Annotated in this window: 44 protein-coding genes and 1 pseudogene (1 of these 45 cut by a window edge); 27 read left to right on the top strand and 18 right to left on the bottom strand. The window is 69.9% G+C overall.

Going from position 1 to position 57,406, the window contains the following annotated elements:
* Both IE185_RS08680 and IE185_RS08685 read left to right on the top strand, forming a co-directional pair.
* Positions 1–1,525, top strand: partial view of a S1 family serine peptidase gene (locus tag IE185_RS08680; RefSeq protein ID WP_189714923.1) — the 3' portion only. Its footprint begins 2,207 nt before the window's first position; only the last 1,525 of its 3,732 coding nucleotides appear in the window; its start codon lies beyond the left edge, outside the window; the stop codon is at positions 1,523–1,525.
* Positions 1,526–1,559: 34 nt separating this feature from the next.
* On the top strand, positions 1,560–2,540 hold the full coding sequence (locus tag IE185_RS08685) for a bifunctional riboflavin kinase/FAD synthetase (RefSeq protein ID WP_138899247.1): 981 nt from the start codon (positions 1,560–1,562) through the stop codon (positions 2,538–2,540).
* Positions 2,541–2,614: 74 nt separating this feature from the next.
* Here the strand turns inward: IE185_RS08685 and IE185_RS08690 are convergent, their stop codons facing one another.
* The 5 genes from IE185_RS08690 to IE185_RS08710 all read right to left on the bottom strand — a co-directional run bounded on the left by IE185_RS08690 (position 2,615) and on the right by IE185_RS08710 (position 8,895).
* Positions 2,615–3,634: an ABC transporter ATP-binding protein gene (locus IE185_RS08690; protein WP_138908837.1), complete on the bottom strand. Its 1,020-nt coding sequence runs from the start codon at positions 3,632–3,634 to the stop codon at positions 2,615–2,617.
* Between the two features lie 433 nt (positions 3,635–4,067).
* On the bottom strand, positions 4,068–5,063 hold the full coding sequence (locus tag IE185_RS08695) for an ABC transporter ATP-binding protein (RefSeq protein WP_189714925.1): 996 nt from the start codon (positions 5,061–5,063) through the stop codon (positions 4,068–4,070).
* Positions 5,060–5,977, bottom strand: coding sequence for an ABC transporter permease (locus tag IE185_RS08700; protein ID WP_138898425.1), 918 nt, complete (start codon positions 5,975–5,977; stop codon positions 5,060–5,062). The genes IE185_RS08695 and IE185_RS08700 overlap by 4 nt, the downstream gene beginning before the upstream one ends.
* Entirely contained in the window at positions 5,974–7,044 is a 1,071-nt protein-coding gene (locus tag IE185_RS08705) for an ABC transporter permease (RefSeq protein WP_138898426.1), read from the bottom strand. Before IE185_RS08705 ends, IE185_RS08700 begins: the two co-directional genes overlap by 4 nt.
* A gap of 3 nt (positions 7,045–7,047) precedes the next feature.
* Positions 7,048–8,895 (bottom strand): ABC transporter substrate-binding protein, encoded by a 1,848-nt coding sequence (locus tag IE185_RS08710; RefSeq protein ID WP_189714927.1) that lies wholly within the window; start codon positions 8,893–8,895, stop codon positions 7,048–7,050.
* A gap of 310 nt (positions 8,896–9,205) precedes the next feature.
* Between IE185_RS08710 and IE185_RS08715 the strand changes: the two genes are divergently transcribed.
* Entirely contained in the window at positions 9,206–9,820 is a 615-nt protein-coding gene (locus IE185_RS08715) for a hypothetical protein (protein ID WP_138899086.1), read from the top strand.
* Positions 9,821–9,920: 100 nt separating this feature from the next.
* On the opposite strand, the gene IE185_RS08720 is transcribed toward IE185_RS08715, so the two are convergent.
* The 4 genes from IE185_RS08720 to eccE all read right to left on the bottom strand — a co-directional run bounded on the left by IE185_RS08720 (position 9,921) and on the right by eccE (position 15,488).
* Positions 9,921–10,154, bottom strand: coding sequence for a DUF397 domain-containing protein (locus IE185_RS08720; protein WP_138899087.1), 234 nt, complete (start codon positions 10,152–10,154; stop codon positions 9,921–9,923).
* A gap of 119 nt (positions 10,155–10,273) precedes the next feature.
* Positions 10,274–13,114 (bottom strand): SCO5717 family growth-regulating ATPase, encoded by a 2,841-nt coding sequence (locus IE185_RS08725; RefSeq protein WP_189714929.1) that lies wholly within the window; start codon positions 13,112–13,114, stop codon positions 10,274–10,276.
* Between the two features lie 215 nt (positions 13,115–13,329).
* Positions 13,330–14,169, bottom strand: a complete 840-nt coding sequence (locus IE185_RS08730) for a hypothetical protein (RefSeq protein ID WP_138898202.1) — start codon at positions 14,167–14,169, stop codon at positions 13,330–13,332.
* Entirely contained in the window at positions 14,169–15,488 is a 1,320-nt protein-coding gene (gene eccE, locus IE185_RS08735) for a type VII secretion protein EccE (protein WP_138898203.1), read from the bottom strand. The genes IE185_RS08730 and eccE overlap by 1 nt, the downstream gene beginning before the upstream one ends.
* 295 nt (positions 15,489–15,783) lie before the next feature.
* Between eccE and eccB the strand changes: the two genes are divergently transcribed.
* The 15 genes and pseudogenes from eccB to IE185_RS08800 all read left to right on the top strand — a co-directional run bounded on the left by eccB (position 15,784) and on the right by IE185_RS08800 (position 29,265).
* Entirely contained in the window at positions 15,784–17,370 is a 1,587-nt protein-coding gene (eccB, locus tag IE185_RS08740; RefSeq protein ID WP_138898204.1) for a type VII secretion protein EccB, read from the top strand.
* Between the two features lie 205 nt (positions 17,371–17,575).
* Positions 17,576–17,887 (top strand): WXG100 family type VII secretion target, encoded by a 312-nt coding sequence (locus tag IE185_RS08745; protein WP_138898205.1) that lies wholly within the window; start codon positions 17,576–17,578, stop codon positions 17,885–17,887.
* 47 nt (positions 17,888–17,934) lie between these two features.
* Positions 17,935–18,219 carry a WXG100 family type VII secretion target gene (locus IE185_RS08750; RefSeq protein WP_138898206.1) on the top strand — a complete coding sequence of 95 codons (285 nt, stop codon included), beginning with the start codon at positions 17,935–17,937 and terminating at the stop codon, positions 18,217–18,219.
* 218 nt (positions 18,220–18,437) lie between these two features.
* Positions 18,438–19,649, top strand: a complete 1,212-nt coding sequence (gene mycP, locus IE185_RS08755) for a type VII secretion-associated serine protease mycosin (RefSeq protein ID WP_229843397.1) — start codon at positions 18,438–18,440, stop codon at positions 19,647–19,649.
* Positions 19,650–19,698: 49 nt separating this feature from the next.
* On the top strand, positions 19,699–20,046 hold the full coding sequence (locus IE185_RS08760) for a hypothetical protein (protein WP_138899222.1): 348 nt from the start codon (positions 19,699–19,701) through the stop codon (positions 20,044–20,046).
* Between the two features lie 42 nt (positions 20,047–20,088).
* Positions 20,089–21,681, top strand: a complete 1,593-nt coding sequence (locus tag IE185_RS08765) for a hypothetical protein (RefSeq protein WP_189714931.1) — start codon at positions 20,089–20,091, stop codon at positions 21,679–21,681.
* 68 nt (positions 21,682–21,749) lie between these two features.
* Positions 21,750–23,102, top strand: a complete 1,353-nt coding sequence (gene mycP, locus IE185_RS08770) for a type VII secretion-associated serine protease mycosin (protein ID WP_229843398.1) — start codon at positions 21,750–21,752, stop codon at positions 23,100–23,102.
* A 411-nt stretch (positions 23,103–23,513) separates the two neighbouring features.
* A complete protein-coding gene (locus IE185_RS08775; protein WP_138899599.1) occupies positions 23,514–23,852 on the top strand; it encodes a hypothetical protein in 339 nt (112 codons plus the stop codon).
* Positions 23,849–24,988 (top strand): WXG100 family type VII secretion target, encoded by a 1,140-nt coding sequence (locus IE185_RS08780; RefSeq protein WP_189714933.1) that lies wholly within the window; start codon positions 23,849–23,851, stop codon positions 24,986–24,988. The genes IE185_RS08775 and IE185_RS08780 overlap by 4 nt, the downstream gene beginning before the upstream one ends.
* Before the next feature lie 661 nt (positions 24,989–25,649).
* Positions 25,650–25,937, top strand: a pseudogene (locus tag IE185_RS34150) (DUF6317 family protein); the annotation flags it as partial.
* A gap of 37 nt (positions 25,938–25,974) precedes the next feature.
* Positions 25,975–26,859 carry a putative T7SS-secreted protein gene (locus IE185_RS08785; protein WP_229843399.1) on the top strand — a complete coding sequence of 295 codons (885 nt, stop codon included), beginning with the start codon at positions 25,975–25,977 and terminating at the stop codon, positions 26,857–26,859.
* 224 nt (positions 26,860–27,083) lie between these two features.
* Positions 27,084–27,248: a hypothetical protein gene (locus IE185_RS33020; protein WP_229843400.1), complete on the top strand. Its 165-nt coding sequence runs from the start codon at positions 27,084–27,086 to the stop codon at positions 27,246–27,248.
* A 37-nt stretch (positions 27,249–27,285) separates the two neighbouring features.
* Positions 27,286–27,993, top strand: a complete 708-nt coding sequence (locus IE185_RS08790) for a hypothetical protein (RefSeq protein ID WP_138898883.1) — start codon at positions 27,286–27,288, stop codon at positions 27,991–27,993.
* A 50-nt stretch (positions 27,994–28,043) separates the two neighbouring features.
* Positions 28,044–28,703 (top strand): hypothetical protein, encoded by a 660-nt coding sequence (locus IE185_RS08795; RefSeq protein ID WP_189714934.1) that lies wholly within the window; start codon positions 28,044–28,046, stop codon positions 28,701–28,703.
* 145 nt (positions 28,704–28,848) lie between these two features.
* Positions 28,849–29,265 (top strand): hypothetical protein, encoded by a 417-nt coding sequence (locus IE185_RS08800; protein ID WP_138899588.1) that lies wholly within the window; start codon positions 28,849–28,851, stop codon positions 29,263–29,265.
* Between the two features lie 122 nt (positions 29,266–29,387).
* Here IE185_RS08800 and IE185_RS08805 read toward each other — a convergent pair whose 3' ends face one another.
* The 7 genes from IE185_RS08805 to eccCa all read right to left on the bottom strand — a co-directional run bounded on the left by IE185_RS08805 (position 29,388) and on the right by eccCa (position 45,025).
* Entirely contained in the window at positions 29,388–30,701 is a 1,314-nt protein-coding gene (locus IE185_RS08805) for an SUKH-4 family immunity protein (protein WP_189714936.1), read from the bottom strand.
* A gap of 35 nt (positions 30,702–30,736) precedes the next feature.
* A complete protein-coding gene (locus IE185_RS08810; RefSeq protein WP_229843401.1) occupies positions 30,737–32,560 on the bottom strand; it encodes an ATP-binding protein in 1,824 nt (607 codons plus the stop codon).
* A 189-nt stretch (positions 32,561–32,749) separates the two neighbouring features.
* Positions 32,750–33,595 (bottom strand): hypothetical protein, encoded by an 846-nt coding sequence (locus IE185_RS08815; protein ID WP_229843402.1) that lies wholly within the window; start codon positions 33,593–33,595, stop codon positions 32,750–32,752.
* Between the two features lie 10 nt (positions 33,596–33,605).
* On the bottom strand, positions 33,606–39,761 hold the full coding sequence (locus IE185_RS08820) for a toxin glutamine deamidase domain-containing protein (RefSeq protein WP_189714938.1): 6,156 nt from the start codon (positions 39,759–39,761) through the stop codon (positions 33,606–33,608).
* A 205-nt stretch (positions 39,762–39,966) separates the two neighbouring features.
* Positions 39,967–40,293, bottom strand: a complete 327-nt coding sequence (locus IE185_RS08825) for an SUKH-4 family immunity protein (RefSeq protein WP_138909826.1) — start codon at positions 40,291–40,293, stop codon at positions 39,967–39,969.
* A 239-nt stretch (positions 40,294–40,532) separates the two neighbouring features.
* Positions 40,533–40,904 (bottom strand): hypothetical protein, encoded by a 372-nt coding sequence (locus IE185_RS08830; RefSeq protein WP_138909827.1) that lies wholly within the window; start codon positions 40,902–40,904, stop codon positions 40,533–40,535.
* A gap of 176 nt (positions 40,905–41,080) precedes the next feature.
* Entirely contained in the window at positions 41,081–45,025 is a 3,945-nt protein-coding gene (eccCa, locus tag IE185_RS08835) for a type VII secretion protein EccCa (RefSeq protein ID WP_138908049.1), read from the bottom strand.
* A gap of 259 nt (positions 45,026–45,284) precedes the next feature.
* Between eccCa and eccD the strand changes: the two genes are divergently transcribed.
* The 6 genes from eccD (at position 45,285) to IE185_RS08865 (ending at position 52,357) form a co-directional block, all read left to right on the top strand.
* Entirely contained in the window at positions 45,285–46,742 is a 1,458-nt protein-coding gene (gene eccD / locus IE185_RS08840; protein WP_138895377.1) for a type VII secretion integral membrane protein EccD, read from the top strand.
* Between the two features lie 215 nt (positions 46,743–46,957).
* Positions 46,958–47,248 carry a 30S ribosomal protein S15 gene (gene rpsO / locus IE185_RS08845; RefSeq protein ID WP_018551846.1) on the top strand — a complete coding sequence of 97 codons (291 nt, stop codon included), beginning with the start codon at positions 46,958–46,960 and terminating at the stop codon, positions 47,246–47,248.
* 283 nt (positions 47,249–47,531) lie between these two features.
* On the top strand, positions 47,532–49,751 hold the full coding sequence (locus tag IE185_RS08850; RefSeq protein ID WP_138895376.1) for a polyribonucleotide nucleotidyltransferase: 2,220 nt from the start codon (positions 47,532–47,534) through the stop codon (positions 49,749–49,751).
* Positions 49,748–51,127 (top strand): M16 family metallopeptidase, encoded by a 1,380-nt coding sequence (locus IE185_RS08855; protein WP_138895375.1) that lies wholly within the window; start codon positions 49,748–49,750, stop codon positions 51,125–51,127. The genes IE185_RS08850 and IE185_RS08855 overlap by 4 nt, the downstream gene beginning before the upstream one ends.
* A gap of 22 nt (positions 51,128–51,149) precedes the next feature.
* Positions 51,150–51,902 (top strand): 4-hydroxy-tetrahydrodipicolinate reductase, encoded by a 753-nt coding sequence (gene dapB, locus IE185_RS08860; RefSeq protein WP_138895374.1) that lies wholly within the window; start codon positions 51,150–51,152, stop codon positions 51,900–51,902.
* Positions 51,903–51,916: 14 nt separating this feature from the next.
* Positions 51,917–52,357 (top strand): tetratricopeptide repeat protein, encoded by a 441-nt coding sequence (locus tag IE185_RS08865; RefSeq protein WP_138895373.1) that lies wholly within the window; start codon positions 51,917–51,919, stop codon positions 52,355–52,357.
* Positions 52,358–52,404: 47 nt separating this feature from the next.
* Here the strand turns inward: IE185_RS08865 and IE185_RS08870 are convergent, their stop codons facing one another.
* The gene (locus tag IE185_RS08870) at positions 52,405–52,968 is read right to left on the bottom strand and encodes an SCO5741 family PH domain-containing membrane protein (RefSeq protein ID WP_138895372.1); all 564 of its coding nucleotides are present in this window, start codon (positions 52,966–52,968) and stop codon (positions 52,405–52,407) included.
* Positions 52,969–53,063: 95 nt separating this feature from the next.
* Positions 53,064–53,303: a hypothetical protein gene (locus IE185_RS08875; protein ID WP_138895371.1), complete on the bottom strand. Its 240-nt coding sequence runs from the start codon at positions 53,301–53,303 to the stop codon at positions 53,064–53,066.
* Between the two features lie 202 nt (positions 53,304–53,505).
* Here IE185_RS08875 and thyX point away from each other — a divergent pair, with 202 nt between their 5' ends.
* The 3 genes from thyX (at position 53,506) to IE185_RS08890 (ending at position 57,162) form a co-directional block, all read left to right on the top strand.
* On the top strand, positions 53,506–54,258 hold the full coding sequence (gene thyX / locus IE185_RS08880) for an FAD-dependent thymidylate synthase (RefSeq protein WP_138895370.1): 753 nt from the start codon (positions 53,506–53,508) through the stop codon (positions 54,256–54,258).
* Positions 54,259–54,465: 207 nt separating this feature from the next.
* Positions 54,466–55,365 carry a 4-hydroxy-tetrahydrodipicolinate synthase gene (dapA, locus tag IE185_RS08885; protein ID WP_138895369.1) on the top strand — a complete coding sequence of 300 codons (900 nt, stop codon included), beginning with the start codon at positions 54,466–54,468 and terminating at the stop codon, positions 55,363–55,365.
* A 111-nt stretch (positions 55,366–55,476) separates the two neighbouring features.
* On the top strand, positions 55,477–57,162 hold the full coding sequence (locus tag IE185_RS08890) for a ribonuclease J (RefSeq protein WP_138895368.1): 1,686 nt from the start codon (positions 55,477–55,479) through the stop codon (positions 57,160–57,162).
* The last annotated feature ends 244 nt before the right edge of the window (positions 57,163–57,406 follow it).

A 57,406-nucleotide genomic window follows, 5' to 3' on the forward strand; every position in this document is an offset into this window, starting at 1 on the left:
CGTGCTGCGCGTCCTGGCCGACGGCATCACCCGGTGGTCGGTCCGGGGCGACGCACCGCACTGGCTCGACCGGGCCGGGGAGCCGGGAACGCCGGGGGAGTTCGGGCCCGCGTTCTGGGAGCGGCTGCGCGTCCCGGAGGAGCAGCGCCTGGATCTGCTGCGGCGGCTGGTGCCCGCCGACGGGCCGCCGCGCCGGGCGAGCGGGACCGTACTGCCGCAGGGCCGGTACCTCGACGCCGTGGCACGTCGCCTGGAGGCCGCGCCACGGACCGTGCAGCCCCTTCTCTGCCAGTGGTTCGACGACGAACGGCGGCTGCCCGTCGACGCCGACGCCGACGTGCGCCCCACCGTCGCCGACACCGCCCAGGCGCTCCTCTACGCCCGCCGCGCGCTCGCCGTCGACGACCTGACCGAGGCCCTGGCCGACAGCGCGCACCCCCGCGCCGGCGAACTGCTCGCCGCGCTCGCCGAGGAGGAGCCGTCCGCGCTCTGCCGGGCCGTCGACCGCTGGTCGCACGACGACACGCGGCCGGGCCGCCCGGCCACCGCCGCCGCGTACGGGCTCGCCACCGCGCCGCACCTCACCACCCGCGCCGACCGCGAGCTGCTGCGCCACGCCGCGCTCGCGCTGCTCACCCGGCCCGGGGACACCTCCCTCCACGGACCCGCCCTGGGCCTGCTCGTACGCGACCCGGAGACGAGGTCGCGCTACCTGCCCCGGGCTCTGGCGGCGTTCGCGCGCGACGGCTCACAGCTGCCCGCCACCGCCCTCGCCGCCGCGCTCACCACCGACCCCGCACCCGTCCTCGCCGCCTTCCTGGCGCGCCTCGCGGACGGAGGCGAAGACGCGGCCGAGGTGCTGCGCGCACTCGCCGACGTCCGTGCGCCCGCGCTCGCCCCCCGCGCCGCCGAGCTCGTCCGCGCGTACGTCGTCCGGCACCCCGAGGGGGCCGCGCACGCCGCCGCGTACGTCGACCGGTGCCTGGAGCACGGCCCCGAGGCCCGCGCGGCCCTGCGGCCGCTGGTCACCGGTCTGCTGCGGGACCAGCCCCGCCAGGTACGGCGCGCCCTCGCCCCCGTGCTCGCCGCCCCCGGCACCCGCGCCTCGCGGGCGCTGCGGGGCGAACTGCTCGACGTACTCCTGGACTGCGAGCAGCGGTACGGGCGGGAGGTGCGGGACGGCGAGTGCGGGGCGCGGGACGTCGGCGTCCTGGAGGCGGTGCTGCTGGCCGCCGGAACCGGCGCGCGGCGCAGGGACGAGGCCCGCACCAGGGACCTCGTCCACCGCACCGGGATGCTCCTCGCCCGGACGCCGCAGGGGGCCGCCTGCTTCGACCGGCTGCTCGTCGGGCTCGCCCGCGAGGTCCCCGGTTTCGGCGCGCTCGTCGCCGGCTGGCTGGCCGCCGCACCGCACGAATGGGCGGCCGTGGTGGGGCCGGGCGCCCGCCGCGCGGTCGGGAGCCTGGCCTCCGCGATGCCGATGCGAGCCGCACCCCGTGGGCATGGCAGTCTTAGACCTGCGTAATCAGGTTCGAGTGCGGACGAGGAGAGCGGTCACAGTGCAGCGCTGGCGTGGCTTGGAGGACATCCCCCAGGACTGGGGACGCAGCGTCGTCACCATCGGCTCCTACGACGGCGTGCACCGCGGGCACCAGCTGATCATCGGGCGGGCGGTCGAGCGCGCCCGTGAGCTGGGCGTGCCGTCGGTCGTCGTCACGTTCGATCCGCACCCCAGCGAGGTCGTGCGCCCCGGCAGCCACCCCCCGCTGCTCGCCCCGCACCACCGCCGGGCCGAACTGATGGCGGAGCTGGGCGTGGACGCGCTGTTGATCCTGCCGTTCACCCAGGAGTTCTCGAAGCTCTCGCCGGCCGACTTCATCGTCAAGGTGCTGGTTGACAAGCTGCACGCACGGGCGGTCATCGAGGGCCCCAACTTCCGTTTCGGGCACCGGGCGGCCGGCAACGTGGCGTTCCTGTCCGAACTGGGGCAGACGTACGACTACGAGGTCGAGGTCGTCGACCTGTACGTGCGGGGCGAGGCGGGCGGCGGCGAGCCGTTCTCCTCCACGCTGACCCGGCGGCTCGTCGCCGAGGGCGACGTCGAGGGCGCGGCGGAGATCCTCGGCCGGCCGCACCGTGTCGAGGGCGTCGTGGTGCGCGGGGCGCAGCGCGGCCGTGAGCTCGGCTACCCGACGGCGAACGTCGAGACGCTGCCGCACACCGCGATCCCCGCCGACGGCGTGTACGCGGGCTGGCTGACCGTGGCGGACGAGCGGATGCCCGCCGCGATCTCGGTCGGCACGAACCCGCAGTTCGACGGCACGGAGCGGACGGTGGAGGCGTACGCCATCGACCGGGTCGGCCTCGACCTGTACGGGCTGCACGTCGCTGTCGACTTCCTCGCGTACGTGCGCGGGCAGGAGAAGTTCGACTCGATCGAGGCGCTGCTGGAAGCGATCGGGGCGGACGTGAAGCGGTCGAGCGAGCTGATCGAGGCGTACGAGGTCCGGGCGAGTGCCGAGGGGCCGGCGGCGCGGTAACCCCGAGCGCCGCGCTGACCCCGAGCCCCGCTGTACCGGCGAGCGCCGCGGGGATTGCCGTCCCCGCGCCCGTCCTACGGTTCGAGCGCGCCGGCGGTCTCCGTTCCGGCGACGCGGGCCGCCGCCCAGTGGCAGGCGACCTGCGCCTCGTCGCCGCCGGTCAGGACCGGCAGGAGCGTCGTACGGCAGTCGATGGCGACGCCCGCACGCTCGGCCTCACCGGACGCGAGCACCTGGCAGCGGGCGTGGAAGCGGCAGCCGTCCGGTACGCGGGACGGGTCCGGGGGCTCGCCCGTGAGGACGACCGGCGCCTCACCGGACTCCGGGAGCACGGACAACAGGGCGCGCGTGTAGGGGTGCTGAGGGTCCGTCAGTACCTGCTCCGCCGGGCCCGTCTCGACGATCCGGCCCAGGTACATCACCGCGACGCGGTCCGCGATGTTCCAGGCGAGACCGAGGTCATGGGTCACCACCAGGGCGGAGAGCCCGAGTTCGTCGCGCAGCGACAGGAGCAGGGCCAGGATCTCGCCCCGTACGGACGCGTCCAGTGAGGCCACCGGCTCGTCGGCGACGATCAGTTCGGGCTCCAGGACCAGCGCGCCGGCGATGACGACGCGCTGGCGCTGGCCGCCGGAGAGCTCGTGGGGGTAGCGCAGGAAGAACCGCTCGGGGGGACGGAGCCCGGCGCGGGACAGCGCCCCCGCGACCGCGTCGCGTTCGTCACCGGCGTAGCCGTGGATCCGCAGCCCCTCCGCCACCGCGTCGTACACGGTGTGGCGCGGATTGAGCGAGCCGCTCGGGTCCTGGAGCACGAGCTGGACGCGTTTGCGGTAAGCCTTGAGGGAGCGCGAGCCGTAGTCGAGGGGCGCGCCGGCGAAGGTGACGTGGCCCGAGGTGGGCGCCACCAGGCCGAGCAGGGAGCGGGCGAGCGTCGTCTTGCCGCAGCCGGACTCGCCGACGAGGGCGACGATCTCGCCGGGGCGGATGTCGAGGTCGACACCGTCGACGGCCCGCGCGGTCGCCGCGCCGCGCCGCCCGGGAAAGGCGACGTGCAGTCCGGCGGCGGAGAGGAGAGGGCTGACAGTGGTACGCATGTCTGGCTCCGGGGCGGTGGGTGGGGCGAGTACGAGCTGCGGTCTTGGGACATCAGGCTGCGGTCCGGGCGGGGCCGCTGCGCGGAGCCCTTCCCCTACCCGCCCGTTCCCGAACCGGGACGCTGCCCCGGGCCCGGCCTTTCGAGCGCCGGAGGGGAAGCGCCCGGCGGGCGGGCAGTGCGCTCCGGCCGGTGGCGCGCCGTGGGTGGGAGGCGGGCCTGGCCGGATGGGGGTCGCGCCCGGCTGGAGGGCTGCGGCGCGCCGAGCACGGCTGACGCACCCGTGCGGGCGGCCTGCCCCGCTGAGCGGGCATGCCCAGCCCGTCCGGCGTTCGAGGACACGCCAGGGCGTCCGGGGCCCGGGGCGTGCCCCGGTCCGGGAAGGGGCGGGGGAAAGCCCCGCGCAGCGCCACGGCCCCCGCCACGCCGGGTGTTCACGCCGGTGGGACCGGGGACGGGGACGGGACCGCCGCTCCCACCCGTACGCACGCCGCCCGGCGCCCCACCCCCGCCTCCCGCAACGCCTGGTCCTGCGTACCGCACTCCTCCAGGGCGACCGGGCAGCGCGGATGGAACGTGCAGCCGGGCGGAAGCGCCGACGGGTCCGGGGGGTCGCCCGGCAGGCCGCGCGGGGCCCGCCGCGACGCCGCGTCGCCGATGCGGGGGAACGCCGCCGACAGGGCCAGGCCGTACGGATGCCGCGCGTCTGTGAAGACCTCGTCCGCCGGGCCCTCCTCGACGACCCTCCCGGCGTACATCACCGCGAGCCGGTCGCACGTGTCGGCCAGCACCGACAGATCGTGGCTGATCATCAGCAGGCTGATGTCCTGGTCGGCGACCAACTGCTCGATCAGCCGCAGGATCTGCGCCTGGATCATCACGTCCAGCGCCGTCGTCGGCTCGTCCGCGACGATCAGCCGCGGATCGCACGCCAGCGCCATCGCGATCATCACGCGCTGCCGCTGTCCGCCCGACAGCTCGTGCGGATACGCGTCGGCCCGCCCCGCCGGCAACCCCACCTGCTCCAGCAGATCACCGGCCCGCCGCCGCGCGGCCGCCGCCGTCGCCCCGCTGTGCAGCAGCACCGGTTCCGCGATCTGCTCCCCGACGCGGTGCACGGCGTTCAGCGAGTGCATGGCGCCCTGGAAGACGATCGAGGCCCCAGCCCACCGTACGGCGCGCAGCCGCCCCCACTTCATGGTGAGCACGTCCTCGCCGTCGAGGAGGATCTCCCCGCTCAGCCTCGCCGACGCCGGCAGCAGCCGCAGCAGCGCCAGCGCCAGTGTCGACTTGCCGCAGCCGGACTCGCCCGCGATGCCCAGCTTCTGGCCGGCGGACAACGTCAGGTCCACCCCGCGCACGGCGCGCGTCCCGGCGCCGTACGTCACGTGCAGATCCCTGATCTCCAGCAACGGGCCCTGTGTGCTCATCGGGTCGACACCCCCAGCTTGGGATTCAGGACGGACTCCACCGCGCGCCCGCACAGCGTGAACGCCAGCGCGACGGCCGCGATGGCGATGCCGGGCGGCGCGAGGTACCACCAGTGCCCCGACGAGACCGCGCCCGCCTCCCGCGCGTCCTGGAGCATGCCGCCCCAGGAGACGACGTCCGGGTCGCCCAGACCGAGGAAGGCCAGCGTCGCCTCGGTCAGGATGGCGTTGGAGATGCCGAGCGTCGTCTGGGCGAGGACCAGCGGCATGACGTTCGGCAGGACGTGGCGGCTCATGATGTGCCCGTGGCCGCCGCCGAGCGCCGTCGCCCGTTCGATGTACGGACGGGACTCGACGGCCAGCGTCTGCGCCCGCACGAGACGGGCCGTCGTCGGCCAGCTCGTGACGCCGATCGCCAGGATCACCGTCCACACGCTGCGCGACATCACCGTGGCCAGCACGATCGCGAGCACCAGCGTCGGCATCACCAGGAACCAGTCCGTGATCCGCATCGTCACGGTCGAGAACCAGCCGCCGAAGTGTCCCGCGAGGATGCCCACGAGCGTACCGATGGCGACCGACAGCGCCGCCGCCATCAGCCCGACCGTCAGGGAGATCCGCGCGCCCCAGATCAGCAGGCCGAGCAGCGAGCGGCCGAACTGGTCGGTGCCGAGGGGGAACGCGCCGCTCGGCGACTCCAGCGCCGCCCCGGGCGCGTTCGTCACACTCTGTACGTCGCTGCCGACGAGCAGCGGCGCGGCCAGCGCCACCAGGGCGATCACGGCCAGGGCGCCGAGTCCGAAGAGGCCCGCCCGGTGTGTGCGGTACGCGCGCCAGAACCGGGCCACGGAACCGCGGCGGCGGGCCCAGGCCAGGGAGGAGGCGGTCTGAGCGGCAGTCGAAGGCACAGTCATCGGCCCACCCGGGGATCGAGCAGCGGATAGAGCAGGTCGGCGAGGAGGTTCATCAGGATCATCGCTCCGGCGAAGACCACGAACAGCCCCTGTACGAGCGGCAGGTCCGGCACGCTCAGCGCCTGGTAGAAGAGGCCGCCGAGCCCCGGCCAGGAGAAGACCGTCTCGACGAGGATCGAGCCGGCCGCCACATGGCCGAGGTTGATGAACACCATGGTGACGGTCGGCAGCAGGGCGTTAGGCACGGCGTGGTGACGGCGCACCAGGTCGTCGCGCAGCCCCTTCGCGCGCGCCGTCGTCAGGTAGTCGCTGCCCATCTCGTCCAGCAGTGAGGCCCGCATGACCAGCAGCGTCTGCGCGTACCCGACCGCGACCAGGGTGACGACCGGCAGCACCATGTGGTGCGCCACGTCGGCGACGTACCCGAAGCCGGTCTCGCCGCCCGTCTCCATGCCGCCGGTGGGGAACATGCCGGGGATCGGGCCGATGCCCACCGAGAAGGTGATGATCAGCAGCAGCCCCAGCCAGAACGACGGCACGGACCACAGGGTGAGGGCCACGCCGGTGTTGACCTTGTCGCCCAGCCGGCCGTGGCGCCACGCGGAGCGCGTGCCGAGCCACAGGCCGAGCACGGAGTAGATGACGACGGCGACGCCGGTCAGCAGCAGCGTCGCGGGCAGCTTCTCCGCGATCAGCTCGCCGACCGGCGCGTGGAACTGGTACGAGGTGCCGAGATCCCCGCTCAGCGCCTTGGCGCAGTACTCCGTGAACTGCTGCCACACCGGCAGGTCGAGGCCGAACTGGCGCCGCAGCGAGGCCAGTTGCTCGGCGGACACCTGGCGGCCGTGCGTCATGGTGCGCACCGGGTCGCCAGGAATGATCCGGAAGAGGAAGAAGCTGGTGACGAGTACGGCGAAGAGCGAGACGGCCGCGCCGCCGAGCTTCCCGGCGACGTACGTCAGATAGGCACGGGCGGAGCGGGCGCGGGGGCCGGACGGCCCGGTCTTCACCGGGACCGGGCCGTCGGCCGCGCCCTCCACGAGGGGGGTGGAGCTTGTAGTGCTCATGTACTACTCACGGTCTTCCGCGGTGGAGCGGCGGCGCGTGGCGACGAAGACCACGAGCCCGGCGGCGAGGACGACGGTCGTGACGATGCCGATCACGAGGCCGGTGGAGGAGCCGCTTCCGCCGGAGGTGTCGTCGACCTCGGCGGGCACGGCGGACCACCAGCTCCAGTAGCCGTCCTGACCCCAGAGGTTGCCGCCGGACTCGGGCATTGTCGTGATCGCCCTGATCTGGTCGGTACGGTACGCCTCGACCGCGTTCGGATACGCCATGACATTCATGTATCCGGTGTCGTAAAGCCGCGACTGCATCTGCTTGACCAGATCGGCCCGCTTGGCCTGGTCGTACTCCGCCGTCTGCTGCGCGTAGAGCTCGTCGAACTTCTTGTCGCAGATGAAGTTGTCCGTCGCGCCGGTGTCCTTGGGCGTGGACGGCAGCGCCGCGCACGTGTGAATGGAGAGGACGAAGTCGGGATCGGGGTTGACGGACCAGCCGTCGAAGGCCAGGTCGTACTCGCCGGCCAGCCAGGGGTCGGAGACGTTGTCCAGGCAGTCGACCTTCAGCCCGATGCCGAGCTCTCCCCACCACTCCTGCATGTACTTGCCGATGGCCTTGTCGTTCGGGTCCGTGGCGTGGCACAGGATGCGGAAGTCGAGCGGCCTGCCGTCCTTGCCGACGCGCTTGCCCGCCTTGTTCTTCTTGTAGCCCGCCTCGTCGAGGAGCGCGGCCGCCCTGGCCGGGTCGTACGCGATCCGCTGATCGGCGTCCGGCTTCCAGTGGTACGCCGAGAAGCGCGGCGGGATGTAGCCCTGCCCTTCGACCGCGTGGCCCTGGAACACCTTGTCGATGATCGTCTTGCGGTCGGTGGCGGCGAAGAGGGCCTGGCGCACCTTGGGGTTCAGCAGCGCGGGATGCCCGTCGCCGAACTTCTTGCCGTCCTTGGACCTGGCGCCCGGGTTGGTGGCGAGCGCGTAGAAGCGGCGGCCGGGGGCGTCGTTCACCTTGATGTTCTTGGCCTTGGCGAGGGACGCGGCCTGGGCGGGGGTGAGGTTGGACGCGAAGGACACCTCGCCCTTCTGCAGGGCGGCGACGGCCGCGTCACCGTCCTTGTAGTACTTGAGGACCAGTTCGTCGAACTTCGGGGCGCCGCGCCAGAACTTCTGGTTCGGCTTGAACTTCACGTACTGGTCGACCTTGTAGTCGGTGAGGATGAAGGGCCCGTTGCCGACGATCGGGAACTTCTTGTCGTTGTTGAACCTCGCGTAGTCGCCGACCTTCTCCCACTCGTGCCTGGGCAGTATCGGCACATCGAGGGCGGCCATGGTCGCCTGCGGCTTCTTCAGCTCGATGACCAGCTTCGTCGGGCTGGGGGCGGTGACCTTCTTGAAGTTGGCGACGAAGCTGCCGTTGGCGGTGGCCGCGCCCTCGTCGGTCATCATCGTGTTGAACGTCCAGGCGGCGTCCTCGGCGGTGGCCTGTTTGCCGTCGGACCACGTGGAGTTCTCGCGGATGGTGTACGTCCACGTCAGCTTGTCCGGGGACGGCTCCCACTTGGTGGCGAGGCCCGGGATCGCGTGGTTGTCCTTGGCGTCGTAGTTCGTCAGGTTCTCGTAGATCAGCCGGTGGACGGTGGTGGAGACCAGCCGCTGGGCCAGGAACGGGCTGAGGGAGTCGACACTCTGCGAGACCGCGACGGTCAGCGTCCGCTGCCCGTCCGCCCGCGCCTGCCGCGGTGCGGGATTCAGCGGGGTCGCGGCCGCGGCGGTCAGGGCCAGGGCGGTGGCGCCGACGGCGAGCAGGGTGAGGGCTCGGGGGGAGGGACGGGCAGTGCGCGGAACTGTGGTGGTGTCCATAGGACTTTGACCTCGCGTCATCACTCGCACGGAGAAGGCGTGTTGATCACTGATGTCCAGCTCGTGAGCGAAGGTCTACCAGCGCTGGTCCGGCCGAGTCAACGATGTCAAAAACCCCGTGTGTACTGCGGGAATACCCGGCCCGACGGCAACGAGAGCGTGTCGCGGGGGTCCTTGCCGCCCTCATTGGTCTACACCCCTGACGCCTGCCTGGTGAGGGTCTGGCGGAGACTCGGATCGTCCCGCGGCCCGGGCGGTGCGGTTTGGTAATTTGGGCAGCTTCTGCTTCTGCTTCTCGGGGGACCCCTTCATGAGCCAGCCCTGGCAGCCCCAGTACAACCCGGGCCACCAGCCACCCGTACCCCAGCAGCCGCCTGGGCCCCCGCAGGGGTTCGGGGCCCCGCCGCCGGCGGCGCCGGGACCGTTCCCGCCGCAGCCGGCCTATCCGCAGCAGGGGCCGTACGGGCCGCAGCGGAGGTCGGGCAACCCGGTGGGCGCGTTCTTCCTCGGGTTCCTCGCCTCGGTCGTCGTCTCGCTGGTGTACAGCGGCATCGTCTACGCCACGTACCAGGACCAGTCCGAGAACACCGTCTACGTCCTGTACGTGCTCCACGCGCTTGTCAACGGAGCCGCCGTCGGCGCGCTGGTCGGTCTGGTGGGCCACCGGCGGACCGGCGCCCACATCGGCGGCGCCGTCGTGGCCGTGCTCGGCGCCTTCTTCGGTTTCACGAACGCCGTGGTGTTCGTGACCATGGACGCCGGATGGTTCGCCTTCCGGAACATGATGCAGGCCGACGCCCTGATCCCGGCCAAGGCCTGGTGGGGCAACGGGGGCGACAGCTGGCCGATCAGCCTGCTCGGCCTCGTGGTCGCCGCTGCGGCGGCCTGGGGCCTCGCCCACCTGGTCGGCAGAACCCGCCGCTGACACCTTCGGCGCGCTTCCGACACGACTTCGCCCCGCCGGATCCCGTCCGGCGGGGCGAAGCGCTGTCACGACCCGGGCCCTCGGACGAGGTCAGGTCAGGTCACGTCAGGTCGAACTCACCGTCGCGCGCTCCGAGCACGAACGCCCGCCATTCGGCCTCGGTGTACCGCAGGACCGTCTCCGGATCCACGGACGACCTCATCGCGACGGCCCCCTCGGGCAGGTACGCGATCTCCACCCGCTCCTCGTGCTCGCTCGTGCCGGGCGCGCTGTGCCACTCGACGCCGGAGATGTCGAGGGCGTACAGCTCTTCCTTCTCCTGTGCGCTCCCCATGGTGAAACTCCCTTTCGGCATCGGGCAGGACGTCGTTCGGGCATCTTAGGCCGACACAACGGGCCTTGCGCACAAGCATCTTGTAGTAACTCACCCGTACGAGGGACGGCCCCCCGGTGCTACTGGGTCCAGCCGGGGCCGGGCTGTTGCGGGTTCTGCGGCGGGGCCGGTGGCTGCTGCTGCCAGCCCTGCCCCTGCGGAGGCTGCTGCTGTCCGGGCTGCTGCCAGCCCTGCCCGGGCGGGGGCGCGGCGCCGGGATGCTGCTGGGGCGCGTAACCCTGCGGGGGCTGCTGCTGCGGGATCTGGTGAGGCTGGGGGCCCTGCTGCTGCGGGGCGAAGCCCTGGCCCTGCTGGGTGCGGGCGATGTCCTCGGCCACGAGGGCCGAGAGGTGGAAGTACGCTTCGCGGGTCTTGGGCCGCATCATGTTCAGGTCGACCTCGGCGCCGGCCGCCAGGTGCTCGTCGAAGGGCACCACGACGACGCCGCGGCAGCGGGTCTCGAAGTGCGCGACGATGTCGTCCACCTTGATCATCTTGCCCGTCTCGCGGACCCCGGAGATCACGGTGAGCGAGCGCTGCACGAGGTCGGCGAAGCCGTTCGCGGAGAGCCAGTCCAGCGTCGTCGAGGCGCTGCTGGCGCCGTCGACGGACGGCGTCGAGATGATGATCAGCTGGTCGGCGAGGTCCAGCACCCCCCGCATCGCGCTGTAGAGCAGGCCGGTGCCCGAGTCGGTGAGGATGATCGGGTACTGCCGGCCCAGGACCTCGAGCGCGCTGCGGTAGTCCTGGTCGTTGAAGGTGGTGGAGACCGCCGGGTCCACGTCGTTGGCGATGATCTCAAGACCGGACGGCGCCTGCGAGGTGAAGCGGCGGATGTCCATGTAGCTGTTCAGCTGCGGAATCGCCTGCACCAGGTCGCGGATGGTGGCGCCGGTCTCGCGCCGTACGCGCCGGCCGAGGGTGCCGGCGTCCGGGTTCGCGTCGATCGCGAGGATCTTGTCCTGACGCTCGGATGCGAGCGTGGCACCGAGCGACATGGTCGTCGTGGTCTTGCCGACGCCGCCCTTGAGGCTGATCACCGCGATCCGGTAGCAGGACATCACCGGCGTACGGATCAGCGCCAGCTTGCGCTGCCGCTCCTCCTCTTCCTTCTTCGCGCCGAGCTTGAAGCGGGACGGGCCGGAGTTGTTCTTACGGGCCTTGGGCTGGTTGCGCAGCAGCCGGTCAGAGGAGAGCTCGACGGCGGCGTTGTAGCCGAGCGGGGTGCCGGGCGCGGCCTGCTGCTGCGGGGCGCCGGCCTGCGGTCCCGCCGGGGCGGTCCAGCCCTGGGAGCCGTACGCGGCGGGGGACTGCTGCTGGGGCGCCTGCTGCTGCGGGTGCTGCTGGTACTGGGGCTGCTGGGCCGGCGGCTGCTGTTGCTGCGGGGGTACGGGCTGCCCCGCCTGCGGGTAGCCGTAACCCGCCTGCTGCGGCGGGTAGGTGTAGCCGGGCTGCGGCTGCTGCGGAGGCTGCGCGTGGACGGGCTGCGGCTGCGCGGCCTGCGGGTGCGGCTGCTGCGGGTGCGGCTGCTGTACGGGCTGAGGCTGCGGCTGGGGGGCTTGCGGCGCCTGCGGGTGGGGCTGCTGCGGGTAGCCGGGCGCGGGCTGTCCGCCCTGCGCGGGGTACCCGGGGTGCTGCTGCGGGACGGGCTGCTGCTGGGGCAGCGGCTGGGCCGCGCCGAACGTGCCCTGCGGCGGGGCCTGGTGCTGCGGCTGGGGCTGCTGGGGGAAGGGCTGCGGGTAGCCGTACCCGGCTGCCGCGGCGGCCTGCTGGTCCGGGTGTCCCGCCTGCTGCGGCACGCCCTGGGCCGGCTGCTGGGGGTAGCCGTATCCCGCCGCGTGCGCGGCCGCTGCCGCCTGCTGGTCCGTCTGCTGCGGGGCGCCCTGGACCGGCTGCGCGGCGGGCTGGTAGCCCTGCGGCAGCGGAGGCAGCTCCTGGGCGCCCTGCGGCTGAACCTGCGCCGCCGGCTGGGGCTGGGCGGGTGCCGACGCCGGCGCTGCGGCGGGCTCGTCCGCGGTCTCGCCGTTGTCGCCTTCACCGTCGGCGTCCACCGGGGCGGCGGCTGCCTCGCCGTCGTGCTGGGCCTCGGACTCGCCCGTCGCGGCCTCGCCGCCCGGCTCCTCCGCGACTTCCTCGTCGTCGTCCGGGCTGCCGAAGAGCGCTGCGGCCTCGGCATCGGCGGCGGCGTAGTTGGGCTCGGGGATCTGCTGGGCGGGTTCCGCCTGCTGCTCCTGCTCGGGTACGCCCGCCTCGGGGGCCGCGGCCTGGGGCGCGTCGTCCTGCGCGGCCTCGCCGACCGGACGCAGTACGGGGAAACCGGGAGCGGGAACGGCCGCCGGGGCCGGGGCCTGGGGAGCCGGCGCCTGCTGCTGCGGGTAGCCGTAACCACCGGAGGCGTCCTGGCCGGACTCCGGGGCGCCGGGCGCCGGCTGCTGGGGCGTCGGCTGCTGCTGCGGGGCCACGGGGGCGGGCTGCTGCGGGGCGGCCGGAGTGGGCTGCTGGTGCGCGGGCTGCTGGGGGTATCCGTACCCGCCCGGGGCGGCCTGCTGCGGGTACCCGTAACCACCGGCCTGCTGGGGCGCGCCGGGCCCCGGCTGCTGCGGGAAGCCGTAGCCGCCCGCGCCGTACGGGTCCGGCTGCGGCGCGCCCTGCGCGAACGGCTGCGCCGGGGCGGGGGCCTGCGGGGCGGGCGGTCCCGGCTGGGCGGGGCCGCCCTGACCGAGCGGCGGCCCGGTCGGCGGCGGCGCGGACGCGGGTCCGGCGCTGCCCTGGCCACCCTGCGCGGAGCCACCCCGCGTGCTCTGGTCGTACCAGGCAGGAGGCTCGTAGACGATTTCGAACTCGCCGGTGAGATCCAGCTCGCGGTCGTCCCCGTCCGAGGACTGGCCGCCGCCGTCGTACTCGGACCGATCCCTGTTCACTGCGTTGCCTCCTGGTCAGCCACTGCTGCTGAATGCGTCGTCGCGGTCGTGCGGATGGGTGGCGCGTCCTACGCGGCTGCGACGTTCACCGCATCACCAGAAGACTAATCTTTCGCCCCACGGTACGGAAAAGCGCCCTTGCGTGCGGACCCGCTCCGTTGTTCCCCCGGCGCCCCGCCCGTTCCACGCCCGTCCACGACGCCCGGCGCGTGCCCTCAGTCCAGGCGGCGGGCCATGCCGAGCAGACCCGTCTCCGCGTCCGTGGGCTCGGTCATGACGTACTTGCGATGCTTGCGCGTGCACCACAGGGCGACGTTGTCGGACAGTGTCGGCAGCATCTCGAGGTGCTCCGCGGGGATGCCGAGCGTCTCCCGTACGACCTCGGTCTCCTGGGGCGAAATGCGCTGGATCCCGACCAACTGCGCCTGCGCCAGCCAGCGCGGGGCGTGCTCCCCGACGAACGGCAGCACCGTCACCACCGCCTGCCACGGCAGCGACGTCACCCGGCCGCGCGGCGGACGCACACCGCAGTCGCGGATCAGCACCACCGGGCTGGACACCGAGGGCCCCTGGGCGGGCACCCGGCCCACCGGATAGACGGTCATGCACTGCTGGCCGCCGCCCGCCGCCTGCGCGAGCTGCTGCCAGGCCTGCGGACGACCGGTCTCGACGGCCACGCGGGCCCCCGTCGCGGCCGAGCGCAGCGCCAGTACCTGGGCGATCCACAGACCGCCCACCACGACCACGTCGAAGGGGGTGGGCCGGGCCAGGCCGAGCACCGCCGGCTGCGACTGCGTGTCGGTGCCGATGACGACGCCGTCGTCGCCGATCGGCATGCTGATCGCCGCGATCTCCTCGGCGGTGACGACATGGCGGTTGCGGCGCGGGCCGCGCAGCCCGAACCCGGGGCTGAAGATGCGCCGTTGCTGCTGGGGCGTCTGTGGCCGGACGATCGGGATGAGACCGGTGTCGGTCGGCGAGGCGACGTGCGCGGGGGTGCGGGCGGGTTCCTGGCCGCGCTGCCCCTGGCTCATGGTCGGTGCGGGGTAGGACATCAGGAGGTACCTCCGAGCGGCAGGGTGGCGAGTGCTCCGGGGACCTGTTCCCGGTCGAGGCGCACGAGGCCGACCTTGGACGCGCTCGCGGCACGCTCCAAGTCCCGGCGGACCTGGTCCAGTTCGTTCTCGCCCCGGCCGGTGATGCGCACGTGTCCGGTGACGGAGATCCCGCGGTTGCCCGCCTTGCTCAAGGTCATGCTGAACGTCGTCGCGAGGACGGGCAGCGAGGTGAACTGCGTGATGAGGCGCGGCAGTGCGACACCACTGTCGCCCAACTGCGGCCAGCGGGAGATCCAGTACGTGGAGTGCCACCGGTCGTCGACCCGCCAGCTGCGCACCGACTCGACCGTACGCCGCTGGGCCGGCCGCCCGTCCTGGCCGCGCTGGGCGTTGGCCCGGGGGTTGAGGCAGCTCGACGTCGCGAGCGCCTGTACGAGTTCGTTCTCGTCCAGGATGGTCGCCCGGAAGCCGGCTCCGGCCAGTCGGCTCGCCAGCTGGTCCGCGACGCGCAGCAGCGCGCGCTGGGCGCCGGGGACGCCGTCGCCGCGCGCCTCCACCGCCTCGGGGCACAGTTCCGGGTCGAGCTTGAGGGCGACCCAGGTGAGCCGCAGCGCGGGAGAACCGGCCTGGGCCTGGAGAGGCCCGTACGACCGGGCGGCGACGGACTGCTGGGGCAGGTGCGGCGCGGGGGCCGGCTGGGTGTGTTGCACGACCTGCGCGGAGGCGAGCCTGATGCCGTCGACCTCCAGGGCGTCCTGGACGAGCTGGAGCGGCAGTTGGCGGCCGGCGAACCCGGGCCGCAGCGGCTCGTCGCCCGGCTGCACGAAGAGCACGGCGGTCAGGAAGGACCCGTCGCCGATCATGCCGATCGAACGGTCGTCACGGGAGACGAAGGTGTACGTCCGCAGGGCCGGGTCGCACTCCACCGTCGGGGCCAGCAGCGGGTCCGTACCGGGCGGGACGGGCAGCTGGGCCTCGCGGCGGCGGCGCTTGAGGGCGCGCGTCGTCTCGTACCACTCGGGCAGCGGACGGTGGTGCCGGCGCAGGATCGCCAGGAGCAGCAGCAGCGCGGCCACGGCGCCCGCCGGGGCCAGCAGCCAGCGCTCGGAGGTGACCCAGGCGGCCAGCATCACGGCGGCCGCGAGTTCGACCAGGATGAGCTGCTGCAGCCGCAGCGGTCCCAGGCCGCCGGGGTGGGGCAGCGTGCGCGGCGCCGCCAGGGTGCCGGTGGCCGCCGGGGCCGGGGCGGCTCTGCGGCCACGGCCCGGTTGCTGCTGTGCGCGGCGTCCGCGCCGAGTGCTCGTAGCGCTGCTCATCCCCCGGGAGATCCCTTTCGCGAAGTGGTGGCCCTCGTCGGTGCGGATCCGTCTCGCGGAACGCGGCGACGGGGCCAGGGGCCACAATTGCCCACGTCAGTCGTGCGAGTGGTCACGGTACCCGTTGATGAACACGGGGCGACACAGGTGCCGGGCTACGAACATGGCACAGGGCTGTGAAGATGCGGCGGGGACCGCGCACCTGGTGGATCACGGTCGTGCGGCGCAGTGCATAGTAGGTGGCCTGTTCGGCTCAAGTAGCCTTCACGCACGACCAAACGGGAGAGCCAGGACCATGGCAACGCGTCGGGATGAGCTCGCCGCCTATACGTTCGCTCGCAAGCGCACCGTCGCAGCGTTCCTGGCACCTTCGCCCGGTGGCTCCGACGAGGGCGCGCCGCGTCCCATCCGTACGGTGATGCCCAGCTTGGCGGTGGGTGTCGTCCTGGTGATCGGCTTCATCGCCTGGGGTGTCATCAAGCCGTCGGCGCCCAAGGGCTGGGACACCCCCTACGAGCACATCATCGTCGACAGCGACTCCACCACGCGCTACGTGGTCGTCAAGGACAAGGCGGCGAACGGCAAGCAGGTCCCGACGCTGCACCCCGTCCTGAACTACGCCTCCGCCAAGCTCCTCCTGGACAAGGGCAAGGGCAGCGTCATCGAGGTGCCGGGCAAGGAGATCGACAAGAGCGGCATCCCGCACGGCGCGACGCTCGGCATCCCGTACGCCCCCGACCGGCTGCCCACCAAGGAGGACGCCGAGCAGGCGAAGACCTGGGCGGTCTGCGAGCAGCCGGCCCCGGGGTCGAACACCGCCATCGACCGCGCGGTCTTCGTCCTCGACGAGGAGGACGCCAAGTCGGTCGGCGGCACGGGGAAGGTCGACGCGCGCGAGGCGCTGTACGTCGTCGACACCAGGACCAGGGCGGAGTACCTCGTCGACGGCAAGGGCAACGCCTTCGTCCTGGGCGGCTCGGCGGGTCTCAACGACACGGAGATGCAGCAGCTGCGCGCCTCCGTCGTGGGGTCGACGGCCAAGCCGCAGCCGGTGAGCACGGAGTGGGTGAGGACTCTCAACCCCGGCGGCGAGATCTCCTTCCCCACGGTGGAGGGCATCGGGGAGCGCACCACGCTCCAGCAGCTTCCCGCCGAGGCCACGACGGTCGGCCGGGTGCTCAAGGCGGAGGAAGCGCAGGGGCACCAGTACTACGTCGTGCTCAAGGACCGGATCGCGTTGATCTCGCCGTTCGTCGCCGCCCTTCTCATGGACTCGCCGTCCGCCTCGAAGGCGTACGGGGACGAACAGGTCGCCGCCATCAAGGCCGAGACCTCGGCCATCATCGGCGCCAACGGCGGCATCAGCGAAGCCTTCTACGACGACAAGGGCTGGCCGCACGATGTCCCGCGGCAGGCCAACCCGGCGGCGACGGCGACCGAGGCGGCCCGTACCACCTCGTGCAGCGTCTTCAGCGGAAGCATCGGAGCGGACGCGAAGCCGAAGCTCGCCGCCTGGGCGGGCGCCGCGTACCCCAAGAAGGTCATCGCCGACTCGCTGAACGCGTACGTCTCCTCGGGCTCCGGTCTGCTCTTCCAGGAGGTCGCGGGTGCGGCGGAGGGCGGTGGCGCGACGTATCTGCTGACCGACACGGGGCTGCGCTATTCGCTGCCGTCGAGCAACGACAGCGCGGCCGACAAGACCGGCACCGGCACCGGCGCCTCGTCCTCGTCGGAGGACGGGGCGAGCGAGACGGACAAGGCGCGCACGCGTCTGGGATACGAGAAGGTCAGTCCCACCGCCGTGCCCCAGCCGTACGCCGAGTTCATTCCGAAGGGGCCGATGCTGGACACCGGCAGCGCCAAGCAGCCGCAGAGTCAGTGACCCCAACGGGCATAATCAGGGCGGCACTTGGTGTTGTCGATCACAGGGCCGTCGCGCGTGTGTGTGAACTCTGTAACTGATAACCGCCACATGTGGATGTGTGACGGACGGGCGATAGAGTGTTTGCAGCGCTCACTGATATGACGCTTATCCGGGGAGTGGTACAGGCTTCCCGGACCATCAACGACATGGGGGAAGGTTCACCATGGCCGGGCAGTTTCGGGTAACAGAAGATGAGCTGACCAGGCTCTCGGGCCAGATCGCCACCGTGAATGGTCAGATCCAGGGCGAGATCCGCCGTCTCGACGGCGTGATCAGCCAGATCGCGGGGGGCTGGCAGGGCCAGGCGGCCAAGTCGTACCACGAGCTCCAGAACCGGTGGAACGAGGATGCCAAGAGGATGAGCGACATCCTCAACGACATCAAGGAAGCCGTGGACTCCACGCGGAGCAACTACACCGCGTCGGAAGAGCAGCAGAACGCTGAAGTCAGCAAGATCATGTCCGACTTCGGCTGAGCAACTCTCCCCGACCCGCCACGACTTCTTCCTGAAAGGGAGCGACGATGTCGATTCTCGTCAATTACGCCACCATCACCAACGCGTCCACGGACGTCAAGAACACCGCCGGCCGTATCAAGCAGCAGCTCGACGACGTCGAGGCGGCTGTCCGTCGTGTCGCCTCCACCTGGGAGGGTGAGGCGCAGGAGGGTTACCAGCGCAAGCAGCGCGACTGGGACAAGACGGCGGCCAACCTGCACGCGACGCTGATGAAGATCGCCGCGGCGCTGCAGAACTCGGCGGAGAACTACCAGGCCACCGAGAAGAGCAACGCCAACACCTGGGGCTGATCCGCTCCGAGGCAAGACGAGTTGGGGCGGCCCGGCCGACGCCACGGCGTCCGCTGGGCCGACCCACTTCTGCGACAAGACCAGAGCTCCGGCCTTCCGGACCGGAGCGAGAAAGCCTGGGGAGCCTGAACATGGGGGTCCTGACACCCCGTCCGCGTAGGCGCACGAGTGGAACCCGCGCACTGCAGCGGGCCTGTGGCGTGCTCGCGATCGCGGGGGTGTGTCTCACGACCGCCCCACCGGCAGCGGCCACGGCCCCTCCGGCCCCCACCCGTCTCGCGGACGCCGACAAGCCGTCCTTCGGACTGACCTCCAGCTCCGAGTGCACGTTCGGCGGCAAGACCATAAGGTCCACGCCGTGGTCGCTCCAGCGCGTACTCCTGCGCCAACTGCGGGAGCAGGCCACGGGCGAGGGCGTCACGGTCGCCGTGATCGACACCGGCGTCGACGACTCCAACCCGCAGCTGCGCGGCGCGATGGCCCCGGGCGGCAAGGACTACGTCGGCAAGTCGAAGGACGGCACCGACGACATCGAGGGCCACGGCACCCGGGTCGCGGGCATCATCGCGGCCCGGCCGTTCCCGGGCACCGGCTTCGCGGGCATCGCCCCGAAGGCCAAGATCCTGTCTCTCCGCTACACGGGCGGGGAGGAGGAGCAGGGCGACTCCGGGACGATGTCCGCCGCGATCCGCGACGCGGTCGCCAAGGGTGCGAAGATCATCAACATCTCGTCCGACACGGCGAACAAGAAGGACAACGGTCCGCTGCGCGCCACGGTGAAGAACGCGGTGGACGCCGGCGTCCTGATCGTCGCGGCATCCGGGAACGACGGCGCCGACGGCAAGTCCGCCGACACCTACCCGGCGTCGTACCCCGGTGTCCTGGCGGTGGCGGCGTCCGACCGCAACAACGAACGGGCCTCCTTCTCGCAGGCCGGCGACTTCGTCGACATCGCGGCGCCCGGCGTGGGCATGGTCTCGACCGTCCCCAAGGGCGGCCAGTGCACGGCCGACGGCACGAGCTTCGCCGCCCCGTATGTGGCGGGCGTGGCGGCGCTGCTGAAGGAGAAGCACCCGAAGTGGACGGCCGCCCAGATCGCCACCCGCATCCAGGAATCCGCCCAACGCCCCGGCCTCGGCCCGAACCGCTACCTGGGCTGGGGCGTGGTCGACCCGGTAGCCGCCCTCTCGGACGACGCCACCCCGGGCACCCGCCCGCAGGAGGACCCACCGGCGCCCGCGGGCACGACCGACGTGATCCCCATGGCGGTGACGATGGGCGAGACGGAAGCGGAACAGGAGCGCCGGGTCGCGATGTACGTGGTGGGCGCGGGCCTGCTGCTGGTACTCCTGGCGAGCGGGAGCGGAATCGCGGTGCGGGACTGGCGCAACAAACGCGCCAGGCAGTCAGGTTCGCCCGGGGCATTGTGAGCGCGTGGGTGCAGGAAAACGTTGAAACACAGGGGAGAGGACACGGGGTATGAGCGACGGAATGCGGGTGGATCTGAGTGCACTGGATGAGGTCATCCGGAAGCTCTGGGGTCTGCTCGACGACATGGACAAGGCCGGCGGCAAGGTGACGTACTCGACGAACGTCCCGAGCAATGCGTTCGGTAGCGAGAGGTTCCTCGAGTCGAACGACCTCCACCTCGCTCACGAGCAGATGAAGACCAAGATCGAGGGATTGATCAAGGGGCTGCACGGCCTGATCGACGAGTTCGGCAAGAGCGCCTCGAAGGTCCGGGACAAGTACAACGAGCAGGAGCACGCCAACAAGCACGGGATGGGCGGCGACTCTGGGCCGGCCAAAAAGGGTGCTTACGCGTAAACGACCTCAGGCATCGGTCACAAACGGAGGGGATGGACGAACATGGGGTACGGCTACCGGCCCACACCCGAGCAGATTGAAGCGCAGCAGAGGCAGCATCAGCAGCGCATCAAGGACGACCACGACGAGAAGCTCGAAGAGCAGGCCAACGGGGGCAAGACCAGTTTCGACCGGAACGCTCTCAGGACGCAGTTCATGCAGGAAGGCATTCCTGAACTGCGCAAGATGATCCTGGACTCGGATCCGGATGCCATCTACGAGGCGAGCCTGAGCTGGAAGCAGGTTCACAACATCCTCTCCGGCGGCGACGGCGACGGTGCGAGCGGCGGCGTGGACGCTGTTTCGTCCAAGGACAGCGTCGCCGGCATGTTGCAGACGGCCGTCGACAACGTGATGGAGCACTGGGAGGGTGACGCTGCCCGCGCGTTCCAGCGCAAGGCTGGAGAGATTACCCAGAAGGTGGTGAACGGCGGCGCCTTCGCCAACCTCGCCTCTGCGCAGATGGATGCTGTGCAGAAGGACCTGCGAGCGGCCAAGGAAAAGATGAGGGACGTCAAGGTTCCCTCCGGCTGGGACAGCTTCTGGAACAAGATGGGCGACTCCGGCGGCCGCGACGACGCCATGCTGAAGGAGGACGTCAAGAACGGCGTCAGCGCGGACGCCGCGCGCAAGGCCAACGAGGAAATGCTGTCTGCGGGCAAGGAAGCGCAGCTGCAGGGTGTTGCCGTCATGGAGAGCTTGGCGGCCAACTACCAGGTCTATGCGAAAAACCTCAATCGCCAGGCCGTCGATAACCCGAGGGATCCGTTCCAGCCCCCAAGCAATGATGTGACGATGCCGCCCCCCATTACTATGCCGAGTCCTTCCGGCAGTGCTCGCCCGGGTGCGGTAGGGGCAGCTCCCAAGCCTTGGAGCGCCGGCGGAACCAGCCAGATCGGCGCGGCCCCACAGGTTCCGCGGGCGAAGGGCATTACCGGCGGTGCCGTGCTCCCGCCCACCACGGGAACGAACGTGGACAGCATCAAGCCCGGGCTCACTGGCCCCGGCCTTAGCCCTGGCCCTGTCAGCGGTGGAGGCGGCGGTGGTGGAGGCGGAGCTATGCCGCCCGGCGGCATAGCTCCTATTGGAGGACCTGGTCTCGGCGCTGGCGGCGGACGCAGCGGCATCGGTGGTCCGGGAGGCAGGATCGCCCCAACTGCGCGCAGCGGTATCGGAGCCCCCGGGAGCCGGTCCGGTTTGGGCGGCCCGGGAGGCGCCGGAGCCACCCGCGGTACCGGAGGTCGAGCTGGCATGGGCGGCATGGGCGGCGGTGCCGGGGCCGGCGCAGCCGGTCGAAGTGGCGCTGCAGCGGGCGGCCGGGGAGCCCTTGCAAAGGCGCGAGGTGGCGTAGTCGGTGCGGCCAAGGCGCCTACCGGTAAGGGCACAGGTGCCGGTGCGGGCCTGCACGGCAGCCGCGGTGGATCACAGCGCGGCGGTATGGCAGGTGGTATGGCCGGCGGCATGGGCCGAGGCAACGGCAGGCGCCCCGAGGACGAGAACAGCAGGGGAGAGCGTCCCGACTACTTGGTCGAGGACGAGGAGACCTGGATCTCGGAGGAGGACCGCAAGCGCAACGTGCCGCGGAACATCGAGTAGGCACACGCGCGGCCCGAGTGGCAAGCTGCCAGCGGTCCGCGTTTGCAGGCTGGCGTAACCAGTCGTAGTTGAGTGAGGAGCAAGGAATGGGTGTCAAGCGAGTCTGGTCCACGACAGGAGTCGTGGCGCTGACAGGAGCCTTGCTCCTCACTTCAGCCCCTGCAGCATCAGCGGACTACATCCGCGACCAACAGTGGACGTTGGACGCATTCAGTGTGGAAAAGGTGTGGGCCGAATCTGAAGGCCAGGGCGTCACAGTCGCTGTCGTCGACACGGGCGTGGACCCAACCCACCCGGATCTGACCGGGCAGGTGCTGCCGGGGAAAGACGTCACGGTAGGAGGGAACGCTCATCAGGATGAGGCTGGGCACGGCACAGGGATGGCAAGCCTCATCGCTGGTCATGGTCACGGGGAGGGTCGCTCAGCCGGTGTAATGGGATTGGCTCCTAAGGCTAAGATCTTGCCGGTGCGCGTCATGCGCGCAAGCAAAGATGACGTCGTCGACGAGAGACGCTGGGCTGCCGGTATTCGCTATGCGGTAGATAACGGTGCATCGGTCATCAACCTTTCGTTTGTTGACGACCACGCAAACCCCACCACCGAAGCGGCGAAGGCCATCGCTTACGCGCAGAAGCGCAACGTAGTAGTAGTCGCGGGCGTTGGTAACGATGGTGATGCCAGGGTGATGTACCCCGCTGCGCTGCCGGGGGTCGTCGCTGTAGGAGCTCTAGACCGGTCGAGCCAATTCTGGGACAAGTCAAACTTCGGCAAGGGGATCACTTTGACCGCGCCGGGAGAGAAGATTCTAAGAGCTGACCCAAGTCGCTCGTCAGGGTACGCGGAAGCGGACGGTACCTCTGACGCAACTGCTCTCGTCTCAGCCACTGCTGCTTTGGTGCGCTCCAAGTACCCTGATCTGACGGCTGGCCAGGTCATCAACCGTCTGATCAAGTCCACGACCTTCCTCGACCACGACGTCAAGAAGGTGCCCGACGAGGAGTTCGGCTACGGAGTGATCCGTCCCTACCGCGCGCTAACGATGGACATTCCAAAGGGCCCCAAGGAGGGCCCCCTCCCGCAAGCCCCCGCGTCCACGTCCTCGAAGGCCGCCAGCGGCTCTGAAGGCGGTAGCAGCACGACGAACCAGGCCAAGAAGAAGACCAAGTCCTCCTCCGGCACCATCCTCGTCATCGCCGGTATCGCAGGCGTACTCGTGATCGGTGGCATCGTCTTCGCTGTGATCCGCAGCCGTGGAAATAGGGGCAGCGGTGGCGGCCCCGGCGGCGGAGCGCAGGGGGTTGGTTACCCGAACCAGCCGGCGTATCCCTCCGCCCAACAGCCCTACCCCGGCTCACCTCACGGCCAGGCACCCCAGCACCAAAATCCCTACGGCCAGCACCCCCCGCACCAGGGGCAGTAAGCCGTACGCCCAAAAGTGAGCCCGTCGTGTCCGCCCCCTCAGGGCATGCACGACGGGCTCAGTCGTTTCTGAGGTCAGCCTCGACCAAGCCCCCGCACCACAGATGTCCCTGCGCTCCCATGCCCAACGCCCGCCCGTCCCGGCGGACGAGCAGGCCGATGGCCACCCCCACCTGGACGACGCGGCGAGCGTCGCGCAATCACCCATCCCCACCACAGCCAGTAGGCCAAGACCATGTCCCGAGCGGCGGCTTGATCGTTGGGCCGATCGTGGGAGTGCGGGGCCGGTACGGGGGCGTGGGCGGTCGGTCACACGAGTCAACATGGGCGGCTGCACGCCGAGTCGCGCACTCTCCGGGCCGGGGCATCCACCGGCCCGCAATTCCGGAGCCAATTCGAATGAGAGTCGCACGTGGCTGACGACGCGCCGTTCTACGCACAGGACGCAGGCAGGAAACTTGCTCGCGATTTCGAGTCTCGGGCTTACGACTTACGTGCGCACCTGAAGAAGTTCATCGACGAGACGGGAGAGGAAGCCATCTCGGACGGATTCGGCCTCCTGACCGAGTCCGACCAACTGAGAACCGAATACGTCGGCTATTCCTCGGACGCCACTGCTGCCCTGAACCTGGTGCACAAGTACCTGGACGCCGTGGCTGATTCCCTGCGAAAGGTCCACCGCGACACCGAGTTCACCGACGAAGGTGTCGCGGTGCTCTTCGGTGCGAAGGGCGACGGTGGCAAGAAGTGAGCGGAAACGAGTCGGTGGGTGAGGAGCTCGTCGAGCTCGGGATCGAGCTCGTCAATCCCGGCGGCAGGCCGGAGGAGCTCCGACAGGCCGCCAAGGCGTGGCGTCGCCTGCAGAAGGAGGTCGCAGGCGCGGACGGGTTGCTGAAGGCACTCGACAGGAACGTCGAGGACGTCGTGGGGGACACCTGGCGCGGCCCCGCCGCCGAAGCGTTCAGGGACCACTGGCGCGAGATGAAGGCGCAGGTCGAGAAGGCGACGGAGCAGTACGACGAGATCGCCAGGCAGCTCGACGAGGCCGCCGATTCGATCGAGCAGGTGAACTCGGAGATCCACGACATCTACGTCGAGATCGGCGTCTCGATCGGCGTCGGCGTAGCCCTGTCCTTCGTCACGCTCGGCCTCGGAAGCGCGGCGGCAGCGGCGAACGTCGCGAGGCTGGCCGGGCAGGCCATCAGCCTCTCCGAACGCCTCGGCCGGCTGTTGCGTGGCATCGCCGCAGCGATGCGTGCGTACCAACGGTCGACGAAGCTGGCCAAGTTGCTGGTGGACTTCGGTGTCAACTGGGCCGGGAACACCTTCACGACGGTCGCCAGCGACGTGGCGACAGGTGAAGGACTCGATGCCGGGAGCCTCGGCAAAGCGACTTGGCAGGGAGGCGTCGCGTCGCTCGCAGGTACGCCGATGGGCTTGGCCGGGGCGGGTGGGGCGAACGCCCTGCTGCGAAACCGTGGCATGAGTCAGCTGGGAATCCGAGCCTCGGAGAACATCGTGGGTGGGGCAGTGGGCAACGTCGCGGGCGGAGTCGCCGTCGACGGAGTATCCCGGGTCACGGGCAGCGAAAAGCCGGAGTGGCTGAAGAATGCCGTGGTCAACGCCGCAGGAGGTGGTGTCGGCGGCGCCGGCGGAGTAGGCATCGGAGCCATGTCGCACCGTCGCTTCCAAGCGGCGGGCAGCCCGACCGTCCCTCCGGTGACCCCCGACGCGACGAACCCGTCCACAAGCACTCGCCAAGAGGGCGCCCCGCGCCCCGCAGCCAACGCCCGGCCGGATGGAGCAGGCGGATCGGACGGAGCCGGCGAACCTCCTGCAACGGGGACGACATCGCGCCGACGAAGCATCAGGGACGACTTCGGGTGAGCGGCCCGCGCCCACTGCCCCGCTTCTGCGGGCGCAAGTAGTCGTTCTCCACGGCGCGTTCCGTGACTCCACGGACCCGGAAGCGGTACGGCTCGACACCCCCGGCCCGTCTCGTGACCGCACGCCATGACGCGCTTACGACCACCACCTTCGTACGTCGACGGTGGTGGCCGTAAGCCCCCGACACGACACCGAGCTTCCGGTGGGCGCGCAGCGCAGGGTCGACGACCCCGACAGCCCCCGCGCCACCGGGAGCTTTCCGCTGCCCGCCCCCGAGGGCTCGAAGGGCCGGTACTCCTCACGTTCGTCACTCGACTCGTCACACGTCGTACGGCGACAAGCCCGGTCACAAGTTCTCCACGGAACCCGTCGCGGGCTGCTGCGACTTTGCGATGGCGAAGGTCGTAGGGTGTTGGGTGACTTATGGGGAGGGTGTGATCAGAGGGGCTGAAGTCCGCCTCCTGGCCACCAGGGGTGAGTACGGCCCGCTCCGCACCCCTGCGGAACCTGCCCGGGAAGCATCGGGAAGCGTCGGAGAGCCTGTACGCCGCCCGGCCCGCTGAGCTGGCCGCCGGGTGCGCTTCGCTGCCATCCTTCGGGGCTGCTCCCAGAGTCGCCTGTCAGTGATGAGTCGGTAGTCGATGAGGGAGAACTCCGGTCCATGGGGGATCATTTCAAGGCAGACACGGATCAGCTGGGGGAGTTCCTCAAGACCCTCGAGGGCTGCGTCCGCGATCTCGATGAGGCTCGTGCCGCTCTGGATCACGTCCGCGCCGATCAGATCGGTACGAAGCGACTCGACGAGGCGTGTGACGGATTCCAGGAACGCTGGAAGTACGGGTCCGAACAGACCAAGAAGATGATCGACGCCATCAGCGAGGGCGTGAAGTCGAACAAGAAAGGCTACGAAGAGGTCGAAAAGGCCTTGGAGAAAGCCTTCAACGACATGGCTCAGGAGTCCACCTCGGGTGGAAGGGCGCGAAGTAATGGCCGTGGATCCCTATCCCAACCTCGGGTGGAACCCGGTTCCCGGCATACCGAGCGAAGTCAACGCTCTGAAGCAGAAGGTCACCACCGCCGCCACCGCACTGCGCACGTGCCACACCCAGCTCCAGAAGCTCATCGGTGAGAGCAGCTACTGGGAAGGCGACGCGGCCAAGGCGTTCCGCGAGGCGATAGACGGCGAGCTGCCGACGTACATCAAGAACGCCGCACGGTCACTGGAGAAGGCCAGCTCCCAGCTGGGGAACTGGGACGGCGATCTGACGGCCAACCGCGACCTGGCGCAGAAGTACGACGCGGCCGCCGCCGAGAAGAAGTCCGCCGCCAACACGGCCAAGGACCGGCACGACAAGGCGGGACAGCATCCCGACCTCAAGCTCGCAGGCCAGCAGTTCGGCACCCAGGAAGAGGCCGACGCGGCCACGGCGCGGCTGCGGGCGGCCGAGCGCAGCCTCAACGAGGCGACGACCGCTCTGAACCAGGCCAACGGCGCGTACGACGACGTCATCACCAAGGCCAAGACGCTGGAGACCACGCACTCGGACAACGCCGAGACGGTCGCCAAGTCGCTCGACGACGCCACCGACAAGCTGGCGCCCAAGGAACCGGGCTGGCTGAGCAAGGCCGTCGACGCCATCTGGGACGGCATCAAGGCCGTCGGGGCGTTCCTGTACGAGCACGCCGGAACGATCGCCGGCATGCTGGCGCTCTTCCCGACGCCGCTGGCTCCGCTGTTCGCCGGCATCGCGGTCGTGACGAGCGCCGCGTCCATGTCCAAGAACCTCTCCGATCCGAAAATTCAGAAGCGACCTGTTCGGCGGCGGCAGTGGAATGGACATGTTCTCCGCATGGGCTTCCATCGCAGGTGACACGGTCGGCATGATTCCAGGCGGCAAGGCCCTGTGCATGGCGGCGAAGGAGGTGGCCGACGGCGTGGGCATGGCCAGCAGGATGGGCGTTGCCGTGTCGAACACGGAGCAGGCCGGCACGTTCGTCAAGGAAATCGTCCCCGGGTTCGCGAAGAACGCCTCGGACGAGGTCGCCGATGCGTGGCGCGCGGCCGGGGGAAACCGCCTCCGGGTCGGCGAAGCTGATGGGCGAGATCACCGCCAACGGCGTGAACGTGGCCGCGAACGTCGTGTCGTCCCTGGAAAGCCTGGGCGTGGTCGACAAGGAAGGCGGCGAGCACAACGCCGCGGAAGGCACCAAGGCCGCTGCCACCGCACACAGCATCGCGGGGCTTCTGGGATGGCTGTGAGCGAGCATGTCGCGGCAAGCGAGAATCGGGTTGAGAAGTGACTGAGCACTACGCGGATGTGGCGAGCGAGCCGCGGCCCGCCTTCTGGTACGGACTGCCGCACGGCTACCTGCGGTTGGATCCCGACCCGCCGTTCGAGCAGGTCGTGGCGCTGATCCAGCAGGTACTCAGCCTGCCCGACGAACTGCGTGAGCGTGCGGAAGAGGTTGTGCGGTTCTACACCGGCGTCGTGGGCCTGCTGAACGCCCAGCAGGTGCAGGGCTGCGCGATCGGGCTCCACCCGGACGAGACCGGCGGGGCCGTGTCCTCCGTACTCACCGTCTCGACCGTCCCGGCATCCGGGGTCAACGCCAAGCTGGTACTCGCCAGCATGGCCGGCACCGCCGCCGACAACCCCGACGAAGGCATGCGCCCGCTGGAACTGCCCTGCGGAACGGGCTTCATCGCCGAGAAGAAGCGGCGTACGGTCGCACCCGGCAGGCCGCCCGAGGGCGCCGGGGTCTCCCCGGAGGACGTCGTCTGGCAGGGAACGGTCGCGGTGACGGGCAGCGGCATGCCCGACATCGTGGTGGTGCAGCTGGTGACGGCGGCGGTCGACCTCGCCGACGACTACCGGAACGTGTTGCTCGGCGTCGCGCACACCCTGTCGTTCACCGACCTGTCGCCCCGGGACGAGCCGGGCGGTGACGGCGGCACGGGCCGGGGTTCCGCCGCTACGAACGCCATCAGGAACGACTTCGGATAGCCACGGCAGTGACCGAGACCACCGGAAGTGGCCGTAACCAAAGGAGACCCATGCCGGAAGCACCGCATGTTGAGCACTCGTCCGCGGCCGTGGACACGGAGGAGCTGCGCAAGCGCCTGACCTCCCGTGTGGTCAGGAAGTTCCTGGCGTACGGTGCGACCTTCGCGGTCATGGCGGTCGTTCCGCCGTTGCTGGTGCAGTCAGGAGCTTTCGACGGCACGTGGCACTGGCTCGTGAACATCACGGCGCCCTTCACGGGCATCGGCATCATGGGGCTCCTGGTCCTCCTCTTCTACAAGCTCCCGTCCGCCGTCGTCGTCACACGCGCGAGCCGGAAGGTGTTGCGCCAGTACTCCTTCGAAGAGTTCTGGCCGCACGTGGTGAAGAAGGACGGAAAGCGAGCCACCAGGGGGCGCCCCGAACTCACGCTCAGACTGAAGAACGCCGAAGGCACGAGGTCTCCGCTACTGCGCGTGCTCGAAGTGCCCAGTCGTGGCAGGCGGCGCGACCCGTGGCCGGAGGGCATCCAGAACGGCGTGTGGGTGGCGGGTGACCTGCCGTTCGGAGGCATCGCGTTCGTACCGAGCAGCGGCGCGCTGCTGCTCATGCACCCGGAGAAGTGGGACAGGCTGGCCTCGGAGCGCGAGTCGGCCGGTCCGGACCGTATCGCCCGGGCGGAGCGGGCGGGGCTCGCGCGCAGGGTCTTCTGACGTCCCGTCCGTTCGCCGGCCAGCTGCTACCCATCAGCCGCCCGCCCCCTCGCCCGCCCGCCTCTCCGTGCCTCTGTCCGGCGGCGAGTGCGCCGACTTGAGGTGGCGGGAGATACTGCGGGGACGAGAGGTGAGGAGAAGCGAGATGGCTCAGCAGCCCCAGAACCCCAAGGGACCCGATGCCGACCGCGGCGTGTGGGACGAAGCGCTCGACCCCGAGCAGGTCCGCTCATTGAACTCCGCGCTGCGCAAGCTCGCCGACGGTGGCGGCGCCGGCAAGGAGCTCCAGGACACGGCGAAGAACTTGCTGTCGGGCCGCCTCCAACTGCGCGACGCCCTGGACGACCCCACGGCGGTGCGCGCTCTGAGCGGCGGCCCCATGGCGTCGCTGCGCAACCAGTGGGAGTCGCTCTCCGAGGAGGAGCAGGAGCAGATCAGGCAGGGCGAAGCACCGGCGGGCGACGGCGCGCCTTCGGACCCGAGCGCGCCGAAGCGCGCCGAGGAGCAGCAGCCCCGCAAGAAGAGCCAGGGCCGGCACAGCGGCGGCTTCTCGCTGTACTGAGCACCCGTAGGCGCGGGACAGGGCATTCACAGTGGGGCTGGGCGGACCCGCCCGGCCCCACTGCGTTGTGCGCTTCCGTACGAGCTGGAGGTTTGGCGGCGGGCGCGAGGCCGGACCGCTGCTCAGAACAGCCCGTGCCACATCTGCTCGACGATCAGTGACCACCAGCCGTCGGGGTTCACCAGCGCCGTGGCGTCGATGGCCACCAGTTGCTCCTGCAGCTCCGCCACCGCCGCGCCCGCGGCCACCGGGTCGAGCCCCTGCATCCGCTCCCGGACGGTGGCGAGCAGGGCGAGGGAGCGGACGTACGCGCCGAGCGAGATGTTCACATAGCGGGGCGAGGCGGTGACGGGGTCGATCGCCCAGACGGCGCCGAGTCCGTTGGGCTCCGTCGAGCCGGGCAGGCACTGTACGGCGAGCACGGCGACGCCGTCCCAGCCGATGCGGGTGAGGTGCGCGAGTGCGGCGATCTTCTCCTCACCGGCCGGACTGCGGCGCACCCGCAGGTTGGTGGCCACGTCGGTGAACAGCCCGCCGGCGGGCGGAGCCTCGGGCCGGTCCGCGGCGAAGAACAGCGGCAGGTCGACGGGAAGCCCCGCCCACGTGAGCAACGACTGTGTGTCATGCGGCAGTGGTGTGGCCGCGAGGTCGTCGGCGTCGTAGCGGCGTGCGCCGTCGGTGCCGAAGATGTCGGTGAGGTGGCGACCGAGGGCCACGTCTCGCAACGGCTCGACGGGGGGCACGTGCGTGGGGGCGGGGATGCGGTGGGGGCGCGGCGGGGGCTGCTGGCCGGCGACCTGGTGCATCATCTCGACGTGCTGGACCAGCCCGGCGACGCCCTCGGCACGGGCCTCGGGGCGGGTGCCGTACGTCTGGCTGCAAGAGAGGCTGGCGTTCCGGTACGTGTGGAGCAGCTCGGCAGTGTATCCGCCGGGGAGCAGGCTGGGGCGCAGGTCGGTGTGGATCGCCAGCACGTTCTCGTTCGGCACGCCCATGCGCCGGAGCTCGGCCGCCGCCTGGTGCTCGGACGGCGGGAGACCAGGGCCGGAGTTGCGGAAGAGGGTCGTCTCCTCGCCGGTGGCCGGATCGGTGTAGGTGAAGACGGACGTGTTGCCGGGGCCGGTGATCGGACGGGCATCGGCGCCTGATCCGTCCCCGCCGTGCTTCAGCCGGTACATCCGCACGACCTCGTCGACCGGCACCGACGGCCACACCGTCAGCTCACCGGTACGCCGGTCCACGACCCCGCACGCGTCCCCGATCTCGGCCGGCGGCCGCCGCTCCCCGGTCTCCGGGTCCTGCTCCATCGGCGCGGGCGCGCCCCACACGACCCACCCGAGGTCGAACTCCCGCATCCTGACCTCGCGGCGTTCCCCCGCACCTTCGGGGTTCAGCCAACGGTCGGCGGTGGTGACCGCCTGCTCCTGGGTGGTCATGCGGAAGGCTCCTTCGAAGGTGGTGGGGATCAAGATTAGGAGGCTATCGCCGCAGTCTGTTCTGGGATGCGCAGGGCCTTCGCCCCGCGCTCGGTGGCAACAAGCAGTATGCCGCCGGGCGAGAGATCGGTATCCGTCACGGGGACGTCGGAGATCAGCGTGGCAACGGCATCCCCGGTGGTGCGATCCCAGACACGGACATAGTCTGCGCCTCGGCTTAGGCCAAGGGAGGCGGTGCTCCTCTCCTCCTCCGTCGGGCGCACGATCTGTGCCGGATCTGCCGCCGCGAGAACGTGTGGCCGCAACAGGTCGTGCACGAGCAGTCCACGTTGGCGGACATCAGTACTGTCCTCCGGGCCTTCTACTGGATGGGCTCCGGGCGTGTCTGCGGAAACTACGAGGACCGCGACTGGGTACCGGCCTCCTTCGGCCGTGGGCAGCTCAGCAACCGTCACCTCACTGATGTCGATGACGGGCAGACTCCACAAAGTTTGCCAGGGAAGATCGAAACCTAGCCTGTGTACTGCTGCGGCGTACTCGTGCAGGCCGTCCTCCACGAAAGCGGTCTCCAGAAGGGCCGCGCGCCCCAGCGGTGACATCTCGTTGCGGGTCAGCAGCGCGGCGGTGCGCAGATAAGTGCGTGCCGGAGCACCGAGCGAGTCCGAAGGTACAGCTTCGACGGCGGCACGCAGCGGAACGGGCGACGCGTACACGAAGAGGCCGGGATCGGTGAGGAGCTGCGGCAGCAGGCCTGCGCCGAGGGCGTGTCCAGCGATGTGATCACGTATATAGGGGTCCGCCTTGCTCCAGTCCTGATCAGGCACCGCCTCGAGGAGCGCCATGGCGATCTGGGCCTGGGCGGCATGCGCCTGCGGCAGAGCTGCACGGACGGCTTCTCCTATGGCTGGGTGCGCGAGACGTAGCAGGGTGCGCTGCCCGGAGGCGGCGTCAGGGTCCTCTACCGGCGTGACGAACGGACCGACGAGTAGCATTCCGGACGTGACGGCCTGCGTCATGTCCCTTCCCGCGACCGCGCTCACGAGTCGGGTCCACAGATCGACGGGAATTCCGTCGCTCTCGGCCAAGGCCAGCGGAGTGAGGAGCATCCGCAGGGTTCCCGGGTCGGCCCCGAGGCGCTGTGCATGCCAGTCGACAACCGAGGCGACGGACGTCGGCAGCCGCTCTCGGTCGGTGGGGTCGAACCTTTCAGGTGCGGTGAGGACACTCTGAACGGTGAGCTGAACGACCAGTGCATTCGTGCCGGCCTGATGTGCGATGGCCGCTGCCAGGGCGCGCCGGATCCCAGGATCGACAGTGAACGGCAGCTCGGGCGCGCCGAACTGCGTACTCAGGGCTGCGTCGGCATGGCGCAGAAGGACTTCGGGGTCGGCCCACTGGGGATCGTCCAGATCCATGATCTGCACGGTGCCCGCCGGCAGGCCGCTGGCCATTTCGCCGGCGAGTGGGCGGGGCAGCTCGACCACGAGACGTACGGAGTCGAGCGCGGCCAGGGGCATGAGCACCTGGCGGACGAACTTTGGCGGCTCGTCCGCCGACCGTACCGGCCCGGCCTCATCCGCATCGAGGACGACGAGAGGAACGGGTTCGCCCAGCGCGGCGAGCGCCGGGTAGACGTCCTCGGAGCGCTCGGTCTCCAGTTCGTAATGGTCTGCGAGGGCCCACAGAAACTGATCAGCCGTCAGCCCGCGTGCGTTCGCCGCGGCGGGCGCCGGCAGTTCGGGCGGGACGGTGGACGGATCCAGCCGGTCGAGGAGCAGCTGCTCGCGGAAATCCGGGTCACAGAGCATCAGAAATCCGGTGAGCAGCCGCGAGCGCCCACTGCCGGACTCTCCCGTCACGACCACGACACGAGGTGCCCCCGGCCGCTCCGTACGCCAGGTGGCAAGTGCCCGTAGGGCGTTGGTGCGACCGCCTATGTGGGGGTGAGGGAGATAGTCGTCGGCTGGATCTGTCATGGCTTTCCGTCCTCCGCTGGTGCGGACGTGTGCGAAGGCATCTGGCGGCTGTGTGGCTGGTGGCGGCTTCGGTCAGATGGGCAGGGCGCCCTTGAAATGAGAGGTGGGGACATCCGGGTGGGTGGTCGCCAGCCAGCCGTGACCATGGGTGTCGCGTTCACGTACCGGGCCGGGCTCGACCGAGAGTTCTTCGGCGGCCTTGTGCGCGTCGGTCACCCCTTCGCTGTACTTCTCGGCGAAGTAGGGGTCGTACCACAGGTCATCTTCGTCCATTTCGATGAACTCGACCTCGAAAGGCAAAGGGTCACCCACCCATTCCGGATCGCCGTAAGTGGCGTACCCGCGGACCACTTCACCATTGCGGGCGACCCACCACACGTCGGCATTGTGGTAGGGGTCGATGGTGTAGAAGTGAGCCTCGCTGCATTGTTCACTGGCTTTTTCGGCCAATTCGTGGCCACCGAGCTGGTCCAGGAACGAGTTGCCGTACAAGAGGCGCCAGTTCTTGAATTCCGGAGTGATGAAGACCCGGTAAGCGGTGGCGGAGCTTCCGTCCGCGGTGGTGAAGTCGGCGGTATCCGGCGCCACTGTGGCCGCGGAGAGGCCCATGGCGGTGGTGGCTGCCCGGAGATCATGCAGTCCCCATACGGACACCACGGTATCCAGCTGATCCGCAGGGAAGGCGATCCAGCGTCCGGCCGTGGGAATGGTGACCGGGCGCTCGTCCAGGAGCTTCGTCCGGATGAGGCGCTCGACCGCGCCGAGGTCCTTCGCGTCGAAGTCGCGGGAACCGCTCACATCGGCAAGCGCCCGGAGAGCGGGGGCCCGAAGCCGCCCCGGCCCTTGCCGGCGGATCTGCTGGAGACGGGGGACGGCTGCTTCGCCCATCCGTACGAGGGCGTCGATGTCGTCTGGCATGAGGATCAGCCTAATCGTGGTCAGTGTTGCCGGCTTCGGGCGTCTGTCCCGGTGGCGAACCAGGGGCAGGCGGGACAAGCTGGAGGCGGAGTTTGCCCCACGTCCGTTCTAGGACATCCATGTGGCGGGTCATTTCTGCGTCAATCGCCCGCTCTTTATGGGTCTCTACGGCGTCGCGCAGGCGGTCTTGTTCGTTCTTGACCTCGTTCACCAAACGGGCCCGCGCAGCCTCTGCGGACATGCCATCGACCGTCTGCAGGTTCGGTTCGAGAGCCTTCGAATGCGGAACGAGCTTCTCGGCCACGCGACGCTTCAACTCTTCCTTCACCTCCTGGTCCGACAGGTCGCCCACAGCGTCGACGGCTGCTTGCTTATCGGGAAGCATGGCATCGCGTTGCTGCACGCCAGCCGGATCGTCCCGATAAGTGGCGCTGTAGTGAATCGGGGTACCGGCGAAACGCTCGTGCTGCAGGACGTTGGAGCACTTCATGTGCCCCTGGCCCTGACCACACGGTTCGCGCTCCGTGTAGAGGCCCACGGGCGTGTACTGGGTGCCGTCAGGGTCCACGCGTTGCAACCAGTCGAGCAAATGCTGTTCCGAGTGGCGGGGTGTGACTCCTGGCAGCGACGCGGGCACGGATGAATCCACGACATAGGTGACCTCGTGGTCCGGCGGCGGCCCCTTTACTTCGAGTACGGCGAAGTTCTTGCCGGAGAAGTCGGGCCCGTGGCGCCTGAGCGCATCCGACTGGTCCTTGGGAAGGTTCTTGAACTCCGCCGCTTTGAACATCGTGTTGACGAACTTCCGATGCAGCTTTACGCCCAGGGACTCCCCTGACTTCTTTCCCCCGCGGTCCTTCGTCCCCGGCTCGGGTGCGGGCTCGCCGGGCTCACGGTATGGGTGCTGTACGCGTTCGGGGTTCTGGCCCACGCTGTGCTGCTGGTGGAACGAGAAGCTGAGCCTGGCCAGTGACGCCACGACGGCTTGCTGCTCGCCCCGGGACAGGTTGCCGAAGCCCTTCAGGCCATTGCTGAGCTGGTCCCTGGTGAAGGCGTGCGGTTGGTTACCGGGACCGCGTTCTGTCTCCCGAAGCACACGTGCGAGTTCGCCGGAGTCCGCCCAGCGGTCGAGGCTGTCGTGGACCCTGTCCAGGTCGACTCGGTGCACCTCACGGTTCTGACGCATCGTTTGCTGGAGAGCGTCGGGCTCGATGCCGTACTCCCGCGAGGTGGGCTTCTCCCGGTCCTCGTGGGTGCGGGAAGCGTCACTCTCCGGTCCACCCTCGGTGACCCTCTGGCTCTCGTCCGCTGTGTCACTTGTGCCCCGGTCATGAGGCTCGGTGTACGGACGGTCGTCGGGATCCTTCTTCCCGTCCTTGTCCGTGGAATCCGTGCCGTCCGCAGGGTCCTTCGAGTTGTGCGGGTCGTCCTTCCCGGCCGGATCACCCGGCTGCCCCGCGGGCTCGGCACTCGGACGCCGCCCTGCCCCCTCCGGTGTGGCGGACGAGGGCCGAATGGAGTCAGGCTGGGATCGCCGGCCGGACTCCGAGGAATGTGTGGGTACCGGTCGGCGGTCCGAGTCCAGCGGAATCGCGAAGACTCCGTTGTCCCCCCTGTGCAGAGGCTTCGAACTCTGCTGCCCCGTCTGGGCGTCGATGTAGGTGATCTTGCCGTTGTGGTTGACGGCGTTCCACGCGTGGGCACGGCCGTTCGCGTCCTGGGTGATGATCACGGCCTGCGAGCCGTGGCCGCTCTGCTGGAGGGTGTTCTCCAGGCGGTTGAACGCGTCACGGCCGTTGCCCATGTCGCTGAAGCGGGTGCCGAGGGCGTTCTCTATTCGGTCGCGGCCGCCCTTCTCGCCACGGTCCGACGGGTTGCCGTTCGCATCCAGGTCCGGGGTACGCGCGCCTGCGGCCGTGGGGTTGCCGGAGTAGGTGTCGACGGTGGACAGGGCGGTGTCGACGCAGTTGTTGTTCCGGCCGGGGGTGTCGGGTCCGCCACCGTTGATGTTCTGGACCCAGGGGCCGTCGGCGGGGTCCGGCGGGCGGGTGGGGTCGCCGTTCTCGTCCCGGGGGACGGAGTTCTCCAGGGCGTCCTGTTCCGCGCGCGTCGGGTCGGTGACGCCGCCTGGAGGCGTGCTGTCGCGTGTGGCCGAGGCCGGCGTAGAAGTGGCTTCGGACTGGTGGGGAGTGCTCGGGGTGCTGCTGTTCGGCGACGACGCGCTTTCGGGCGTTTGGCCGGGGGTGGCGGCGTCAGGGGTGGCCGGGCTCGGTGTCGCCGTCGGCATGTGGGTGGGTGACGGGGTGTCCCTCGGCGGCGCGGGCTGCCTCGGGTCCTGGTGCGGGGTGGTTGGTTCCGGACGATTCGAGTTGGGCGTCGTCGGCGTCGTTCCCGGGCTGGGCGTACCGCTGTTCGGCGAGTTCGGCGAGTTCGGCGAGTTCGGCGAGTTCGGCGTGCTGGTGTTCGGTGTGTTCGCCTGAGGAGTCGGTGTCCGGCCGGGCGAGGTTTCGGGTGTGGTGGTCGAACTGGCCGGTGTCGTGCCGGGGGCCGGCTGGTTGGGATCCGGGGTACGGGCGTCCGGTCCCGGGGCGCGGCTGTCCGGCGACGGTGTCGGCGTGGTTGACGCCGTCGGGCTTGGGGTGGACGAGAGGCCCGTGCTGGTGGGGTTCGGCGTAGAGCTCTGCTCCGAGCGGTAGCTGCCGGTGTCTCCGGCCGGGGGCGTGGCCCGGCCGGGCCGGCTGTCCGGGGTGCTGGAGTTACCGGTCGCGTCACCGGCCTTGGGCTGGCCCTGAGGGCCCGAAGAGTCGTTCTCGGGGGCGCTCTGCCCGTTCTCCGACGAAGGGGAGTCATTGCTCCCTCCGTGCGAGTCGTCCGTCCCCGTTCCGGAGTCGTCCGTCGTCTGGTCGGAGTCGTCGGTCGTCTCGTCCGAGCCGTCCGTCTCGGTCTCCGGCGGGAGGATCGGGTTCCGGTCGGCGTCCAAGGGGATGTGCCAGACGTTTTCCGCGTCGGCGATGTGGAGCGGCTCGTGGCTTACCTCACCGCTCTGGGTGTCGACCCAGATGGCGGTGCCGTTGTGGTTGACGACATTGAAGGCGTGGCCGCCGCTGCCGTCGGCCCAGTCCACATGCACGATGGCCGCCGCGCCGTGACCGGCCTGCTCCAGGTCCCACACGATGCCCGCTGCGGTGTTGGGGTCGTCGCCGGGTCCGGAGTAGGTGTACGGCGTGCCCGCCCAGCGCATCTGATTCTCGTTCGCGTTGTTCTCCGGCGAGAACGGGTCGGGGTTTCCGTCCTCGTCGGCGTCCAGGGTGCGAGGGGCGGAGACCTGCGGGTTTCCGTACCAGGTCTCCAGGAAGGAGCGTGAGCAGTCGGCGCAGTTGTTGCTGCGCCCAGGCACCTGGTTGCCGCCGTCGTTCTGGAGCTGGCTCCAAGGACCGAACGGGTCGGGGAACCGCTGAGGGGTGCCGTCAGGGTTCTTCGGCACGGCGTTCGCCAGGATCTGCTGGTCCTGCGGGTCGGGCTCCCTCAGCCCTCCTGGGGAGTGGTCCAAGTCGTCGCGGATGTCGTTGAAGCTGTCCGGCTCCGGCTCCGGCTTGTCGGGCGTGCCGGGGTCGGCCTGCGGCGAACCGGGCTCCTTCGGGCCGGACGGAGGGGGGCTCGACGCCTGTCCCGCCGGACTCGGGGTGGGCACCGCGGTGTGAATCGGTACCGCAGTCACCTGAGGTTGCTGTTGCTGCTGGTTAGGGGTGTTCGACGGCGTGCCGGGGTTGCCGCTGGCGGGTTGCTGCGGCGTGTTGGGTGTGTCCGGCCTACTCGGCGTGTGGGGAGCGTTGCCCGCCGGCTGCTGCGGCCGTGGCGGGGCGGTGCTCGTACCCGACTGCGACGCGGTCGGCCTGTTGCCGGCCGCCGGAGGCGGTGCGGCGTCGGGTGTACGAGCCGGAGTTCCGTTGCCGGGTGTGTTGGCCGCACCCGGCGTCGCCGCTGGAGTCGCCGTCGGGGTCCTGGGCGGCGTCGTGTTCGTGGGCGGGGCAGGCTGCCGCGGGTCCTGGTTCGGCGTGGTGGAGCCCGGATTCGGGCTCGTGTGGGGGCTGCGGCCCTCTGTCGAGCTCGGCGTGGTGGGCGTCGGGGCGGAAGGCCGTCCGCCGGCCGGGGCCGGTGTGCTCTGGGGCGGCGTACGGCTGCCGTCCGGGCCTGGGGTGTGCGTGTTCGGCGTACGACCGCCGGTCGGGGCGGGAGTGTTCGGGTTCGGGGTGCGGCCGTCACTCGTGCCCGGTGTGGTCGGGGGCGTTCCCGGAGTGCGGGTGTTCGCCCCGCCAGGGGTGTTTCCGGTGGGGCTCGTCACGGCGCCGGGCGTCGCGCCCGGGGTACGTACGTCGGCCGAGGGTGTCGGCGTGCGGGGCGGTGTCGACGGTGTCGGGCTCGGGGTGGAGGCGGGGCCCGTACCGGTCGGGTTGGGTGTGCCCGGGGTGGCGGACGGGGTCCTGGGCGGGCCTTGCGAGGGGTTCGGGCTGGTGGGGCTCGTACCGGACGGGGAGCCGCCGGGGGTGGTGTTCGTACCCGTACGCGCCCCCGCTCCGCCGTCTGCCGCCGTGGAGGGCGGTGTGGGTGAGGTCGGCATGGAGGAGTTGCCGTCCGGGCGGGGACCGGCCGAGGTCGACGGGTCCGCCGTGGTGGGCGCCGGGGCGGCGTTCGACTGGGTGGGGATGCTGGCGGCCAGGCTGTCGATGGACGTACTGATCGAGCCGCCGCTGCTCGTGGAGGAGGGTGTGCTGCCGCCCGTCGGCGTGGGCGCCGATTGGGGGGTGGGTGAGGTGAGGCCGCCGGCTGAGGGCGAGCCGCCGCGGTTGTCACCCGCGCTGGGGGTGTTGCTGCTGGTGTCCCCAGTCGGGGACGGGGAGGGCGCCGTGTTGCTCGGCGAAGGGTCGTCGAAGTCCGACAGGGTCGGCCGGGCGGGCGAGTTCGAGGAGGAAGGACTCTGCCCGGTGTCCGAGGTGCTGGGTGACGAGTCCGGGGTGCTGCTCCCGGGGTCGGTGTTCGGCAAGCTCCCGAGGTCGGGGGCGTTGTAGGCCGCCGGACCGTCGCCGTCGGCGGATATGCCGCCACCGATGTTCGTGTTGCCCGTGTTGGTGCTCGACCGTGAGGTCGTCGACGAGTCCGAGCTGGAGGAGTCCGGGGAACTGGACGGGCCGGACGAGTTGGAGGAGCCGGACGGGCCCGACGAGTTGGATGCGCCCGACGAGTTGGAAGTGCCCGATGAACTGGACGAGGAGGAGTTCGAGCCCGACGCACCCGAAGCCGACGAGTTCGAGCCGTCGGAGGAGGAGCCGCCACTCCCCGAGCCGCCACTCCCCGAGCCGTCGCCGTTGCCCCCGTCACCGCTGCCCGCACTGGGATTGTTGCGGTTGGCGTAGGCGTCCATGCTGCTGTTGTAGCCACTGTCGATGCCGTCGCGGATGCTGCTGCCGGCCTTCTTGCCGAGGCCGTCGCGCACACCTTCGGCAAACGTCTGCGGGCTCTGCTTGATGGCTTCCCAGCCGCCCTTGGCGCCGGCTTTGACGGTCTTGCCAAGGTCGAAGCCTTCCTGCGTGCCGAAGCCGACGTTGACGGACTGCCTCACGAGGTCGGTGACCATGGCCTGGACGGCGGAGACCGCTGGTTCCTTCATCATTTCGATGACGGCCTGTATCAGCGCGTCCTTGAGTGCGTCGAGGATGCGTCGTACGGCGAGGCGTGTGATCTGGGTGGCGGCCATTCCGGCGGCTGCGGAGAGGCCGAACGTGACGATCGATGCGGCGGCTGCGGCGGCGATCTGGATGGCCAATGCGATCAGCTGGACGATGATGGCGTACTTGGCGAACTCGACGATGTAGGCGGCGGCTTCGAAGGCGTTCGCGATGATGTAGGCGGCTTCGGAGGCATTGGCGAGGTAGCCGTCCGAGCCGTCGGAGAACTTCTTGTAGTGGGTCGTGAACTTGTCGATGGACTCGCCCCCGTTGTGCGCGACCACCGTCCGTGCACTCGTGTCCGCCCGTATTCGCAGCTTCTGGGCGTCGTCACCGAACTTCCGCCACAGCGCGGCGGAGTCTCTGAGCAGGTCTTCGTTCGCTGTCGGCCAGTTGTAGCCGAGCATCTTCAGGACCCACTCGAGCTCATCCGGCAACATCATCGCCACAGCGCGCCACACCCCCGATAGGCAACCGCCGCACAACGTCCCCCAACGACAGGAGAATCACACGAAGTACGGCTGTGGCTAGAGCTTACTAACCATCACCACCGTTGCTGGAGCCCGCTCCTGTCACAACCGTGCTGCGAACAGGGCGGATCCGGTGAACAAGGTGTGCGTGCCGCGGCGGCTGTCGTGGCGGCGGTCCCTACGCGCCCGCCTCGCGCTGCCGGCGGTACAGCGCGACGGCCTTCTGCGTCGGGTAGTTGGGCACGGTCACGGTCTCGCCGGTGTCCTTGGCCACCACGATCTTGCTGCCGCCGGGTTGTGCCGGCCGAGGCCGGCCAGCCGCGTCGGTGGTCGGCGGGAAGGTCGCGTACACCAGGTAGCCGATGTCGAACTCGTGGACGTGCATCGGGGCCGGTGTGCCGTCCGCCAGCTTGGGCTGGGCGTAACGGCTGCGGACGATCTCCAGAGCCTGCTCCGGAGTGGTGGGCGGGACCTGGGGCTCGGGGGCGGGTGTCTCCGGGGTCATGGGTGGTGTCCTTGCCTGACTCGCGTTGCCTTGGGTGAGAACTCGCCGACACAATCGTCGGCAAGAGATCCTGGGGCCGTGTGTGCTGACTCGACGTCGATCGTAGACGTGCTCGGGCGGTCCGGCAGGAGGCCCATGCGCTGTACGGACGCCCGTACGCCGGCCGCCGTTCGCTGACCGCCGACCTCATCCGTCGGTAGGGCTCAGCACATCAGCAGCACCGCAGACGCACCGGCGCCTCACACCGACCTGAAGTTGTTCACCTTCGCGCCGCCGTCGGCCTCGTGCTGCGACGTCAGCGCCGCGTACTTCGCGTCCTCTTCCGCCTCGTGCTTCTCGTGGTTCACACCCATCGTCGTGAACTTCAGACCCATGCCCGCGATCCGCTTCGCCAGGCTGGGCATCGAGTCCTTCATGCCGTCGCGCAGGCCCTCGTAGACGACGCCGAAGTGCTCGCCCATCTCCTCGTCGCCCCACGGCGGCGTCTTGCCCGAGTCCTCCTCAATGGCGTTCAGCCCCTCGAAGAGCGCCTTCGCGGCCAGGGCGAAGTCCTGCCCCACCTCGAACATGTGGAAGCCCTCACCCTTGAGAACCGACGCATCGACCCTCACCCCGTCCCCCGCCACAACTGCCCCCCGTGTCCGCCACACCGCACGTATGTCGCAGCGTCAGCCTAACGCCCGAGCCGCGCCCCCTCCAAGGGATACGGGGGAGGGGCGGCGCCCACCGGCCGCCGCCCCTCTCGTCACACTCCGCCCCTCCCGTCACACGCGCACAGCCGCAGCCGTCAGAACCGCGAAGGCAGCCACCCCACCTGCACCATCTGCCCGCTCCTGCGCCGCGTGTGGAAGTACCCGCGCCCCGGCGGCAGCTGCGACGGCGTGATGCTGCCCAGCAGCGCGCCCTCCGACCGGTCGCCGGACATCACCAGACCCTGCGCCCCGAGCTCCCGCAGACGCTGCATCACCGGCTCGTACAGCGACCGGCTCGCTCCGCCCGCCGAGCGCGCGATGATGACGTGCAGGCCCACGTCACGGGCGTACGGCAGGTACTCCACCAGCGGCGACAGCGGGTTCATGCCGGTCGCCACCAGGTCGTAGTCGTCGATGATGACGTACGCGTCCGGGCTGTTGTACCAGCTGCGGTTGCGCAGCTGCTCCGGCGTCACGTCCGGCCCCGGCATACGCCGGCTGAGCGACCCCGCGAGGCCCTCCAGCGTCTCCGTCAGCGCCGGCGCGGACGCGCAGTAGCGCGACAGGTGCGAGTCCGGTACGGCCTCCAGGTGCGCGCGCCGGTAGTCGCCCATGACGATCTTCGCCTGCTCGGGCGTGTACCGCTCGGTGATCTGCTTGATGAGCAGCCGCAGCACCGACGACTTGCCCGACTCGCTCTCACCGAACACGATGAAGTGCGGGTCCGTCTCGAAGTCGATGAACACCGGCGCGAGCGCCGACTCGTCGATGCCGAACGCGACGCCGCGGTCGGGCTGCTCGAACCCCTTGGGCAGCCGGTCCGCCTCCAGGATCCTCGGCAGCAGCCGCACCGTCGGAGCCGGGGCGCCCTGCCAGTTCTCGTTGATGCCCCGGATGAGTACGCCCGTCGCCTCCGCCAGGTCCTCCGTCTCCGAAGAGCCGTCGACCCGCGGCAGCGCGGTCATGAAGTGCAGCTTGTCCGTGGTCAGACCACGACCGGGGACGGACGCGGGCACGTTCTGCGCCACCTTGCGGTCGATCTCCGACTCGGTCGGGTCACCGAGCCGCAGCTCGATGCGGTTCTGCAGCATGTCCTTGAGCGCGGGCCGCACCTCGGTGTAGCGGCTCGCGGTGAGGATCACGTGCACACCGAAGCCGAGGCCGCGCATCGCCATGTCCGTGATGCTCGCCTCGAGCATCTCGTAGTCCGTCTTGAACGTCGCCCAGCCGTCGATGACCAGGAAGACGTCACCCCACGGCTGGTCGGGCAGCTGCCCCGCCGCCCGGCGCTGCCGGTACGTCTGGATGGAGTCGACGTTGTTCGCGCGGAAGTACTCCTCGCGCGCGTTGAGGATGCCCTCGACCTCACTGACCGTACGGCGGACCTTCTCGCCGTCGAGCCGGTTCGCGACCCCGCCGACGTGCGCCAGGTCCTCCATCGCGATCAGACCGCCGCCGCCGAAGTCCAGGCAGTAGAACTGCACCTCGCTCGGCGTGTGCGTGAAGGCGAACGACGAGATGAGCGTACGCAGCAGCGTCGACTTTCCGGACTGCGGCCCGCCCACGAACAGACCGTGACCGGCGCCGCCCGAGAAGTCGCGGTACAGCACGTCACGCCGCTGCTCGAACGGCTTGTCCACCAGACCGACCGGCACGTTGAGCCGCCCGAGCGCCGTGTACTCCGGCGCGGTCAGACCGCGCTCCGCCGTGACGGCCAGCGCCGGCAGCAGCTGCTCCAGCGAAGGCGCCTCCTCCAGCGGCGGCAGCCACACCTGGTGCGCCGGCGGCCCCTGGTTCTCCATCTTGGCGACGATCACGTCGAGCACGGTGTCCGCGAGCGCGTCGTCGACCCGGTTCCCGGCCTCCGGCTCCTCGACCACCGGCTGCGGCGGCAGCGCCACGTGCTGCGCCGTGAACAGCGCCGGCCGCAGCTGGGTGGAGCGGTGCACCCGCGACGGACCCTCACCGTGGTACGGACCCGACACGTACGCCGCCTTGAAGCGGACCATGGTGTCGGTGTCGTACCGCAGATAGCCCGAACCCGGAATCGACGGCAGGTGGTACGCGTCCGGGACGCCGATCGCCGTACGCGACTCGGCGGCGGAGAACGTACGCAGACCGATCCGGTACGACAGGTACGTGTCCAGACCCCGCAGCTTGCCCTCCTCCAGCCGCTGCGAGGCGAGCAGCAGGTGCACGCCCAGCGAACGGCCGATGCGGCCGATCTGGATGAACATGTCGATGAAGTCGGGCTTGGCGGTGAGGAGTTCGGAGAACTCGTCGAGCACGATCACCAGGGAGGCCAGCGGTTCGAGCGCGGCACCGGCCGCCCGCGCCTTCTCGTAGTCGTGGATGTTCGCGTAGTTGCCGGCGGTACGCAGCAGCTCCTGGCGGCGCTGCATCTCACCCATGATCGAGTCGCGCATGCGGTCGACGAGCGTCAGGTCGTCCGCCAGGTTGGTGATGACGGCCGCGGTGTGCGGCATGTCCACCATGCCCGCGAAGGTCGCGCCGCCCTTGAAGTCCGCGAGGATGAAGTTCAGCGTCTCCGAGGAGTGCGTCACCGCGAGACCGAGCACCAGCGTACGCAGCACCTCGGACTTGCCGGAGCCGGTCGCGCCGACGCACAGGCCGTGCGGTCCCATGCCCTCCTGCGACGCCTCCTTGAGGTCGAGCATGACCGGCTCGCCGTTCTCGCCGACACCGATCGGCACCCGCAGCCGCTCGTGCAGCGTGCGCGGACGCCAGGTGCGCGAGACGTCGACCGAACCCGCGTCGCCGATCCCCATCAGGTCGGTGAAGTCGAGGTTGGACAGCAGCGGTTCGCCCTCTTCGGCGGTGCCGACCCGGAAGGCGGCGAGCTGCCGGGCCAGGGACTCGGCCTGCTCCGGGCTCAGCACGTCGGGCTTGCCGCTGTACGCCGACTCGTGGCCCACGTACAGCTTCATGCGGTCCGGCTTCACGTACGCGGTCAGACCGCCGCGCAGCTCGTCCTCCAGCTCACCGGGCGCGATCTCCAGGAACGTGACGCCCTGCAGCCCCTCCGCACCGGCGAGGCCCGAGTCGGGCGGTACGGTGCCGCCGTCGAGCACCACGATCACGTGCGGCTGGTCGTACACGGGATTCGCGTCCCGGTTCCAGCGCGGCCGGTCGCCCAGCTGGTCCTCCAGCGCCTCCTCGAGCTCACCGAGGTCGTCGAAGAGCAGCCGGGCCGAGCCCGCGCCGTCCTTGGCCTTCGGGTGCTGACTGTGCGGCAGCCACTTGATCCAGTCCCAGTCCGCTGCGGCGGAGGGGTGCGCGACCACGGCGATCATCAGGTCTTCCGGGGAGTGCAGCGTCGCGAGCTGCGCGATCGCCGCACGGGCGTTGCCGTACACGGTGTCGGTGTCACCGGCCACCGCCACGTGGTAGAAGGCGCGCAGCGAGACGGAGACCGGCAGGTCGGCCAGGCTGCCGTGCGCGTCGAGGAAGGCCTTCATGGCCGCCGCCGTCAGCGGCTCCAGCTCCTCCTTGGGAGCGGTCTCCGGCGCGGCCAGGGGAGTTGCCAGCTGCTGGCTGCCGAGCCCCATGCGGACGGACGCGAAGTCGGCGTCCGTCGGGCGGCGTTCCCACAGCCGCTTGCCGTCCGCCGCCAGCGCCCACAGCTGGTCCGGGTCCGGGTGCTGGAAGAGCTGCGTACGGCGCTGGAGTTCGGCCGTCTTGTGCACGTCCTTGCGGACCTGCTCCAGGTAGCGGAAGTAGTCACGCCGGTCCTGCGCCATCCCCGCGCCGCCGCCCTGCCGGGACTTGGCGAACTGGGCGATGCCCATGGCGAGGGTCGAGGCCAGCATGAGCCCGCCGACCACCCGCATATAGGAGGGGAGGTTCGGCATGAAGAAGAAGCCGACAGAACCCAGCATGCCCATCATCGGCAGCAGGTTCATCAGCACACTGTCGTCACCCTCCCGCGGAATCTCTGGCGGCGACTCCAGCTTGACCTCGCCGTCCGGGACAGCAGGCGGCTGGATCCGCGGCTGCCGTTTGATGATGACGACGCTCACCGATGCACTCATCCTTCGCGATTGCTGTGTTTTCTTCCCGGGTGCAACCCCCGGACCCCCGGCCCGAAAAGCAGGCACGCGTAGCCGCTGATCCTACTGTCACGCCCGAGACCGCCGGGAGGCAGGAGCGTGGAGATGCGGGGGAGTGCGAGGAGGAATGAGGGAGGCGGGACCTGTGCCCCCCGGGGCGGACGATAAGGTGGCGCTCCGCGTCGTACGAGCGGCGTAAAGAAGCTTGTCTAGCAGGGGGAACTACCAGGTGAGCACGGGCACATCGACGGGTTTCTGCCGAGTCACCGTCGCAGCGCCGGACAGCCGTATCGATGTGGCGCTGCCGGAGGACCTGCCGATCCAGGACATCTATCCGGAGATCATCAGGCTCTCGGGCATGGCCCAGTCCGACGGCAGCCTCGCCGGCTACCACCTCGTGCGCCGCGACGGCCATGTCCTCGACGCCAGCCGGTCGTTGCTGGAACACCGCGTCAGGGACGGCGAGGTGCTGCTGCTGCGCACGTTCGCCGACTCGCTGCCGCCGGCCGTCCACGACGACGTGGTCGACGCGGTCGCCACCGCCGTCAAGCAGGACCTGCGCGGCTGGAACGACAACCTGATGCGGGTCGCCGGCCTCGTGTCCGGCGTCCTGCTGCTGGCGATGCTCGGCTTCGTCTTCTGGTTCGCCGACCCGCTCCGCCACGACATGCACGGACTCCAGGGCATCGTCGCCGGCGTGGTCGCGCTGACGCTGACGGCCCTCGCCGGTGTGCGCGGCCGGGTGTACGACGACCGGGCATCCGCCGTCGCCCTCGGCATCGCCGCCCTGCCGCACGCGCTCATCGCCGGCTCCGGCGTCCTCCCGCAGGACGCGGGCGAGGGCCCCGGCCGGCTCCAGTTCCTCGTCGGCTGCGTCGCCGTTCTGATCTTCTCCGTCGTACTGATCATGCTGCTGCCGCAGGGCGACGCCCCCTTCGTCGCCGCGGCGCTCGCCGCCGCGATCGGCACCCTCGCCGCGTTCGGCGGAGTGCTCACCGAGGCGCAGCCCCGCGAGATCGCCGCCGTCACCTCGGTCGTCGCCCTGGCCGTGGTCGGCTTCCTGCCGGGCTGGTCGGCCCGGTTCGCCAAGCTGCCGATCGGCTTCCGCAACCCGGAGGACCTCGCCAGGGCCCGCCGCGAGGGCCAGGAGGGCAGCCAGGAGGCCGTCGACGTACAGCGCATCGTCGCCCAGACCAGCCGCGGCCACGAGCTGCTGCTCGGCCTCGTCGGCGGCTGCGCCGTCGTCATCCTCGGCGCCGGCGGCGCGGTGCTCGGCTTCAGCGACAGCGGCTGGGCCCAGCTGATGGCCCTGGTCACCGCGCTGGCCGCGATGCTGCGGGCCCGCCTGTTCCGCTACACCGCCCAGGTCACCTGCCTGCTCGTGGCCGGCGTCCTCACCATGGGCCTGCTGATCCTCGGCCTCGCGATCTCGCCGCCCATGGAGATCCTCGTCGACCTGGCCAAGGGCGACTCCGCGGCCGTCGACGTACGGACCCTGTGGCTCGGCGCCTCGGTCGCCGCCGGTGCGATGCTCCTGATCGCCATCGCCCTGATCGTTCCGCAGAAGGGCCTGTCACCCTTCTGGGGCCGCATGCTGGACCTGGCGGACTCGCTGGTCCTGCTCTCCCTGATCCCGATCTGCCTGGCGGTCCTCGACGTGTACGCCAAGGTCCGCGGCGGCGTCTGACCCGCACCCGTACGCCCCCGCCGGTCCGCGCCCCCACGGGCCGCCGTCGGGGGCGCTCGCATCTGCTGGTAAGCTGCATGACGGCCGCTTGTGTATGCGCCCCCGGACATCCGGAGGCTGCGCCCAGCGGATCCCCGCCTCCCGAGTAACGGAAGCTCCCCAGAGAATTCGACCTGGGGCACTCGGTGGCAATACGAAGACCAAGAGGAGTACGCGTGCCGCTCGACGCCGCTACGAAGAAGCAGATCATGACCGAGTTCGCTCAGAAGGAAGGCGACACCGGCTCCCCCGAGGTCCAGGTCGCCATGCTTTCGCGCCGGATCTCGGACCTCACCGAGCACCTCAAGACGCACAAGCACGACCACCACTCCCGTCGTGGTCTGCTGATCCTGGTCGGCCAGCGTCGCCGCCTGCTGCAGTACCTGGCCAAGAAGGACATCCAGCGCTTCCGTGCCCTGGTCGACCGCCTCGGCATCCGCCGTGGCGCGGCCGGCGGCGCCAAGTAAGACGGACGTCGTGAAGGGAGCGGTACCCCACTTCCAGGGGACCGCTCCCTTTGCTGTACGTGCGTGACGTACCGGACGCTCAGTAGTCTGGTCGTACAACGCAACACAGAAACACGCGAGAAGCGGCTTCCCCGCCGCCGGTCCTCGGTAGTGGCCCCCGGAGCACATCGACACCGGGGTCTTCGATCGAAGACCGGCCCGCAGCTGAAGCGCTTCTCCGCCACTGTCCCCCCGCCACACGGGCGACGGGGACGAAAGACGAAAAGTATCGGAGATAACGCTAGTGGAGAACGAGACCCACTACGCCGAGGCCGTCATTGACAACGGTTCCTTCGGCACCCGCACCATCCGCTTCGAGACGGGCCGCCTCGCCAAGCAGGCCGCCGGCTCCGCCGTGGCGTACCTGGACGACGACACCATGGTGATGTCGGCCACCACCGCTTCGAAGAAGCCCAAGGACCAGCTCGACTTCTTCCCCCTGACGGTGGACGTCGAGGAGCGGATGTACGCAGCCGGAAAGATCCCCGGCTCCTTCTTCCGTCGTGAGGGCCGGCCCTCCGAGGACGCGATCCTCACCTGCCGCCTGATCGACCGCCCGCTGCGCCCCTCCTTCAAGAAGGGCCTGCGCAACGAGATCCAGATCGTCGAGACGATCATGGCGCTCAACCCCGACCACCTGTACGACGTGGTCGCGATCAACGCCGCCTCCTGCTCCACGATCCTGGCCGGCCTGCCCTTCTCCGGCCCGATCGGCGCCACCCGTGTGGCCCTGATCAAGGGCCAGTGGGTCGCCTTCCCGACGCACACCGAGCTCGAGGACGCCGTCTTCGACATGGTCGTCGCCGGTCGCGTCCTGGAGGACGGCGACGTCGCGATCATGATGGTCGAGGCCGAGGCCACCGAGAAGACCATCCAGCTCGTCAAGGACGGCGCCGACGCCCCGACCGAGGAGATCGTCGCCGCCGGTCTCGAGGCCGCGAAGCCGTTCATCAAGGTCCTCTGCAAGGCCCAGTCGGACCTCGCCGCCAAGGCCGCCAAGCCCACCGGTGAGTTCCCGGTCTTCCTCGAGTACCAGGACGACGTGCTGGAGGCGCTGACCGCCGCCGTCAAGTCCGAGCTCACGCAGGCGCTCACCATCGCCGGCAAGCAGGAGCGCGAGAACGAGCTCGACCGCATCAAGGAGATCGCCGCCGAGAAGCTGCTCCCGCAGTTCGAGGGTCGCGAGAAGGAGATCTCCGGTGCGTACCGCGCGCTGACCAAGCACCTCGTCCGCGAGCGCGTCATCAAGGACAAGGTCCGCATCGACGGCCGCGGCGTCACGGACATCCGTACGCTCGCCGCCGAGGTCGAGGCCATCCCGCGCGTGCACGGCTCGGCGCTGTTCGAGCGTGGCGAGACCCAGATCCTGGGCGTCACCACCCTCAACATGCTCCGCATGGAGCAGCAGCTGGACACCCTCTCCCCGGTGACCCGCAAGCGCTACATGCACAACTACAACTTCCCGCCGTACTCCGTCGGTGAGACCGGCCGCGTGGGCTCGCCCAAGCGCCGCGAGATCGGCCACGGCGCGCTCGCCGAGCGCGCCATCGTGCCGGTGCTGCCGACGCGCGAGGAGTTCCCGTACGCGATCCGCCAGGTGTCCGAGGCTCTCGGCTCCAACGGCTCGACGTCCATGGGCTCGGTCTGCGCCTCCACCATGTCGCTGCTGAACGCCGGTGTGCCCCTCAAGGCCCCCGTCGCCGGTATCGCCATGGGCCTGATCTCCCAGGAGATCGACGGCAAGACGCACTACGTCGCCCTCACCGACATCCTCGGCGCCGAGGACGCGTTCGGCGACATGGACTTCAAGGTCGCCGGTACGAAGGAATTCGTCACCGCCCTCCAGCTCGACACCAAGCTGGACGGCATCCCGGCCTCCGTCCTGGCCGCGGCCCTCAAGCAGGCCCGCGACGCCCGCCTCCACATCCTCGACGTGATGATGGAAGCGATCGACACGCCGGACGAGATGTCCCCCAACGCCCCGCGGATCATCACCGTCAAGATCCCCGTGGACAAGATCGGTGAGGTCATCGGCCCCAAGGGCAAGATGATCAACCAGATCCAGGAGGACACCGGCGCGGACATCACGATCGAGGACGACGGCACCATCTACATCGGTGCCCAGGTCGGCTCGCAGGCCGAGGCGGCCCGCGCGACGATCAACGCGATCGCGAACCCGACCATGCCGGAGGTCGGCGAGCGCTACCTGGGTACGGTCGTCAAGACCACCACCTTCGGTGCCTTCGTCTCCCTGATGCCCGGCAAGGACGGTCTGCTGCACATCTCGCAGATCCGCAAGCTCGCCGGCGGCAAGCGCGTGGAGAACGTCGAGGACGTGCTCGGCGTGGGCCAGAAGGTCCAGGTCGAGATCGCCGAGATCGACTCGCGCGGCAAGCTCTCCCTCGTCCCCGTGATCGAGGGCGAAGAGGGCTCCGAGGCCGACAAGGACGACACCGACAAGTGACGTCCCGTAGTTCCGTGACGACGGCCCGCACCTCCTCGGAGGGGCGGGCCGTCGCCCGTACCCAAACGCTGCTCAAGGGCCAGAACGGCATCGGCACCGTCCGCAGGACCACCCTCCCCGGCGGTCTGCGCGTCGTCACCGAGACCCTGCCCTCCGTACGGTCCGCCACCTTCGGCATCTGGGCGCACGTCGGCTCCCGCGACGAGACGCCCTCGCTGAACGGCGCCACGCACTACCTGGAGCACCTCCTCTTCAAGGGCACCGAGAAGCGCAGTGCCCTCGACATCTCGTCCGCGATCGACGCGGTCGGCGGCGAGATGAACGCCTTCACGGCGAAGGAGTACACGTGCTACTACGCCCGTGTACTGGACACCAACCTCCCCCTCGCCATCGACATCGTCTGCGACATGCTGACGGGCTCCCTGATCAGGGCCGAGGACGTCGACGCCGAGCGCGGCGTCATCCTCGAAGAGATCGCGATGACCGAGGACGACCCGGGCGACGTGGTCCACGACCTGTTCGCCAGGACGATGTTCGGCGACACCCCGCTGGGCCGCCCGGTCCTCGGCACCGTCGACACCGTCGAGGGCCTGTCCGCCGACCGGATCCGCCGCTTCTACAAGAAGCACTACGACCCGACGCACCTCGTCGTCGCGGCCGCGGGCAACGTGGACCACGCCACCGTCGTGCGCCAGGTCCGCAAGGCGTTCGAGCGCGCCGGCGCCCTGTCCCGTACGGACGCGGTCCCGCTCGACCCGCGCGACGGCTCCCGCGTCATCCGCACCGCCGGCCGCGTCGAGCACCTGAACCGCAAGACCGAGCAGGCGCACGTCGTCCTCGGCATGCCGGGCCTGTCCCGCACCGACGATCGCCGCTGGGCGCTCGGCGTACTGAACACGGCTCTCGGCGGCGGCATGTCGTCCCGCCTCTTCCAGGAGGTACGGGAGAAGCGCGGCCTGGCCTACAGCGTGTACTCGTACACCTCCAGCTTCGCCGACTGCGGCCTGTTCGGCGTGTACGCGGGCTGCCGGCCCGGCCAGGTGCACGACGTGCTCAAGATCTGCCGCGACGAGCTGGAGAAGGTCGCCGCGAACGGTCTGCCCGACGAGGAGATCGACCGCGCCGTCGGCCAGCTCTCCGGCTCCACCGTCCTCGGCCTGGAGGACACCGGCGCGCTCATGAACCGCATCGGCAAGAGCGAGCTGGCCTGGGGCGAGCACATCTCCGTCGACGACATGCTCGCCCGGATGGCGGCAGTGACCCCCGACGAGGTACGGGAGGTCGCCGCCGACGTCCTGGGCCACCGGCCGTCCCTGTCGGTCATCGGCCCGCTGAAGGACAAGCAGGCCGACCGCCTGCACGAATCAGTCGCCTAGAGCCCTCCAGAAAGAAGCAACAATGAGCAAGCTGCGCGTGGCCGTTCTCGGTGCCAAGGGCCGAATCGGCTCCGAGGCCGTACGGGCCGTCGAGGCCGCCGAAGACATGGAACTGGTGGCGGCGCTGAGCCGGGGCGACAAGCTCGAAGCCCTCGTCGAGGCCGACGCCCAGGTCGTCGTCGAGCTCACCACCCCCGCGTCGGTGATGGGCAACCTCGACTTCTGCGTACGCCACGGCATCCACGCCGTCGTCGGCACCACCGGCTGGACCGACGAACGCCTCGCGCAGCTCCGCTCCTGGCTGGAGACCTTCCCGGAGACCGGCGTGCTCATCGCGCCGAACTTCTCCATCGGTGCCGTCCTGACCATGAAGTTCGCCCAGCAGGCGGCCCCGTACTTCGAGTCCGTCGAGGTCGTCGAGCTGCACCACCCGAACAAGGCCGACGCCCCCTCGGGCACCGCGACCCGCACCGCCCAGCTCATCGCGGCGGCGCGCGCCGAGGCCCGCAGCGCCCCCCAGCCCGACGCCACCACCACGGCGCTCGACGGCGCCCGCGGCGCGGACGTCGACGGTGTACCCGTGCACGCCATCCGGCTGCGCGGCCTCCTCGCCCACCAGGAAGTGCTCCTCGGCGGCGAGGGCGAGACCCTGACGATCCGCCACGACTCCCTGCACCACAGCAGCTTCATGCCGGGCATCCTGCTCGGCGCGCGCCGCGTGGTGACCACTCCCGGCCTCACCTTCGGCCTGGAAAACTTCCTCGACCTGAACTGACGGCAGCAAGAGCCATGCGCGCAAAGATCACCTACTTCGTCCTCGCCGCCGTCCTGGTCGTCTACTTCGTCCTGGCCGGCAGCAGGGGGTACTTCCTCATCCGGGAAGGCACCGCCCTCACCGTCACCTTCGGCGTCGCGGTGCTGGTCCTGCCGGGCCTCGGCATCTGGTTCCTCTGGCAGACCACGCAGTTCGCCCGCAAGGCGGACGCGCTGTCCGCGAAGCTGGAGGCCGAGGGCGGCCTGCCCGTGGACGAGCTGGTACGTACGCCCAGTGGCCGCATCGACCGCGACTCCGCCGACGCGGTCTTCGCCCGCCGCCGCGCGGAGACCGAGGACGCCCCGGACGACTGGCGGTCCTGGTTCCGCCTCGCGATCGCCTACTACGACGCGCGGGACACCCCGCGGGCCCGCAAGGCGATGCAGCGGGCGATCGCCCTCCACGAGGGCAGGTAGGCAGGGGAATGGGGGGCGTCCGGCCGGACGCCCCCCATTCCCCTGCCTTACGCGACCGGGGCCGGCCGGTACTCGTCGCCCCACGCCTCGACCGTGTCGGCGGCCCGGTCGAACGCCTCGACCCGTGACAGGAAGTCCGCGTTGTGATCGGTCAGCAGCTGAAGCCGCTCACCGTCCCGGCCGTGGAGTACGAGCGCCTGCCCCTGCACCGTGCGCGGCAGCCCGAGCCACCGCACCGGCTGCTGGACCGTACGCACGTGCGTCGCCCGGGCCCACGGCACCGTGGTGGTCGAGAAGAACCCCACGCGCCGCAGCCCGTGCCGGCTGACCCAGGCGCCCACCCGCAGCAACCGCAGCGCGCAGCCGATGAGAGCGGCGGCGAGGCCGAAACAGACCGCGGCGGACACCGCTCCGGTGAAGGCGATGACCATCGCGGCCAGCAGCACGAAGGACGCGAGGAGCAGCAGCAGGGCTGCCGCTCCCACCCGCCAGGGGCCGGGGCGGTAGGGCCGGCGCCATTGATCGTGATCGTCGAAGGGCAGCGCGACGTCGTCGGACGTCTCACCGGACACTTCGAACGCACGGTCGGCCGTCAGAAAGGGCAGGGGCACGACTGATCCTCACTCACCAGCACGCTCGATTGGGCTGTGCCCGGTGAGGCTACCCAGCAGGTCTTCGCCCGGCCACCCCAGGGGGCCCGGACGAGTCACCGCCCGTCAGCGGCCTCGGATTTCTGTGTCACGCCCGGCCCCTGCGCGGGGTCGAGGGCGGGAAGCCCGAAGAGCAGCGATCCCACCAGACCGGCGACGACGGTGAGACCGATGAGCGTACGTCCGACGACCTCGGACACGCTCGGACGTTCGGGGGGCGGAGGGGTGACATTACTGCGGAATCGGTCGGCCTCCGCGACGAACGCGAAGGGGACGGACTCTCGCCGGCGCAACATGGGGCGCACTCCTTTGCTCTTTTTGATCTGGTACTAGGGCTTCTACAGGGACAGACGTACAAAGCTGTCGCTTGGTGCCCGATTTCCCTGAATCGGCCGAACAATGTCCCCCGACCGCCGCCGGGGTCGCACCGGCCTTCGCGGGCGGCGGCGGCCCGTAGAGTGTGGGGCGCCCGAGCGATGTACATGGAAGGACCCGCCGGTGACTGTTACCCCTGATGGCACCCCCACCGAGACCCTCAAGCCCGACTTCCGAAGCGACGTCACGGTCGACCTGGTCAAGCACACCGCCGGCGATTCCGACGTGCTGTGGGCCGCCCGGGTCTCGACCGCCGGCGAGCAGTCCCTGGAGGAGCTGAGCAAGGACCCCGAGCGCTCCAAGGGCCTGATCAACTACCTGATGCGCGACCGTCACGGCAGCCCCTTCGAGCACAACTCGATGACGTTCTTCATCAGCGCCCCGATCTTCGTCTTCCGCGAGTTCATGCGGCACCGCGTCGGATGGTCGTACAACGAGGAATCCGGCCGCTACAGGGAGCTGGAGCCGGTCTTCTACATCCCCGGTGAGTCCCGCAAGCTCGTCCAGCAGGGCCGCCCCGGCAAGTACGAGTTCGTCGCGGGCACCCCGGAGCAGCAGAAGCTCACGACCCGCGCGATGGAGGACTCCTACCGCCAGGCGTACGAGGCGTACCAGGAGATGCTGGCCGCCGGAGTCGCCCGCGAGGTGGCCCGCGCGGTCCTGCCCGTCGGTCTGTACTCCTCCATGTACGCCACCTGCAACGCCCGCTCGCTCATGCACTTCCTCGGCCTGCGCACCCAGCACGAGCTGGCCAAGGTGCCGTCCTTCCCGCAGCGCGAGATCGAGATGGTGGGAGAGCAGATGGAGGCCCAGTGGGCCACGCTCATGCCCCTCACCTACGCGGCCTTCAACGCCAACGGCCGGGTCGCGCCGTAGGGCCCGTGGGCCGGCCCGAGGACTGATGTACGGATCCACCGTCCGAAGTGTCCGTATTGCCGCAGTTCGAGAATTTCATCTAGGCTGATCAAACGGACCCGGCACTGCTTGAACCCCCGAGCAGGCAGTGCCGGGTTCCACTCTTCCCGTACGTCCGACCTCCCCCGAGGGGACACGACGCGTTGAGCAGCGAGTAGCGTGTTACCCATGGCTCCGATCTCCACTTCGCAGACTCCCTTCGGGCGGGTCCTCACCGCCATGGTCACGCCCTTCACGGCGGACGGCGGACTCGACCTCGACGGCGCCCAGCGCCTCGCCGCCCACCTGGTGGACGCCGGCAACGACGGGCTGATCGTCAACGGCACCACCGGCGAGTCCCCGACCACCAGCGACGCGGAGAAAAACGACCTCGTACGAGCCGTACTGGAGGCCGTAGGAGACCGGGCCCACGTCGTCGCCGGCGTCGGCACGAACGACACCCGCCACAGCCTCGAGCTGGCCCGCGCCGCCGAGCGCACCGGCGCGCACGGCCTGCTCGCGGTGACGCCGTACTACAACAAGCCCCCGCAAGAGGGCCTGCTCCGCCACTTCACGGCCATCGCCGACGCCACCGGGCTCCCCGTGATGCTCTACGACATCCCGGGCCGCAGCGGCGTGCCGATCAGCACCGAGACGCTCGTCCGGCTCGCCGAGCACCCGCGGATCGTCGCGAACAAGGATGCCAAGGGCGACCTCGGCCGCGCCAGCTGGGCCATCGCCCAGAGCGGCCTCGCCTGGTACTCCGGCGACGACATGCTGAACCTCCCCCTGCTGTCCGTCGGCGCCGTCGGCTTCGTCTCGGTCGTCGGCCACGTGGTCACCCCCGAGCTGCGCGCCCTCCTCGAGGCACACCTCGCCGGCGACGTACGCAAGGCGACGGAGATCCACCAGCGGCTGCTCCCGGTCTACACCGGCATGTTCCGCACCCAGGGCGTCATGACCACCAAGGCCGCCCTCGCCCTCCAGGGCCTGCCCGCAGGCCCGCTGCGCCTTCCCATGGTGGAGCTGACGCCCGACGAAGAGGCACAGCTCAAGCGGGACCTCGCGGCCGGCGGAGTGGCCCTCTAACCAGACTTCACAACTGAATACGCAGGAATCCCACACACAACAGCAAGTGCACGAATGTCATGCGCGCCACGTGCCTCAGCGGTACGTGGCGTGTGTGGTGAGGAGAGTCTTTTGAGTCATCCGCATCCTGAACTCGGTACCCCGCCGAAGCTCCCCAAGGGCGGTCTGCGCGTCACCCCGCTCGGCGGTCTCGGCGAGATCGGCCGGAACATGACGGTCTTCGAGTACGGCGGCCGCCTGCTCATCGTCGACTGCGGCGTGCTCTTCCCCGAGGAGGAGCAGCCCGGTATCGACCTGATCCTGCCGGACTTCACGTCCATCAAGGACCGCCTCGACGACATCGAGGGCATCGTGCTCACGCACGGCCACGAGGACCACATCGGCGGCGTCCCCTTCCTGCTCCGCCTGAAGCCGGACATCCCGCTGATCGGCTCCAAGCTGACGCTCGCCCTCATCGAGGCGAAGCTCCAGGAGCACCGCATCCGCCCGTACACCCTCGAGGTCACCGAGGGCCACCGCGAGCGCGTCGGCCCCTTCGACTGCGAGTTCGTCGCGGTCAACCACTCCATCCCGGACGCGCTGGCCGTCGCCATCCGCACCCCGGCGGGCATGGTCGTCCACACCGGCGACTTCAAGATGGACCAGCTCCCGCTGGACCGCCGCCTCACCGACCTCCCGAAGTTCGCCAAGCTCGGCGAGGAGGGCATCGACCTCCTCCTCTCCGACTCGACGAACGCAGAGGTCCCCGGCTTCGTACCGCCCGAGCGCGACATCTCGAACGTCCTGCGCACGGTCTTCGCGAACGCCCAGAAGCGCATCATCGTGGCCAGCTTCGCCAGCCACGTGCACCGCATCCAGCAGATCCTCGACGCGGCCCACGAGTACGGCCGCCGCGTGGCCTTCGTCGGCCGCTCGATGGTCAGGAACATGGGCATCGCCCGCGACCTCGGCTACCTGAAGGTCCCGGCCGGCCTGGTCGTCGACGTGAAGACCCTCGACGACCTCCCCGATCACGAGGTCGTACTGGTCTGCACGGGCTCCCAGGGCGAGCCCATGGCCGCGCTCTCCCGCATGGCCAATCGCGACCACCAGATCCGCATCGTCCAGGGCGACACCGTCATCCTGGCCTCGTCGCTCATCCCGGGCAACGAGAACGCGGTCTACCGCGTGATCAATGGCCTGACCCGCTGGGGTGCCAACGTCATCCACAAGGGCAACGCCAAGGTCCACGTCTCGGGTCACGCCTCGGCCGGCGAGCTGCTGTACTTCTACAACATCTGCAAGCCGAAGAACCTCATGCCGGTCCACGGCGAATGGCGCCACCTGCGGGCCAACGCCGAGCTCGGTGCCCTGACGGGTGTCCCCAAGGACCACATCGTCATCGCCGAGGACGGCGTCGTCGTCGACCTGGTCGAGGGCCGCGCGAAGATCGTCGGCAAGGTCCAGGCCGGCTATGTGTACGTCGACGGCCTCTCGGTCGGCGATGTCACGGAGACCCACCTGAAGGACCGCCGCATCCTCGGCGAAGAGGGCTTCATCTCGGTGTTCGTCGTGGTCGACACCGCCACCGGCAAGGTCGTGGGCGGCCCGAACATCCACGCCCGCGGCTCCGGCATCGACGACTCGGCCTTCGCGGCCGTCGTCCCGCGGATGGAAGAGGCCATCGCCAAGTCGGCGCAGGACGGCGTCCTGGAGACGCACCAGATCCAGCAGCTCATCCGCCGCACGGTGGGCAAGTGGGTCTCGGACACGTACCGCCGTCGTCCGATGATCCTGCCGGTCGTCGTAGAGGTCTGACGGCCCCAACGGGGAGCGGAGCCCCTCGATTTGCATCGAGGCGCTCCGCTCCAGTACGTTTACGTCTCCTCCTGAACGGGAAGCCCGGCGCACTGGTGCGCCCGGTGCCACCCGAGCGGGGCGGGAATTCCGACTCAGAACTTCTGATAAAGTCGGAATCGCCGGAAAGGGAAACGCGAAAGCGAGGAACTGGAAAGCGCCGAGGAAGTCGGACGCGAAAGAGTCTGATAGAGTCGGGAACACG

The organism is Streptomyces chryseus (genome assembly GCF_014650755.1).
GTDB lineage: Bacteria > Actinomycetota > Actinomycetes > Streptomycetales > Streptomycetaceae > Streptomyces > Streptomyces chryseus.

Excerpts from the sequence above, each read along its gene's own strand:
- IE185_RS08715 (WP_138899086.1), top strand. The coding sequence starts at position 9,206 with ATGAGCCAGCCCTGGCAGCCCCAGTACAACCCGGGCCACCAGCCACCC.
- IE185_RS08690 (WP_138908837.1), bottom strand. The coding sequence starts at position 3,634 with ATGCGTACCACTGTCAGCCCTCTCCTCTCCGCCGCCGGACTGCACGTC.
- IE185_RS08820 (WP_189714938.1), bottom strand. The coding sequence starts at position 39,761 with ATGATGTTGCCGGATGAGCTCGAGTGGGTCCTGAAGATGCTCGGCTAC.
- IE185_RS33020 (WP_229843400.1), top strand. The coding sequence starts at position 27,084 with ATGGGCGAGATCACCGCCAACGGCGTGAACGTGGCCGCGAACGTCGTG.
- IE185_RS08750 (WP_138898206.1), top strand. The coding sequence starts at position 17,935 with ATGTCGATTCTCGTCAATTACGCCACCATCACCAACGCGTCCACGGAC.
- dapA (WP_138895369.1), top strand. The coding sequence starts at position 54,466 with ATGGCTCCGATCTCCACTTCGCAGACTCCCTTCGGGCGGGTCCTCACC.
- IE185_RS08720 (WP_138899087.1), bottom strand. The coding sequence starts at position 10,154 with ATGGGGAGCGCACAGGAGAAGGAAGAGCTGTACGCCCTCGACATCTCC.
- IE185_RS08825 (WP_138909826.1), bottom strand. The coding sequence starts at position 40,293 with ATGACCCCGGAGACACCCGCCCCCGAGCCCCAGGTCCCGCCCACCACT.
- IE185_RS08785 (WP_229843399.1), top strand. The coding sequence starts at position 25,975 with ATGGCCGTGGATCCCTATCCCAACCTCGGGTGGAACCCGGTTCCCGGC.
- IE185_RS08805 (WP_189714936.1), bottom strand. The coding sequence starts at position 30,701 with ATGACCACCCAGGAGCAGGCGGTCACCACCGCCGACCGTTGGCTGAAC.
- IE185_RS08710 (WP_189714927.1), bottom strand. The coding sequence starts at position 8,895 with ATGGACACCACCACAGTTCCGCGCACTGCCCGTCCCTCCCCCCGAGCC.
- IE185_RS08705 (WP_138898426.1), bottom strand. The coding sequence starts at position 7,044 with ATGAGCACTACAAGCTCCACCCCCCTCGTGGAGGGCGCGGCCGACGGC.
- IE185_RS08795 (WP_189714934.1), top strand. The coding sequence starts at position 28,044 with ATGCCGGAAGCACCGCATGTTGAGCACTCGTCCGCGGCCGTGGACACG.
- IE185_RS08815 (WP_229843402.1), bottom strand. The coding sequence starts at position 33,595 with ATGCCAGACGACATCGACGCCCTCGTACGGATGGGCGAAGCAGCCGTC.
- IE185_RS08695 (WP_189714925.1), bottom strand. The coding sequence starts at position 5,063 with ATGAGCACACAGGGCCCGTTGCTGGAGATCAGGGATCTGCACGTGACG.
- eccE (WP_138898203.1), bottom strand. The coding sequence starts at position 15,488 with ATGAGCAGCGCTACGAGCACTCGGCGCGGACGCCGCGCACAGCAGCAA.
- IE185_RS08800 (WP_138899588.1), top strand. The coding sequence starts at position 28,849 with ATGGCTCAGCAGCCCCAGAACCCCAAGGGACCCGATGCCGACCGCGGC.
- IE185_RS08765 (WP_189714931.1), top strand. The coding sequence starts at position 20,089 with ATGGGGTACGGCTACCGGCCCACACCCGAGCAGATTGAAGCGCAGCAG.
- IE185_RS08760 (WP_138899222.1), top strand. The coding sequence starts at position 19,699 with ATGAGCGACGGAATGCGGGTGGATCTGAGTGCACTGGATGAGGTCATC.
- IE185_RS08875 (WP_138895371.1), bottom strand. The coding sequence starts at position 53,303 with ATGTTGCGCCGGCGAGAGTCCGTCCCCTTCGCGTTCGTCGCGGAGGCC.
- eccB (WP_138898204.1), top strand. The coding sequence starts at position 15,784 with ATGGCAACGCGTCGGGATGAGCTCGCCGCCTATACGTTCGCTCGCAAG.
- IE185_RS08700 (WP_138898425.1), bottom strand. The coding sequence starts at position 5,977 with ATGACTGTGCCTTCGACTGCCGCTCAGACCGCCTCCTCCCTGGCCTGG.
- IE185_RS08730 (WP_138898202.1), bottom strand. The coding sequence starts at position 14,169 with ATGTCCTACCCCGCACCGACCATGAGCCAGGGGCAGCGCGGCCAGGAA.
- IE185_RS08745 (WP_138898205.1), top strand. The coding sequence starts at position 17,576 with ATGGCCGGGCAGTTTCGGGTAACAGAAGATGAGCTGACCAGGCTCTCG.
- dapB (WP_138895374.1), top strand. The coding sequence starts at position 51,150 with ATGAGCAAGCTGCGCGTGGCCGTTCTCGGTGCCAAGGGCCGAATCGGC.
- IE185_RS08865 (WP_138895373.1), top strand. The coding sequence starts at position 51,917 with ATGCGCGCAAAGATCACCTACTTCGTCCTCGCCGCCGTCCTGGTCGTC.